The organism is Streptomyces sp. NPDC092296 (genome assembly GCF_044755465.1).
Classification (GTDB): domain Bacteria; phylum Actinomycetota; class Actinomycetes; order Streptomycetales; family Streptomycetaceae; genus Peterkaempfera.
The window spans coordinates 60,886-117,550 of sequence record NZ_JBIVRB010000004.1 but is presented as its reverse complement, the minus strand read 5'-3'; the positions used below and the strand labels follow the sequence as shown (position 1 = coordinate 117,550).

General features: G+C 72.4%; 49 protein-coding genes, 4 tRNA genes and 2 pseudogenes (2 of these 55 running past the window's edge). 13 read left to right on the top strand and 42 right to left on the bottom strand.

Features of this window, described 5'->3' with window-relative positions; genetic code table 11:
• The 13 genes and pseudogenes from ACIQGZ_RS13555 to ACIQGZ_RS13495 all read right to left on the bottom strand — a co-directional run.
• Positions 1–253 (bottom strand): annotated as a pseudogene (locus ACIQGZ_RS13555) (type II toxin-antitoxin system death-on-curing family toxin); it reaches 70 nt to the left of the window's first position.
• Between the two features lie 14 nt (positions 254–267).
• The gene (locus ACIQGZ_RS13550) at positions 268–468 is read right to left on the bottom strand and encodes a hypothetical protein (protein ID WP_402601616.1); all 201 of its coding nucleotides are present in this window, start codon (positions 466–468) and stop codon (positions 268–270) included.
• Positions 469–583: 115 nt separating this feature from the next.
• Entirely contained in the window at positions 584–4,477 is a 3,894-nt protein-coding gene (locus tag ACIQGZ_RS13545) for a DNA-directed RNA polymerase subunit beta' (protein ID WP_402601615.1), read from the bottom strand.
• Positions 4,478–4,607: 130 nt separating this feature from the next.
• Positions 4,608–8,084 carry a DNA-directed RNA polymerase subunit beta gene (gene rpoB / locus ACIQGZ_RS13540; protein WP_402601614.1) on the bottom strand — a complete coding sequence of 1,159 codons (3,477 nt, stop codon included), beginning with the start codon at positions 8,082–8,084 and terminating at the stop codon, positions 4,608–4,610.
• Positions 8,085–8,848: 764 nt separating this feature from the next.
• Entirely contained in the window at positions 8,849–9,232 is a 384-nt protein-coding gene (gene rplL, locus ACIQGZ_RS13535; protein WP_402601970.1) for a 50S ribosomal protein L7/L12, read from the bottom strand.
• Between the two features lie 108 nt (positions 9,233–9,340).
• Positions 9,341–9,907 carry a 50S ribosomal protein L10 gene (gene rplJ, locus ACIQGZ_RS13530; protein WP_402601613.1) on the bottom strand — a complete coding sequence of 189 codons (567 nt, stop codon included), beginning with the start codon at positions 9,905–9,907 and terminating at the stop codon, positions 9,341–9,343.
• 339 nt (positions 9,908–10,246) lie between these two features.
• Positions 10,247–11,173, bottom strand: coding sequence for a hypothetical protein (locus tag ACIQGZ_RS13525; protein WP_402601612.1), 927 nt, complete (start codon positions 11,171–11,173; stop codon positions 10,247–10,249).
• Positions 11,174–11,242: 69 nt separating this feature from the next.
• Positions 11,243–12,043, bottom strand: coding sequence for a hypothetical protein (locus tag ACIQGZ_RS13520; RefSeq protein WP_402601611.1), 801 nt, complete (start codon positions 12,041–12,043; stop codon positions 11,243–11,245).
• A gap of 123 nt (positions 12,044–12,166) precedes the next feature.
• Positions 12,167–12,889: a 50S ribosomal protein L1 gene (rplA, locus tag ACIQGZ_RS13515; RefSeq protein ID WP_402601609.1), complete on the bottom strand. Its 723-nt coding sequence runs from the start codon at positions 12,887–12,889 to the stop codon at positions 12,167–12,169.
• A 108-nt stretch (positions 12,890–12,997) separates the two neighbouring features.
• The gene (gene rplK, locus ACIQGZ_RS13510; protein ID WP_402601608.1) at positions 12,998–13,432 is read right to left on the bottom strand and encodes a 50S ribosomal protein L11; all 435 of its coding nucleotides are present in this window, start codon (positions 13,430–13,432) and stop codon (positions 12,998–13,000) included.
• A 180-nt stretch (positions 13,433–13,612) separates the two neighbouring features.
• Positions 13,613–14,548 carry a transcription termination/antitermination protein NusG gene (gene nusG, locus ACIQGZ_RS13505; protein ID WP_402601607.1) on the bottom strand — a complete coding sequence of 312 codons (936 nt, stop codon included), beginning with the start codon at positions 14,546–14,548 and terminating at the stop codon, positions 13,613–13,615.
• 179 nt (positions 14,549–14,727) lie between these two features.
• Positions 14,728–15,030: a preprotein translocase subunit SecE gene (gene secE, locus ACIQGZ_RS13500; protein WP_402601605.1), complete on the bottom strand. Its 303-nt coding sequence runs from the start codon at positions 15,028–15,030 to the stop codon at positions 14,728–14,730.
• 98 nt (positions 15,031–15,128) lie between these two features.
• Positions 15,129–15,201: transfer RNA gene (locus tag ACIQGZ_RS13495), tRNA-Trp, on the bottom strand.
• A gap of 256 nt (positions 15,202–15,457) precedes the next feature.
• On the opposite strand from ACIQGZ_RS13495, the gene ACIQGZ_RS13490 reads away from it, so the two are divergent.
• Together ACIQGZ_RS13490 and ACIQGZ_RS13485 are read left to right on the top strand one after the other, a co-directional pair.
• Positions 15,458–16,717 carry a pyridoxal phosphate-dependent aminotransferase gene (locus ACIQGZ_RS13490; protein WP_402601603.1) on the top strand — a complete coding sequence of 420 codons (1,260 nt, stop codon included), beginning with the start codon at positions 15,458–15,460 and terminating at the stop codon, positions 16,715–16,717.
• Between the two features lie 134 nt (positions 16,718–16,851).
• Positions 16,852–17,898: an adenosine deaminase gene (locus tag ACIQGZ_RS13485; RefSeq protein WP_402601602.1), complete on the top strand. Its 1,047-nt coding sequence runs from the start codon at positions 16,852–16,854 to the stop codon at positions 17,896–17,898.
• Positions 17,899–17,946: 48 nt separating this feature from the next.
• Here ACIQGZ_RS13485 and ACIQGZ_RS13480 read toward each other — a convergent pair whose 3' ends face one another.
• The 8 genes from ACIQGZ_RS13480 to ACIQGZ_RS13445 form a co-directional block, all read right to left on the bottom strand.
• Positions 17,947–19,002: a UDP-N-acetylmuramate dehydrogenase gene (locus tag ACIQGZ_RS13480; RefSeq protein WP_402601601.1), complete on the bottom strand. Its 1,056-nt coding sequence runs from the start codon at positions 19,000–19,002 to the stop codon at positions 17,947–17,949.
• 75 nt (positions 19,003–19,077) lie between these two features.
• Entirely contained in the window at positions 19,078–20,484 is a 1,407-nt protein-coding gene (locus ACIQGZ_RS13475) for a DHA2 family efflux MFS transporter permease subunit (protein ID WP_402601600.1), read from the bottom strand.
• Positions 20,485–20,564: 80 nt separating this feature from the next.
• Positions 20,565–21,107 carry a TetR/AcrR family transcriptional regulator gene (locus ACIQGZ_RS13470; RefSeq protein ID WP_402601598.1) on the bottom strand — a complete coding sequence of 181 codons (543 nt, stop codon included), beginning with the start codon at positions 21,105–21,107 and terminating at the stop codon, positions 20,565–20,567.
• 78 nt (positions 21,108–21,185) lie between these two features.
• A complete protein-coding gene (locus ACIQGZ_RS13465) occupies positions 21,186–21,614 on the bottom strand; it encodes a MaoC family dehydratase (protein WP_402601597.1) in 429 nt (142 codons plus the stop codon).
• 8 nt (positions 21,615–21,622) lie between these two features.
• Positions 21,623–22,072: a MaoC family dehydratase N-terminal domain-containing protein gene (locus tag ACIQGZ_RS13460; RefSeq protein WP_402601595.1), complete on the bottom strand. Its 450-nt coding sequence runs from the start codon at positions 22,070–22,072 to the stop codon at positions 21,623–21,625.
• Between the two features lie 183 nt (positions 22,073–22,255).
• A complete protein-coding gene (rpmG, locus tag ACIQGZ_RS13455) occupies positions 22,256–22,420 on the bottom strand; it encodes a 50S ribosomal protein L33 (protein WP_004571794.1) in 165 nt (54 codons plus the stop codon).
• Positions 22,421–22,504: 84 nt separating this feature from the next.
• Positions 22,505–22,577: transfer RNA gene (locus ACIQGZ_RS13450), tRNA-Met, on the bottom strand.
• A 43-nt stretch (positions 22,578–22,620) separates the two neighbouring features.
• Positions 22,621–22,693, bottom strand: a tRNA-Thr gene (locus tag ACIQGZ_RS13445).
• A gap of 256 nt (positions 22,694–22,949) precedes the next feature.
• On the opposite strand from ACIQGZ_RS13445, the gene ACIQGZ_RS13440 reads away from it, so the two are divergent.
• Positions 22,950–24,236 (top strand): hydrolase, encoded by a 1,287-nt coding sequence (locus ACIQGZ_RS13440; RefSeq protein ID WP_402601593.1) that lies wholly within the window; start codon positions 22,950–22,952, stop codon positions 24,234–24,236.
• Between the two features lie 136 nt (positions 24,237–24,372).
• A complete protein-coding gene (locus ACIQGZ_RS13435; protein ID WP_402601592.1) occupies positions 24,373–25,038 on the top strand; it encodes an NAD(P)H-binding protein in 666 nt (221 codons plus the stop codon).
• A 67-nt stretch (positions 25,039–25,105) separates the two neighbouring features.
• Here ACIQGZ_RS13435 and ACIQGZ_RS13430 read toward each other — a convergent pair whose 3' ends face one another.
• The 4 genes from ACIQGZ_RS13430 to ACIQGZ_RS13415 form a co-directional block, all read right to left on the bottom strand.
• Positions 25,106–25,684, bottom strand: coding sequence for a GNAT family N-acetyltransferase (locus ACIQGZ_RS13430; RefSeq protein ID WP_402601591.1), 579 nt, complete (start codon positions 25,682–25,684; stop codon positions 25,106–25,108).
• Positions 25,685–25,881: 197 nt separating this feature from the next.
• Positions 25,882–27,891 (bottom strand): APC family permease, encoded by a 2,010-nt coding sequence (locus ACIQGZ_RS13425; RefSeq protein WP_402601968.1) that lies wholly within the window; start codon positions 27,889–27,891, stop codon positions 25,882–25,884.
• 226 nt (positions 27,892–28,117) lie between these two features.
• On the bottom strand, positions 28,118–28,543 hold the full coding sequence (locus ACIQGZ_RS13420; protein ID WP_402601590.1) for an STAS domain-containing protein: 426 nt from the start codon (positions 28,541–28,543) through the stop codon (positions 28,118–28,120).
• Between the two features lie 171 nt (positions 28,544–28,714).
• Positions 28,715–28,796 (bottom strand) — tRNA-Tyr (locus tag ACIQGZ_RS13415).
• Between the two features lie 188 nt (positions 28,797–28,984).
• Between ACIQGZ_RS13415 and ACIQGZ_RS13410 the strand changes: the two genes are divergently transcribed.
• Complete coding sequence (locus ACIQGZ_RS13410) at positions 28,985–29,473, top strand: YajQ family cyclic di-GMP-binding protein (protein ID WP_402601589.1); 489 nt, start codon at positions 28,985–28,987, stop codon at positions 29,471–29,473.
• Between the two features lie 132 nt (positions 29,474–29,605).
• Positions 29,606–30,247 carry a hypothetical protein gene (locus ACIQGZ_RS13405; protein ID WP_402601588.1) on the top strand — a complete coding sequence of 214 codons (642 nt, stop codon included), beginning with the start codon at positions 29,606–29,608 and terminating at the stop codon, positions 30,245–30,247.
• A 29-nt stretch (positions 30,248–30,276) separates the two neighbouring features.
• Here ACIQGZ_RS13405 and ACIQGZ_RS13400 read toward each other — a convergent pair whose 3' ends face one another.
• From ACIQGZ_RS13400 to ACIQGZ_RS13345, 12 genes are all read right to left on the bottom strand, one after another.
• Positions 30,277–30,669 (bottom strand): YccF domain-containing protein, encoded by a 393-nt coding sequence (locus tag ACIQGZ_RS13400; RefSeq protein ID WP_402601586.1) that lies wholly within the window; start codon positions 30,667–30,669, stop codon positions 30,277–30,279.
• Positions 30,666–31,529 carry a zinc metalloprotease HtpX gene (htpX, locus tag ACIQGZ_RS13395; RefSeq protein ID WP_402601585.1) on the bottom strand — a complete coding sequence of 288 codons (864 nt, stop codon included), beginning with the start codon at positions 31,527–31,529 and terminating at the stop codon, positions 30,666–30,668. Before htpX ends, ACIQGZ_RS13400 begins: the two co-directional genes overlap by 4 nt.
• 162 nt (positions 31,530–31,691) lie before the next feature.
• A complete protein-coding gene (locus tag ACIQGZ_RS13390; RefSeq protein ID WP_402601966.1) occupies positions 31,692–33,248 on the bottom strand; it encodes an NADH-quinone oxidoreductase subunit N in 1,557 nt (518 codons plus the stop codon).
• Between the two features lie 51 nt (positions 33,249–33,299).
• Entirely contained in the window at positions 33,300–34,886 is a 1,587-nt protein-coding gene (locus tag ACIQGZ_RS13385) for a NuoM family protein (protein WP_402601584.1), read from the bottom strand.
• A 61-nt stretch (positions 34,887–34,947) separates the two neighbouring features.
• The gene (locus ACIQGZ_RS13380; protein ID WP_402601582.1) at positions 34,948–37,083 is read right to left on the bottom strand and encodes an NADH-quinone oxidoreductase subunit L; all 2,136 of its coding nucleotides are present in this window, start codon (positions 37,081–37,083) and stop codon (positions 34,948–34,950) included.
• Entirely contained in the window at positions 37,080–37,472 is a 393-nt protein-coding gene (gene nuoK, locus ACIQGZ_RS13375) for an NADH-quinone oxidoreductase subunit NuoK (protein WP_402601581.1), read from the bottom strand. Before nuoK ends, ACIQGZ_RS13380 begins: the two co-directional genes overlap by 4 nt.
• A gap of 6 nt (positions 37,473–37,478) precedes the next feature.
• Positions 37,479–38,123, bottom strand: a complete 645-nt coding sequence (locus tag ACIQGZ_RS13370; protein ID WP_402601580.1) for an NADH-quinone oxidoreductase subunit J — start codon at positions 38,121–38,123, stop codon at positions 37,479–37,481.
• Complete coding sequence (locus ACIQGZ_RS13365) at positions 38,120–38,698, bottom strand: NuoI/complex I 23 kDa subunit family protein (RefSeq protein ID WP_402601578.1); 579 nt, start codon at positions 38,696–38,698, stop codon at positions 38,120–38,122. The genes ACIQGZ_RS13370 and ACIQGZ_RS13365 overlap by 4 nt, the downstream gene beginning before the upstream one ends.
• Entirely contained in the window at positions 38,698–39,657 is a 960-nt protein-coding gene (locus ACIQGZ_RS13360; RefSeq protein WP_402601576.1) for an NADH-quinone oxidoreductase subunit H, read from the bottom strand. The genes ACIQGZ_RS13365 and ACIQGZ_RS13360 overlap by 1 nt, the downstream gene beginning before the upstream one ends.
• Positions 39,654–40,709 (bottom strand): NADH-quinone oxidoreductase subunit C, encoded by a 1,056-nt coding sequence (locus tag ACIQGZ_RS13355; protein ID WP_402601574.1) that lies wholly within the window; start codon positions 40,707–40,709, stop codon positions 39,654–39,656. The genes ACIQGZ_RS13360 and ACIQGZ_RS13355 overlap by 4 nt, the downstream gene beginning before the upstream one ends.
• Positions 40,706–41,452, bottom strand: coding sequence for an NADH-quinone oxidoreductase subunit NuoB (gene nuoB / locus ACIQGZ_RS13350; protein WP_402601572.1), 747 nt, complete (start codon positions 41,450–41,452; stop codon positions 40,706–40,708). Before nuoB ends, ACIQGZ_RS13355 begins: the two co-directional genes overlap by 4 nt.
• A complete protein-coding gene (locus ACIQGZ_RS13345; protein ID WP_402601570.1) occupies positions 41,443–41,892 on the bottom strand; it encodes an NADH-quinone oxidoreductase subunit A in 450 nt (149 codons plus the stop codon). Before ACIQGZ_RS13345 ends, nuoB begins: the two co-directional genes overlap by 10 nt.
• Before the next feature lie 350 nt (positions 41,893–42,242).
• Between ACIQGZ_RS13345 and ACIQGZ_RS13340 the strand changes: the two genes are divergently transcribed.
• Entirely contained in the window at positions 42,243–43,439 is a 1,197-nt protein-coding gene (locus tag ACIQGZ_RS13340) for a sensor histidine kinase (RefSeq protein WP_402601568.1), read from the top strand.
• Positions 43,440–43,585: 146 nt separating this feature from the next.
• On the top strand, positions 43,586–44,941 hold the full coding sequence (locus ACIQGZ_RS13335) for a sensor histidine kinase (RefSeq protein ID WP_402601964.1): 1,356 nt from the start codon (positions 43,586–43,588) through the stop codon (positions 44,939–44,941).
• A gap of 186 nt (positions 44,942–45,127) precedes the next feature.
• On the opposite strand, the gene ACIQGZ_RS13330 is transcribed toward ACIQGZ_RS13335, so the two are convergent.
• From ACIQGZ_RS13330 to ACIQGZ_RS13315, 4 genes are all read right to left on the bottom strand, one after another.
• Positions 45,128–46,255 carry a S1C family serine protease gene (locus tag ACIQGZ_RS13330; protein ID WP_402601567.1) on the bottom strand — a complete coding sequence of 376 codons (1,128 nt, stop codon included), beginning with the start codon at positions 46,253–46,255 and terminating at the stop codon, positions 45,128–45,130.
• A gap of 84 nt (positions 46,256–46,339) precedes the next feature.
• Positions 46,340–47,488 (bottom strand): acyltransferase family protein, encoded by a 1,149-nt coding sequence (locus ACIQGZ_RS13325; protein WP_402601564.1) that lies wholly within the window; start codon positions 47,486–47,488, stop codon positions 46,340–46,342.
• Positions 47,485–48,936 carry a polysialyltransferase family glycosyltransferase gene (locus tag ACIQGZ_RS13320; protein ID WP_402601563.1) on the bottom strand — a complete coding sequence of 484 codons (1,452 nt, stop codon included), beginning with the start codon at positions 48,934–48,936 and terminating at the stop codon, positions 47,485–47,487. Before ACIQGZ_RS13320 ends, ACIQGZ_RS13325 begins: the two co-directional genes overlap by 4 nt.
• Entirely contained in the window at positions 48,933–49,904 is a 972-nt protein-coding gene (locus ACIQGZ_RS13315; RefSeq protein WP_402601562.1) for a glycosyltransferase family 2 protein, read from the bottom strand. Before ACIQGZ_RS13315 ends, ACIQGZ_RS13320 begins: the two co-directional genes overlap by 4 nt.
• 393 nt (positions 49,905–50,297) lie before the next feature.
• On the opposite strand from ACIQGZ_RS13315, the gene ACIQGZ_RS13310 reads away from it, so the two are divergent.
• The 5 genes and pseudogenes from ACIQGZ_RS13310 (at position 50,298) to ACIQGZ_RS13290 (ending at position 55,601) form a co-directional block, all read left to right on the top strand.
• Positions 50,298–51,611: a DUF6716 putative glycosyltransferase gene (locus ACIQGZ_RS13310; RefSeq protein WP_402601560.1), complete on the top strand. Its 1,314-nt coding sequence runs from the start codon at positions 50,298–50,300 to the stop codon at positions 51,609–51,611.
• Between the two features lie 113 nt (positions 51,612–51,724).
• A pseudogene (locus tag ACIQGZ_RS13305) lies at positions 51,725–52,120 on the top strand (cytidylyltransferase domain-containing protein); the annotation flags it as partial.
• A 483-nt stretch (positions 52,121–52,603) separates the two neighbouring features.
• Positions 52,604–53,512, top strand: a complete 909-nt coding sequence (locus tag ACIQGZ_RS13300; protein ID WP_402601962.1) for an N-acetylneuraminate synthase family protein — start codon at positions 52,604–52,606, stop codon at positions 53,510–53,512.
• The gene (locus ACIQGZ_RS13295; protein ID WP_402601559.1) at positions 53,509–54,672 is read left to right on the top strand and encodes a hypothetical protein; all 1,164 of its coding nucleotides are present in this window, start codon (positions 53,509–53,511) and stop codon (positions 54,670–54,672) included. Before ACIQGZ_RS13300 ends, ACIQGZ_RS13295 begins: the two co-directional genes overlap by 4 nt.
• Positions 54,672–55,601: an ABC transporter permease gene (locus ACIQGZ_RS13290; RefSeq protein WP_402601557.1), complete on the top strand. Its 930-nt coding sequence runs from the start codon at positions 54,672–54,674 to the stop codon at positions 55,599–55,601. The genes ACIQGZ_RS13295 and ACIQGZ_RS13290 overlap by 1 nt, the downstream gene beginning before the upstream one ends.
• Before the next feature lie 23 nt (positions 55,602–55,624).
• Here ACIQGZ_RS13290 and ACIQGZ_RS13285 read toward each other — a convergent pair whose 3' ends face one another.
• On the bottom strand, positions 55,625–56,665 hold the 3' portion of the coding sequence (locus ACIQGZ_RS13285) for a glycosyltransferase family 39 protein (RefSeq protein WP_402601556.1). The gene runs 468 nt beyond the window's last position; the window shows 1,041 of its 1,509 coding nt (coding positions 469–1,509); the start codon falls outside the window, past its right edge — the gene reads right to left on this strand; it ends in the stop codon at positions 55,625–55,627.

Below are 56,665 nucleotides of genomic sequence, written 5' to 3'. Positions count from 1 at the left end.
AGGACCAGTGCTTCGGCGGAGTGGAACACCCTGGTGGCGACCCAGGCGGTGCGTTTGTTGCCGTCCACCAGAGCATGGTTGCGGGCCAGGGAGTGCAGCAGCGCGGCGGCCTTCTCATGGGGGCCGGGTAAGCGTCGGCCCCGAACACGGTGACCTGCGGGCGGGCCGGGGCCGCTTCGATCAGATCGTAGTCCCGGACTGCGGGCTCGGCACCGCCCTGGACACGGGCGGCGATCACCAGCAGCTCGGGCAGTTTGAGCTATTCGATCACTGCTCGGCCAGCCGGTCGAGCAGCTCCTCGTCCTCTGCCATGACCCGGTCGAGCGCCTTCTCGGACAGCTCGGTGCGCCGGGTCAGATAGGCGTGGACCGCCTCGGTGACGATCTCCTGCTTGGAGCGCTTCTCGATCCTCGCCCACTCGGTGAGCAACTTGTCATCAGCTTCGCTGAGCCGCAGGGTCATGGCCACAGCTGCACGATACCCAGCGATACCACGTGATCCCACCGATACCGCCTCCCGTTCCGGAACGCCGAAGGGCGGCCGCCCCCGGTGGGGGTGGCCGCCCTTGCGGTCAGGGGGTGACTCAGCCGGTGTACGGGCCGTAGTCGTAGTCCTCCAGCGGGACCGCCTGGCCGGAGCCGGTGCCGAAGGGCGAGATGTCGTAGTCGTCGTAGCCGACGGCCGAGTACATCGCGGCCTTCGCCTCCTCGGTGGGCTCGACCCGGATGTTGCGGTAGCGGGGCAGACCCGTACCGGCCGGGATGAGCTTGCCGATGATGACGTTCTCCTTGAGGCCCAGCAGCGGGTCCGACTTGGCGTGGATCGCCGCGTCGGTGAGCACCCGGGTCGTCTCCTGGAAGGAGGCGGCCGACAGCCAGGACTCGGTGGCCAGCGAGGCCTTGGTGATACCCATCAGCTGCGGGCGACCGGAGGCGGGGTGGCCGCCCTCGGAGACCACGCGGCGGTTCTCGGTCTCGAACCGGCCGCGCTCGACCAGCTCGCCCGGCAGCAGCTCCGCGTCGCCGGACTCGATGATCGTCACCCGGCGGAGCATCTGCCGGATGATGATCTCGATGTGCTTGTCGTGGATCGACACGCCCTGCGAGTTGTAGACCTTCTGCACTTCCTGGACCAGGTGGACCTGGACGGCCCGCTGGCCGAGGATGCGCAGCACATCGTGCGGGTTGGTCGCACCCATGGTCATCTTCTGACCGACGTCGACCGCGTCGCCCTCGCCGACCAGCAGCTTCACCCGCTTGGAGACCGGGTAGGCGATCTCCTCGGTGCCGTCGTCGGGGGTGACGACGATCTTGCGGGTCTTCTCGGTGTCCTCGATGCGGACCCGGCCGGCCGCCTCGCTGATCGGGGCCACGCCCTTGGGCGTACGGGCCTCGAAGAGTTCGACGACACGCGGCAGACCCTGGGTGATGTCGTCACCGGCCACACCACCGGTGTGGAAGGTACGCATGGTCAGCTGGGTGCCGGGCTCACCGATGGACTGGGCCGCGATGATGCCGACGGCCTCACCGATGTCCACCAGCTTGCCGGTGGCCAGCGAGCGGCCGTAGCAGTAGGCGCAGGTGCCCACCGCGGACTCGCAGGTGAGGATCGAGCGGGTCTTGACGGTGGAGACACCGTGCCGGACCAGCTCGTCGATCAGCACATCGCCCAGGTCGGTGTTGGCGTGCGCCAGCACCTTGCCGTCGACGACGATGTCCTCGGCCAGCATCCGGGCGTAGACGCTGGTCTCGACGTCGTCCGCCTTGCGCAGCACGCCGTCGGCGCCCACGGAGGCGATCTCCAGCTTGAGGCCGCGCTCGGTGCCGCAGTCCTCCTCGCGGATGATCACGTCCTGCGAGACGTCGACCAGACGACGGGTGAGGTAGCCCGAGTCGGCGGTACGCAGGGCGGTGTCGGCGAGACCCTTACGGGCACCGTGGGTGGAGATGAAGTACTCCAGCACGGTGAGGCCCTCGCGGAACGATGCCTTGATGGGCCGCGGGATGGTCTCGTTCTTGGCGTTGGAGACCAGACCACGCATACCGGCGATCTGACGCATCTGCATCATGTTTCCGCGAGCACCCGAGTCCACCATCATGAAGATGGGGTTGGTCTTCGGGAAGTTCGCGTTCATCGCCTCGGCTACCTCGTTGGTCGCCTTGGTCCAGATCGCGACGAGCTCCTGCTTGCGCTCGTCGTTGGTGATCAGACCGCGCTCGTACTGCTTCTGGATCTTCTCGGCCTGCGCCTCGTAGCCCTCCAGGATCTGGGGCTTGCTCGGCGGCACCACGACGTCGGAGATCGACACGGTGACGCCGGAGCGGGTGGCCCAGTGGAAGCCGGCCGCCTTGAGGTTGTCCAGGGTGGCCGCGACGGTCACCTTGGGGTAGCGCTCCGCGAGGTCGTTGACGATCGCGGAGAGCTGCTTCTTGCCGACCTCGTAGTCGACGAAGGGGTAGTCCTCCGGCAGCAGCTCGTTGAAGAGGGCGCGGCCCAGGGTGGTGGTGAGCCGGAAGGGCTCGCCGTCGACCCAGACCGGGGCGCCGTCCTCGTCGACCGGGGGCGTCCAGCCGCGCGGCGGCACGGTGCCGCCGGGCAGCCGGATGTCGATCGGCGCCTGGATGTCCAACTCGCGGGCGTCGAAGGCCATCATGGCCTCGGCGGTCGAGGTGAACGAGCGGCCGCCGCCCTGGACGTCCTCCCGGTCGGAGGTGAGGAAGAACAGGCCGAGCACCATGTCCTGGGTGGGCATGGTCACCGGACGGCCGTCGGCCGGCTTGAGGATGTTGTTCGAGGACAGCATCAGGATGCGGGCCTCGGCCTGGGCCTCCGCCGACAGCGGCAGGTGGACGGCCATCTGGTCGCCGTCGAAGTCCGCGTTGAACGCGGTGCAGACCAGCGGGTGGATCTGGATGGCCTTGCCCTCGACCAGCTGCGGTTCGAAGGCCTGGATGCCGAGGCGGTGCAGGGTCGGTGCACGGTTCAGCAGCACCGGGTGCTCGGCGATGACCTCTTCGAGGACGTCCCACACCACCGGGCGGGCGCGCTCGACCATGCGCTTGGCCGACTTGATGTTCTGCGCGTGGTTGAGGTCCACCAGGCGCTTCATCACGAACGGCTTGAAGAGCTCCAGCGCCATGGCCTTGGGCAGGCCGCACTGGTGCAGCTTGAGCTGCGGGCCGACGACGATGACCGAACGGGCCGAGTAGTCGACGCGCTTGCCGAGCAGGTTCTGCCGGAAGCGGCCCTGCTTGCCCTTGAGCATGTCGGAGAGCGACTTCAGCGGGCGGTTGCCCGGACCGGTCACCGGCCGGCCGCGGCGGCCGTTGTCGAACAGCGCGTCGACGGCCTCCTGAAGCATGCGCTTCTCGTTGTTGACGATGATCTCGGGCGCGCCGAGGTCCAGCAGCCGCTTGAGGCGGTTGTTGCGGTTGATCACGCGGCGGTACAGGTCGTTCAGGTCGGAGGTCGCGAAGCGGCCACCGTCCAGCTGCACCATCGGACGCAGGTCCGGCGGGATCACCGGGACGCAGTCCAGCACCATGCCGTTGGGCTTGTTGCGGGTCTGCAGGAACGCGGAGACGACCTTGAGGCGCTTGAGCGCACGGGTCTTCTTCTGGCCCTTGCCGGTCTTGATGATCTCGCGGAGGCGCTCGGCCTCCTCCTCCAGGTCGAAGGACTCCAGGCGCTTTTGCAGCGCCGCGGCCCCCATCGCACCGGAGAAGTAGGTGCCGAAGCGGTCGCGCAGCTCGCGGTAGAGCAGCTCGTCGCCCTCCAGGTCCTGGACCTTGAGGTTCTTGAAGCGGCTCCACACCTCGTCCAGGCGGTCCAGCTCGCGCTGGGCCCGGTCGCGCAGCTGCTTCATCTCACGCTCGGCGCCCTCGCGCACCTTGCGGCGCACATCGGCCTTGGCGCCCTCGGCCTCCAGCTCGCCCAGGTCGGCCTCGAGCTTCTTGGCGCGGGCCTCCAGGTCGGAGTCGCGGCGCTGCTCGACCTGCTGGCGCTCGACGGAGACGTGGGCCTCCAGCGACGGCAGGTCGCGGGTGCGGCGCTCGTCGTCCACCCAGGTGATCATGTAGGCGGCGAAGTAGATGACCTTCTCGAGGTCCTTCGGCGCCAGGTCGAGCAGGTAGCCGAGCCGGCTCGGCACACCCTTGAAGTACCAGATGTGGGTGACGGGCGCGGCCAGCTCGATGTGGCCCATCCGCTCGCGGCGGACCTTGGCGCGGGTCACCTCGACGCCGCAGCGCTCGCAGATGATGCCCTTGAAGCGGACGCGCTTGTACTTACCGCAGTAGCACTCCCAGTCCCGGGTCGGGCCGAAGATCTTCTCGCAGAAGAGCCCGTCCTTTTCCGGCTTCAGGGTGCGGTAGTTGATGGTCTCGGGCTTCTTGACCTCGCCGTGGGACCACTGGCGGATGTCGTCGGCGGTCGCCAGGCCGATGCGGAGCTCATCGAAGAAGTTGACGTCGAGCACTTTTTGTCAAGCCCACCTTCGGGGTCTCCCCCGACGTTGATACGAGTCAGGGGTCGAGTCTTTCGTCTGGTCTGAGGGGGTCGATGGGGCGGCCGGCCGGCTCACGGGGAGCCGGCCGGCCCAACCTCCGTCAGACCTCTTCGACGCTGCTCGGCTCGCGCCGGGACAGGTCGATACCGAGCTCCTCCGCGGCGCGGAACACGTCCTCGTCGGAGTCACGCATCTCGATGGACATACCGTCGGACGACAGCACCTCCACGTTCAGGCAGAGCGACTGCATCTCCTTGATGAGCACCTTGAAGGACTCGGGGATGCCGGGCTCCGGGATGTTCTCGCCCTTGACGATGGCCTCGTAGACCTTCACCCGGCCGAGGACGTCGTCGGACTTGATGGTGAGCAGTTCCTGGAGGGCGTAGGCCGCGCCGTACGCCTCCAGGGCCCACACCTCCATCTCGCCGAACCGCTGACCGCCGAACTGCGCCTTACCACCCAGCGGCTGCTGGGTGATCATGGAGTACGGACCGGTCGAACGGGCGTGCAGCTTGTCGTCGACCAGGTGGTGCAGCTTGAGGATGTACATGTAGCCGATGGAGATCGGGTGCGGGAACGGCTCGCCGGAGCGGCCGTCGAACAGCCGCGCCTTGCCGGAGGCACCGACCAGGCGGTTGCCGTCCCGGTTGGGGATGGTGTTCTCCAGCAGACCGGTGATCTCGTCCTCGCGGGCGCCGTCGAAGACCGGCGTCGCCAGGTTGGTGTCCGCGTCGACCCGGTCGGCGTCGATCGCCTGCAGGCGGCGGGCCCACTCCTCGCTGATGCCGGAGACGTCCCAGCCCTGCTTGGCCAGCCAGCCGAGGTGGGTCTCCAGGACCTGTCCCGGGTTCATCCGGGACGGCACGCCGAGCGGGTTGAGGACGATGTCGACCGGGGTGCCGTCCTCCATGAACGGCATGTCCTCGACCGGCAGGATCTTGGAGATGACGCCCTTGTTGCCGTGGCGGCCGGCGAGCTTGTCACCGTCGGTGATCTTCCGCTTCTGGGCCACGTAGACGCGGACCAGCTGGTTGACGCCGGGCGGCAGCTCGTCGCCCTCCTCGCGGTCGAAGACGCGCACGCCGATGATCTTGCCGGACTCGCCGTGCGGCACCTTCAGCGAGGTGTCGCGGACCTCGCGGGCCTTCTCACCGAAGATCGCGCGCAGCAGGCGCTCCTCCGGGGTCAGCTCGGTCTCGCCCTTGGGGGTGACCTTGCCGACCAGGATGTCACCGGTGGTGACGTCCGCGCCGATCCGGATGATGCCGCGCTCATCGAGGTCCGCGAGGACCTCCTCGGAGACGTTCGGGATGTCCCGGGTGATCTCCTCCGGGCCCAGCTTGGTGTCGCGGGCGTCGACCTCGTGCTCCTCGATGTGGATCGAGGAGAGGACGTCGTCCTGCACGAGGCGCTGCGACAGGATGATCGCGTCCTCGTAGTTGTGGCCCTCCCACGGCATGAACGCCACGAGCAGGTTCTTGCCGAGGGCCATCTCGCCCTCGTCGGTGCAGGGGCCGTCCGCCAGCACCTGGCCGACCTCGACCCGGGCGCCCTCGTCCACGATCACCTTCTGGTTGAAGGCGGTGCCCTGGTTGGAGCGCGTGAACTTGGCCACCCGGTAGGTGGTGTAGGTGCCGTCGTCGTTGGCGACGGTGATGTAGTCCGCGGAGACCTCCTGGACCACACCCGCCTTCTCGGCGCCGATCACATCGGCGGCGTCGACCGCGGCGCGGTACTCCATGCCGGTGCCGACCAGCGGTGCCTCGCTCTTCAGCAGCGGGACGGCCTGGCGCATCATGTTGGAGCCCATGAGCGCGCGGTTGGCGTCGTCGTGCTCCAGGAAGGGGATCATGGCCGTCGCGACCGACACCATCTGGCGCGGCGAGACGTCCATGTAGTCGACCTCGGTGCCCGGGATGTAGTCGATCTCGCCGCCACGGCGGCGGACCAGCACGCGGGGCTCCGCGAAGGTGAGCTCCTCGGTCAGCGGCGCGTTGGCCTGCGCGATGACGAAGCGGTCCTCCTCGTCGGCGGTGAGGTAGTCCACCTGCTCGGTGACCACACCGTCGACGACCTTGCGGTAAGGGGTCTCCACGAAGCCGAAGGCGTTGACCCGGCCGTAGGAGGCCAGCGAGCCGATCAGGCCGATGTTCGGGCCTTCCGGGGTCTCGATCGGGCACATCCGGCCGTAGTGGGACGGGTGCACGTCACGGACCTCGAAGCCGGCCCGCTCACGGGAGAGACCACCGGGGCCCAGCGCGGACAGCCGGCGCTTGTGGGTCAGGCCCGACAGCGGGTTGGTCTGGTCCATGAACTGGGACAGCTGGCTGGTGCCGAAGAACTCCTTGATGGAGGCGACGACCGGCCGGATGTTGATCAGGGTCTGCGGCGTGATCGCCTCGACGTCCTGGGTGGTCATCCGCTCACGGACCACGCGCTCCATCCGGGCCAGGCCGGTGCGGACCTGGTTCTGGATGAGCTCGCCGACGTTGCGCAGCCGCCGGTTGCCGAAGTGGTCGATGTCGTCGACCTCGACGACGATGTCGCGACCCTCCTCCGCGTCCACCCACTCGGTCTCGCCGGCGTGCAGCTTGACCAGGTACTTGATGGTGGCGATCACGTCCTGCTCGGTGAGCACGCCGGAGTCCAGCGACTCGTCGATGCCGAGCTTGCGGTTCACCTTGTAGCGGCCGACCTTGGCGAGGTCGTAGCGCTTGGGGTTGAAGTAGAGGTTCTCCAGCAGGGTCTGGGCGGCCTCACGGGTCGGCGGCTCGCCCGGACGCAGCTTGCGGTAGATGTCCAGCAGGGCGTCGTCCTGGCCCTGGGTGTGGTCCTTCTCCAGGGTGGCGCGCATCGACTCGTACTCGCCGAACTCATCGAGGATCATCTCGTTGGTCCAGCCGAGCGCCTTGAGCAGCACGGTGACCGACTGCTTGCGCTTGCGGTCGATGCGGACACCGACCATGTCGCGCTTGTCGATCTCCATCTCCAGCCACGCACCGCGCGACGGGATGACCTTGGCGGAGAAGACGTCCTTGTCGGAGGTCTTGTCGAGCGTCGAGTCGAAGTAGACGCCCGGCGAACGGACCAGCTGCGACACCACGACACGCTCGGTGCCGTTGATGACGAAGGTGCCCTTGTTGGTCATGAGCGGGAAGTCGCCCATGAAGACCGTCTGCGACTTGATCTCGCCGGTCTCGTTGTTGGTGAACTCGGCGGTGACGAAGAGCGGCGCGGCGAAGGTGAAGTCGCGCTCCTTGCACTCGTCGATGGAGTTCTTCGGCGGCTCGAAGCGGTGGTCGCGGAAGGTCAGCGACATGGAGCCGGAGAAGTCCTCGATCGGCGAGATCTCCTCGAAGATCTCTTCGAGGCCGGACTTGGTGGGGACATCGTGTCCGTTCGCGAGGGCAGCCTCGACCCGGGCCTTCCACGCCGCGTTGCCGAGCAGCCAGTCGAAGCTCTCAGTCTGCAGGGCGAGGAGGTTCGGTACCTCGAGAGGCTCGCGGATCTTCGCGAAGGAGACACGCAGGGGTGCGGTGGAGGCGGAGTTGTTCGAGGCGTTGCGCGAGGCGGCCAAGAGGGGGTCCTTCCGAGGGCTCGGACTCACTACGCGCGTACCGGGCCCGACCTTCCCAGAGATCGGCTCCCCGACCGTTGCGAGAACCTGCCACCAGGAGGTTTCTCCTGGTCGGAACGGATTCTCGGTCGGGGGCCGCCCCTGTTCAGGGCAGTGCGAACTCCGGGCGACGAGTCACGGAGCAGCTAACAGGCAGCGCAAAGGGACAGTGTAGCCATTCGGCACACTGCTGTCCAGCTCTGATTCGGAGACCGAATCTGAGACCCCCTCCTCATGCGGACCGCCCCCCTCGGGGCGGCCTGCAGGGCGGTTCCTGCCTGTCTGCGCGGCCCCTCGGAAAGGCCGCACATCTCACGCCGTGTTCACTTCCCGTCACGAGCCCACTTCATGCATGCCGGGGCGGACGGAGTGACCACGCGTCCTGAGAATTGCGCGCTGCGTCCGGTTCGTCAAGGGCCCAGCGTGGCGGAGGTCGTCACGAGCGCCACCTGCCAGGGCCGCCACAGCAGCACGGAACCCGTGGTGAGGGGCGTGCGGCGACGGCAGTGATCACCCTACCGGGCGCCGCCGACCGGGCCGAGCACCCCGGACGGCGGCCCGGCCGCAGCGTCCGACCAGAGGTGCGCCGCACGCTCACCCGACCGATTTTTTCGGCCGGAACCGAACGTGGAAAAGGCCGGGACGGCCACCCCGCGAGGGGTGGCCGTCCCGGCCCGACGCCCACCAGGGGCGGCAGTCTTGAGACTGCGGTCAGGAGACCGAGGTCACTTGACGGTGACCTTGGCGCCGGCGGCCTCGAGGGCGGCCTTCGCCTTCTCGGCGTCCTCCTTCTTGACCTTCTCCAGGACCGGCTTCGGGGTGCCGTCAACGAGGTCCTTGGCCTCCTTCAGGCCGAGGGAGGTCAGGGCGCGCACCTCCTTGATGACCTGGATCTTCTTGTCACCGGCGGACTCGAGGATGACGTCGAACTCGTCCTGCTCCTCGACGGCCTCGGCGGCGGCGGCACCGGGGGCGGCGGCGACGGCGGCGACCGGGGCGGCGGCCTTGACGTCGAACTTCTCCTCGAACGCCTTCACGAACTCGGAGAGCTCGATCAGGGTCATGTCGCCGAACTGCTCGAGCAGCTCGTCCTGGGACAGCTTCGCCATGATGGCGTCCTTCCACTCAATCGGCAGGTGCCGGATGTACATGTCGGCGGGCGTATGCCTTGCGGCAACCGCGTAGACGGGCCCGCTGCGAGGGCGTGAGCCCGCCGATCACTCGGCGGCGGCGTCCTCGGCGGCGGGAGCCGGCGCACCGGCACCGCCCTGCTCGTCCTTCTTGCTGCGCAGAGCCTCCGCGGTGCGGGCGAACTGCGTGAGGGGAGCCTGGAAGGTCGCCGCGGCCTTGGCCATGGACGCCTTCAGGCCACCCGCCAGCTTGGCGAGCAGCACCTCGCGGGACTCGAGGTCCGCGAGCTTCTTGATCTCATCGGCGGACAGCGCCTTGCCGTCAAGGACACCGCCCTTGATGATGAGAGCGGGGTTCTCCTTGGCGAAGTCGCGCAGACCCTTCGCCGACTCCACCGGGTCACCGGTGACGAAGGCGACAGCCGTCGGACCTGTGAACAGGTCGTCGAGCTCGGTGATCCCGGCCTCATTGGCAGCGATCTTGGTCAGCGTGTTCTTCACCACGGCGTAATGGGCGTTGTCACCCAGCGAGCGGCGCAGCGTCTTCAGCTGCGCCACGGTCAGACCGCGGTACTCGGTCAGCACGGCCGCGTTGGAGCTGCGGAACTGGTCCGTGAGCTCCGCGACAGCGGCAGACTTGTCGGGCCTCGCCATAGGCTTACGCCTCCTTCCGTGACGTCGATTCGGCCGACCGTTCGAAAGTCGACCTGGTGTGCCGGTCCCCTGGGAAGGAGGCTGGGAGAACGAGAAGAGCCCCGGCGCGCAGGCGCACGGGGCTCGGGACGACCTCGACGACTCCCGAAGGAGACGGAGGCCAAGCTCCAGTCACACCTGCGCAGGCCGTCTGCACTTCGTTCGCAGATCCTTCGGTCGCCGTACGACCCTTGCGGGCACACGGCAACGACCAGCGGTCTTTGGCGTTGCTCAGGTTAGGCGACAGGGGCGGTCCCGGGCAAATCGCACCTCCGGGACCGCCCGGACGGGCGCCTCGCGTCAGGAGGAGGTCTTGGCGAGCACCTTGGCGTAGTCCTCGGTGTCGGACGCCGGCGGCGCCTGCACATGCACGGGCGTGCCGTAGTCCGAGTACGTCAGGACGATGTCGATCGGCCCGGTGGCGCCCTGCGCCGTCTCGTGCACCTTGACCGGCCGGTTGTCGGGGTTGACCCAGAGGTCGACCGCCATGGTCTTCACCCCCGCAGCCGACATCTGCTGCTGGAACTGCTCGCGCTGGCTGGCGGTCATGCCCTTCAGGGTGCCCTGCTCGGCCACCAGCGCGGCCACGTCCAGCCGACCACTGTAGTGCGTCGTCAGCACCCCGTCCAGGGTCTCCTTGCCGACCTCCTTGACGTCCCCGGAGCTGGTCAGCAGGCCCACGCTCTGGGTCGGGTCCTGGCTGCCGTTCTGGTTGCCGAGCCGGCTCAGCAGCTGCTGCCCGGCCGCACCCTGCGTCTTGGCCAGTTCGGAGAGGTCCATCCGGAGCCAGTGCTTGCCGTCGAGCTCCTTGGCCAGCTGGGCGCCCATGTTCATGTACATCACATTGCCGGTCATGCGGAGCTTCATGGTGTCCAGGCCGGACTGGGCGGCGCCCTGGATGCCGGACATGTCCATCGTGATGTCCATGGCCATCGGGTTCCAGGCGGTCACGCCGGACGCCTTGATCGAACCGGCGCTGCCGAGCTTCTCCACCATGGAGACCCTGGCCGAGTTGGCGCCCTTGGTGGACTTGGTCACCAGTGCCAGGGTGTCGCTGAGGCTCTGCCCGGCCTTGGTACCGCCGGCCTTGGCGCTCGGCGGCGCCGCCGACTCGCTCTTGGCAGCGCCGCCGATGCGGCTGCTGCCGCCGCCGCTGCCGCAGCCGGCCAGGCCGACGATGCCGAGGGCGGCGGCGGTGGCCGCGCCGACCAGACGGATGTGCTTCACAGGGCCCCCTAAGACACGTTCGCTACGTGTTCGCTCGCTGACTACGACAGCGAGGACGCGCCCCACCGGTCACCCGGTTGCCTCAGCCGTACCGCTGAGGTCGAAGGTCTCCTCCGGCAGCGGCGCCTGGATGTCCACCTCCGCGCCGATCCGGGAGTAGCGGGTGGTCGTGGTGGCGTCGCCGGACGCGGAGCGGCAGGTCCGCCGCTCCTGGACGACCTCGTCCCGGTCGTTGATCCAGATGTCGGCGGTGATGCTGGTGACGCCCAGCTCCCGGTACGCGGCGAGCACCGCGGCCCGCTGGGCGGCCGTCAGAGCGCCGCTCGCCCCGACCAGCGCCCCGGTCGCCGCCGCACCCCGGTAGTGGACCGTGTCGGTGGCCTCCAGCCGCTCTTCGCCCACCCGGCGCAGCGTCCCCACCCGGGCCAGCGCCGCCAGGTCGGAGGCGGGGTTGAGCTGCTCGCTCCAGGTGGAGTAGACGGCGGCCGGGTCGGTCCTGCCCGGCAGCACCTCCGGGTCGTACTTCGTCCACGGCAGGCCGCCCCGGCGGGCCGCCTCCGCCGCGTCCGTCCCCAGGTAGACGACGCCGTCCAGCGTGCGGACCCTGAGCTCGCCGGAGCCGCCGTGCAGAGCGACGTCCATGGCCGGTCTGCTGCCCCAGGAGAGCACCCCGGAGCCGGTGCTGGGGCCCTGGTCCGGGTCGTGCCTCTCCAGGGCTATGCTCGCCGCCCCCGCCGCCTCCATGACCTTGGCCGCGGCCTGGAACGCCTCCACGGGCGTCCGCTCCCGGTGCCGCTCGCTGCACCCCGCGGTGCCGCCGAGCAGCACGGCGACCGCCACGGCGGCAGCGGCGGTGCGTAGGGCGCGCATGGGTGTCCTCGGTCCGTCCCGGTGTTCGGTGTCAGCTCCGGACTCTAGCCGAGCGCGCATGACAGCGGGCCCCCGATCCTGTTCCCAGGAACGGGGGCCCGCCGGCGGACTTCACCCTGCGCGTCAGACGGACGCGGGGTCCTCCTCGACGAGGAGGTTGCGGGTGCGGTTCGGGTCGACCGGGACACCGGGGCCCATGGTGGTCGACACGGTGGTCTTCTTGATGTAGCGGCCCTTGGCGGCGGACGGCTTGGCCCGCAGCACCTCGTCGAGGGCGGCGGCGTAGTTCTCGACCAGCTGCTCGTCGGAGAAGGACGCCTTGCCGATGATGAAGTGCAGGTTCGAGTGCTTGTCGACGCGGAACTCGATCTTGCCGCCCTTGATCTCGGTCACGGCCTTGGCCACGTCCGGGGTCACGGTGCCGGTCTTCGGGTTCGGCATCAGGCCACGGGGACCGAGCACGCGGCCCAGGCGGCCGACCTTGCCCATGAGGTCCGGGGTGGCGACGACGGCGTCGAAGTCCAGACGGCCCTTGGCGACCTCGTCGATCAGCTCGTCGGCACCGACGATGTCGGCACCCGCAGCCTCCGCGGCCGCCGCACGCTCACCGGTCGCGAAGACCAGGACCCGAGCGGTCTTGCCGGTACCGTGCGGCAGGTTCACGGTGCTGCGGACCATCTGGTCGGCCTTGCGCGGGTCGACACCCAGGCGCATGGCGACCTCGACGGTCGAGTCGAACTTGGTGGTGGACGTCTCCTTGGCGAGGCGGATGGCCTCGAGGGGGGCGTACAGACGCTCGCGGTCGACCTTGGTGGCCGCGGCGTTGAGAGCCTTGCTGCGCTTCACTGCTGCTCCTGGCGGTGACATTCTGCGGCTGCTGCCGCGTGGTCTTGTGGAGTCGTGGTGGCTACGGGCCAGCGCTTGGCCCTACCACTGCGAGAACCGAGGCGGTTCTCAGCCCTCGACGGTGACGCCCATCGACCGGGCGGTGCCGGCGATGATCTTCTCGGCCTGGTCCAGGTCGTTGGCGTTCAGGTCGGGGAGCTTGGTGGTGGCGATCTCGCGGACCTGGGCGCGGGTGATCTTCGCGACCTTGGTCTTGTGCGGCTCGCCGGAGCCCTTCTCCACGCCCGCGGCCTTGAGGATCAGGCGAGCGGCCGGCGGAGTCTTGGTGACGAACGTGAAGGTACGGTCCTCGTAGACCGTGATCTCCACCGGCACCACCATGCCGCGCTGCGACTCGGTGGCGGCGTTGTACGCCTTGCAGAACTCCATGATGTTGACGCCGTGCTGGCCGAGCGCAGGGCCGACCGGCGGCGCGGGGTTGGCCGCACCAGCGTTGATCTGGAGCTTGATGAGCCCCGTGACCTTCTTCTTCTTGGGAGGCATGTCTCTCCGGGTCCTTCTGAGAGGTGTTTCCCGACAGGACGCACCGGACGCCTCAGCGTCGCGGGCGGCCGTCAGGGCCTGGGATGGCAGCGTGTGCGGGGTACGGGGCGACGCCCGGGGTCACGCACACACATCGGACCACGGTAACGCCAACCGGCACGTGGTCCAAAACCGAGCAGGTCAGTTCTTCTGGATCTGGTCGAAGGAGAGCTCGACCGGGGTCTCCCGGCCGAAGATCTCGACCAGGCCCTTGACCTTCTTGGAGTCGGGGTTGATCTCGTTGATCGTCGCCTGGAGGGTGGCGAACGGGCCGTCGGTGACGGTGACCGAGTCACCGACCTCGAAGTCCAGCACCTGGACCTCGACCGGACGGGACGAGGAGGGCTTGCCGGCCTCCTTGGCCGCCGCGCGCTCCACCTCGGGGGCGAGCATCTTGACGACCTCGTCCAGCGTCAGCGGGTACGGGTCGTAGGCGTTGCCGACGAAGCCGGTGACGCCGGGGGTGTTGCGGACGACGCCCCAGGACTCGTTGGTGAGGTCCATGCGCACCAGGACATAGCCGGGGAGCTTGTTCTGGCGGATGGTCTTGCGGTCGCCGTTCTTGATCTGGACGACCTCTTCCTGGGGCACCTCGGCCTGGTAGATGTAGTCCTCGACGTTCAGCGAGACGGCGCGCTGCTCCAGGTTGGCCTTCACCCGGTTCTCGTAGCCCGCGTAGGTGTGGATCACGTACCACTCACCGGGGGCCAGCCGCAGCTCCTCGCGGAACTTGGCGACGGGGTCGACCTCCTCGGCCTCCTCCGTCTCGCCCTCGGCGGGCTCGGCGGCCTCGTCCTCGGCAGCGGCCTCGCCGTCGGCGGCCTCACTGTCGTCGGCCTCACCGTCGGCGGCAGACTCCTCGCCGGACTCGTCGGTGACGTGCAGCGCGGCCTCCTCGGCCGGGGCACCGATCTCGGCCTCGGCAGCCTCGACCTCGTCCGCGTCCGCATCGGCCGCATCGGTGATCTGCTCCGCGGTGTCGCCCTCGGCCTCGGCCGAGCCGGCCGCGTCGCGCTCCACGGCGTCGTCCGCCTCGCGGACGGTCTCGTCGGCGTCGTACAGGGGGGACTCAGACACGGTGGCTGCTTCTTTCCTGGGAATGAGAGATGGAACGGTTCCGGGCCGTTGCCTTCTCCTGTCCAGTCCTCGAAGTAGCTCGATGCGAACAGCGTCCGTGTACGGCTCGGAAACTCAACAGTACCGAGTCAACGGTAGCGGGGTCGTCCGATCGATGCCGATGGCGCGGTCGCGGCGGCTCAGCCGAAGACCCAGAAACTGAGCTTTGAGAAGCCCCAGTCCAGGCCGGACACGATCGCCATGATGACCACCACGAAGACGATGACCACGGTGGTGTAGGTCACCAGGTCATTGCGGGTGGGCCAGACGACCTTGCGCAGTTCGGCGATGATCTGGCGGTAGAAAAGGGCCAGGCGGGCGAAGGGGCCCTTCCTGTCCTTCTTCGCGGCACGCTTGCGATCCCGGCGCGAGGGCAGTTCGCTCGGCTCTTCTTCGGGACGGCCACGCTCAGGCGTCGCGGTGGAGCCCGTGGTCTCCGTCACTCGTCCTCACCTGAATCCGGTCGCAGTGCTGTCGGAGCCTGCTCCGCATCAAGCCCGCATGCTCGTTGGAGCAAGCGGGCTCGGCGCGGGTCAAGCAGCAGGGCAAGAGGGACTCGAACCCCCAACCGCTGGTTTTGGAGACCAGTGCTCTACCAATTGAGCTATTGCCCTTCGGTGCCTTGCGGCGCCGAGTTGACCCCCAACCTACCGCATCCGTGCCGCCCTGTGATGTACGAGCGGTGGTTGCCGGTAACCGGTTGCCAACGATCGATGAGTGTACGGGCTCTGGGCCGCCGAGTCGACCTTCTTCCGGCGCGGACCGTACGCGGACCTGCGGCGTCGGGGGCGGCGGGCCGGGTCCGCCCGCGCGTGCACGCATGCTGAAACCGCTGTGCCGGGGCGGGGGCCCTTCTGCGACCATGCAGACATGAGCGCTGCTTCCCCCCTTCCCGGTCCCCAGCCCGACCCCGCCGTGCGGCCCGCCGACCGCCGGGTGTCGGCCCGTATCGGCGCCATCGCGGAGTCCGCGACCCTGGCGGTGGACGCCAAGGCCAAGGCCCTCAAGGCGGCCGGCCGCCCGGTGATCGGCTTCGGTGCCGGTGAGCCGGACTTCCCCACCCCGGAGTACATCGTCGAGGCCGCGGTGCAGGCGTGCCGCGACCCCAAGTTCCACCGCTACACCCCCGCCGGCGGCCTTCCCGAGCTCAAGAAGGCCATCGCGGAGAAGACGCTCCGCGACTCCGGGTGGCAGGTGGACCCGGCCCAGGTGCTGGTCACCAACGGCGGCAAGCAGGCCATCTACGAGGCGTTCGCCGCGCTGCTGGACCCGGGCGACGAGGTGATCGTCCCCGCGCCGTACTGGACCACCTACCCCGAGTCGATCCAGCTGGCCGGCGGCGTCCCGGTGGAGGTGGTCGCCGACGAGACCACCGGCTACAAGGTGTCGGTGGCGCAGCTGGAGGCGGCCCGCACCGAGCGCACCAAGGTGCTGCTGTTCGTCTCGCCGTCCAACCCGACCGGCGCCGTCTACACCCGCGACGAGGCCGAGGCGATCGGCCGCTGGGCGGCCGAGCACGGCCTGTGGGTGCTCTCCGACGAGATCTACGAGCACCTGGTCTACGGCGAGGCGCGGTTCCACAGCCTGCCGGTGCTGGTGCCCGAGCTGGCCGACAAGTGCGTCGTGGTCAACGGCGTCGCCAAGACGTACGCGATGACCGGCTGGCGGGTCGGGTGGCTGATCGGCCCCAAGGACGTGGTCAAGGCCGCGACCAACCTCCAGTCGCACGCCACCTCCAACGTCAGCAATGTCGCCCAGGCGGCCGCCCTCGCGGCGGTCAGCGGCGACCTGTCGGCGGTGGACGCGATGCGCACCGCCTTCGACCGCCGCCGCCGCACCATCGTGCGGATGCTCAATGAGATCGACGGCGTCGCCTGCCCGGAACCGGAGGGCGCGTTCTACGCCTACCCGTCGGTGAAGGCGCTGCTCGGCAAGGAGATCCGGGGCAAGCGGCCGCAGAGCTCGGTGGAGCTGGCGGCGCTGATCCTGGACGAGGCCGAGGTCGCCGTGGTCCCGGGTGAGGCGTTCGGCACCCCCGGCTATCTGCGGCTGTCGTACGCGCTGGGCGACGACGACCTGGTGGAGGGCGTCTCCCGGCTGCAGAAGCTGCTGGGCGAGGCCCGCGACTGACCGCGCCACCCACGCCCGAGGGGCCCGTCGCCGACCGGCGGCGGGCCCCTTCCGTGGGCAGCCGGAAACCACCCGGACGGGGGTTGTGCGCGTGATGCTGTCCGCAGCGGCCCCGGACGCGGCAGAATCTGCGAATGGACCACCTGCTCTCCGCCCCCTCCAACCGCGCCGAGCGCGACGTACGGCTGCTGCCCAAGGCTCACCTGCATCTGCACTTCACCGGTTCGATGCGCCCGACGACCCTGCTGGAGCTGGCCGCCAAGCACCGCGTGCACCTGCCCGAGGCGCTGCTCTCCGGTGAGCCGCCCAAGCTGCGGGCCACCGACGAGCGCGGCTGGTTCCGCTTCCAGCGGCTGTACGACATGGCCCGCTCGGTGCTGCGCGACGAGGACGACATCCGGCGGCTGGTCCGGGAGACCGCGCAGGACGAGCGGGCGGACGGCTCGCGGTGGCTGGAGATCCAGGTCGACCCGACCTCGTACGCGCCCCGGCTCGGCGGGCTGATCCCGACGCTCGAACTGATCCTGGACGCGGTGCGGGAGGCGTCCGAGGCCACCGGGGTGGGGATCAGGGTGCTGGTGGCGGCCAACCGGATGAAGAGTCCGATGGACGCCCGGACGCTGGCCCGGCTGGCGGTCCGCTACGCCGACCGGGGGGTCGTCGGCTTCGGCCTCTCCAACGACGAGCGGCGCGGCCTGGCCCGCGACTTCGACCGGGCGTTCGACATCGCCCGGCGCGGCGGCCTGCTGGCGGCCCCGCACGGCGGCGAGCTGGCCGGGCCGGAGAGCGTGCGCGACTGCCTGGACGACCTGGGCGCGGGCCGGATCGGCCACGGGGTGCGGGCGGCCGAGGACGAGCGGCTGATGCAGCGGCTGGCGGACCGGCAGGTCACCTGTGAGGTGTGCCCGGCCTCCAATGTGGCGCTGGGCGTGTACGAGAAGCCGGAGGACGTGCCGCTGCGCCGGCTGTTCGACGCGGGGGTGCCGATGGCGCTGGGGGCGGACGACCCGCTGCTGTTCGGCTCCCGGCTGGCCGACCAGTACGACCTGGTGCGGGAGGCGCACGGCTTCAGCGACGCGGAGCTGGCCGAGCTGGCCCGGCAGTCGGTGCGGGCGTCGCGGGCGCCACAGGACGTACGGGCCGCGCTGCTGGCCGGGGTCGACGACTGGCTGACCTCCTGAACGGGCTCGGAACTCGGCAGAGCGGGCCCGGAGCTCGACGGAGCGGGCTCAGAGCTCGACGCCGACCAGCACCGGCTCATTGACCAGTTCCACGCCGAAGGCGGCCCACACGCCGTCCCGCACCTGGCGGGCCAGGGCCAGCAGGTCCTCGGTGCTGGCGGCGCCCCGGTTGGTGAGGGCCAGGGTGTGCTTGGTGGAGATGCGGGCCGGGCCGGTGCCCCAGCCCTTGCCGAAGCCGGCCCGGTCGATCAGCCAGGCGGCGGAGGTCTTCACCAGGCCGTCGCCGGCCGGGTAGCCGGGCGGGGCCGTGTCGGTGCCGAGCCGGGCGCGGGCCCGGTCCAGGAAGGCCGCGTACTCGGCGGTGCCGAGGACCGGGTTGGTGAAGAAGGAGCCCGCCGACCAGGTGTCGTGGTCGGCCGCATCCAGCACCATGCCCTTGCCGGCCCGCAGGGCGAGCACCGTCTCGCGGGCGGCGGCCAGCGGCACCCGCTCGCCCTGGTCAACGCCGAGCGCCTGGGCGACCTCGGCATACTTCACCGGCGCGGACAGCCCGCCGGCGTCCTCCAGCGCGAACCGCACCCGCAGCACCACATGGCGGTCCGGGGCGGCCTTGAAGCGGCTCTGCCGGTAGGAGAAGCCGCACTCCGCCCCGGGGACGGTGACGGTCTCCCCGGCCCGGCGGTCGTAGGCGACCACCTCGGTGACGGTGGCGGCGACCTCCTGGCCGTACGCGCCGACGTTCTGCACCGGGGTGGCGCCGGCCGAGCCGGGGATGCCGGCCAGGAACTCGATCCCGGCCAGGCCCAGCCCGACCGCCCGGGTGACGGCGTCGCTCCACACCTCGCCGGCGGCCAGCTCCAGCACGGTGCCGTGCACGGCGAAGCCGGTGGTGGCGATCCGCAGCGCCGTCCCGTCGAAGCCCTTGTCCCCGATGACCAGGTTGCTGCCGCCGCCCAGCAGCAGCAGCGGCTCCCCGGCCCGGTCGGCGGCCTGGACGGCCTCGACGACCTCGGCGTCGGTGGTGGCGGTGACCAGCCGGCGGGCCGGTCCGCCCAGGCGGAAGGTGGTCAGCGGGGCGAGCGGGGCGTCGTGGAGTACCTGCACGGCACCAGCGTACGGGCAGCGCGCCGCGCCGCCCCGGGGGCCGGGGCGGGGCGGCGCGGTGGCGGGCCCCACGGTTCAGGCCACCGGCTGCCGTACGGGTACCGGGTCGGCCGGCGCCGGGCGGGCGGGGCGGCGGCGCGGGATCAGCAGGGCGGCGACGGCACCGAGGGCGATGGCGGCGGCGCCGGTCCACAGGGCGGGGACCAGGCCGTCGCTGAAGGACCGCGCCGAGGTGTAGCCGCCTCGGGCGGCGAAGACGGAGGAGATCACGGCCACGCCGAGGGCGCCGCCGAGTTCGCGCAGCGCGTTGTTGGCGCCGGAGGCGATGCCCTGCTCCTGCGGGTGGACGCTGGACATCACCAGGTTGGCCGTGGGGGCGAAGAAGAGTCCCATGCCGACGCCGCAGACGATCAGTGCGGGCACCTGGGCGGCGTACGACACGTCGGGCGCGATAACCAGGGCGTACATCCCCAGGCCGAGCGCCTGGAGGGTCAGCCCGGCGGCGACCACCGGGCGGCCGCCGATCCGGTCGCTGAGGGCGCCGGCGATCGGGGCGACCAGCATCGGCATGCCGGTCCAGGGCAGCATCCGCACCCCCGCCTGCATCGGCGAGTAGCCGCCGACGTTCTGTAGGAACTGGCTGAGCAGGAAGATCGAGCCGAAGATGCCGAGGAACATCAGCAGGCTGGCGGCGTTGACCGCGCTGAAGGCGCGGCTGCGGAAGAGCCGCATCGGCAGCAGGGGCGTGTCGCTGCGCAGCTCCCAGCCGACGAAGGCGGCGAGCAGCGCGACGCCCGCGGCCAGCGAGCCGAGCACGGTGGCGCTGGTCCAGCCGTCGGTGTTGTGGCGGATCAGGGCGTAGACGACGCCGAAGAGTCCGGCGCTGGCCAGCGCGGTGCCGGGGACGTCCAGCGGCTTGCCGGAGCCCCGGCTCTCCCCCAGGCGCAGCCGGGCCAGCGGGATCAGGGCGAGGCCAACCGGCACATTCAGCCAGAAGATCCACTGCCAGGAGAGGTGCTCGACCACGGTGCCGCCGATCAGCGGTCCGCTGGCGATGGCCAGGCCGTTGACGGCGCTCCAGATGCCGAAGGCCGCACCTCGGCGCTCGGCGGGGACGGCGGCGGAGAGCAGGGTCAGGGTGAGCGGCATCAGGACGGCGGCGCCGACGCCCTGGACGGCGCGGGCGGCGATCAGCTCGCCCATCCCGGCGGAGAGCGCGGCGGCGGCCGAGCCGGCGGTGAAGACGCCGACGCCGATCAGGAACATCCGGCGGCGGCCGAAGCGGTCGCCCAGCGCGGCGCCGGTCATCAGCAGCACCGCGAAGGTGAGGGTGTAGGCGCTGACGGTCCATTCGAGCTGTTCCAGGCCGCCGCCGAGGTCCTGGCGGATGCTGGGCAGCGCGGTGGTGACGACGAGGTTGTCCAGGGCGGCCATGAAGCCGGCGGCGCTGGTGATGACCAGCGCCCAGACCATGTTGCGCATCGCGGTCCCTTCGGTTAGTTATCGATCAATAACTTTTGCGCCCAAGCAGAACCGCGCCCCTTCGTACGGGACGCGTCAGGTCAGTTGCCGGCCTTGTGGTCGAAGCCCGTCCAGACCCGGTCGCCGGCCGGGAAGCCCAGGCAGACCAGGACGTTGATCAGCATGCCGTGGGCCATGAAGACGGTGGTCTCCCGGCTGTCGGCGCCCAGCCGCAGATGCACCCAGTCCCACAGCTCGGCCCAGCCGGCCCGGATCGCGGCGCCGACCTCCTCGTCCCCGGCGGCGTCGGCGGAGGCGACCGCGACATAGATCTGCATCTGCATCAGCAGCATGTCGCGGTCGCCCTCGATGAACCGCTGGTACTCGGCGTCCAGCGCGGCGGGCACCTGGTCGGGCTCGACGCCCTCGACGGCCCGCTCGAAGGCCCGCCGGGTCTCGTCCAGGCAGCGGGTCGCCGCGGCCAGGAAGATCGCCTGCTTGCTGGGGAAGAGCCGGAACAGGTACGGCTGGGAGACCCCCACCCGCCGGGCGATCGACGCGGTGGAGGTACCGCCGTAGCCACTGCGGGCAAACTCGGTGATCGCGGCCCGGACGACGCTCTCGCGTCGCTCCTCCGCGCTCATTCGACTGCTCGCCCCGGCCATACGGCTAAGTTATTGGCCAATCACTAACCGCGTCAAGCCGCCCGCCCGGACCCGCCGTCAGGCCAGCTGGACCACGGCGCGGGCCATGCCCAGCACCTTCTGGCCCGCGCTGGTGGCCGTGAGATCCACCCGCACCCGGCGGCCGTCCAGCTTCACCGCGACCTTGCCGGCCACCTCGATCAGCGCCCCGGTGCCGTCGTCGGGCACCACTACCGGCTTGGTGAAGCGGACGCCGTACTCGACCAGCGCGGCCGGGTCGCCGAGCCAGTCGGTGACCACCCGGGCCGCCTGCGCCATGGTGAACATGCCGTGCGCGATCACGTCCGGCAGGCCGACCTCGCGGGCGAACCGCTCGTTCCAGTGGATCGGGTTGAAGTCGCCGGAGGCCCCCGCGTACTGGACCAGGGTGGCCCGGACCACCGGGAAGGACTGCGCCGGCAGCTCGGTGCCGACCTCGACCTCGTCGTAGCTGATGCTCGTCGCCATGGTTGCGCTCACTCCCCCGCCGTACCGCGTGCCACCAGCGTCATCACTGCCGTGACCACGTGCTCCTCGCCCGCGTGCACCTCGCCGCGCACCGAGAGGATGTCATTGCCCGCCATCGCCTTGGCGGAGTCGATGGTCACGGTGACCGAGAGCAGGTCCCCGGCCCGCACCGGGCGGGTGTAGGCGAACTTCTGGTCGCCGTGCACCACCCGGGAGAAGTCCAGGCCCAGCTCCGGGTCGCCCACCACCTGGCCGGCGGCCCGGTAGGTGATCAGGAACGGGAAGGTCGGCGGCGCGATCACATCCGGGTGGCCGAGCGCCTTGGCCGCCTCCGGATCGCGGTAGGCCGGATTGGCGTCCCCGATCGCGTCGGCGAACTCGCGAATCTTCTCCCGGCCCACCTCGTACGGGGCGGTGGGCGGATAGGACCGCCCGATGAAGGAGGGGTCCAGCGGCATGGGCAGCTCCTTGCGGCACGGGTGACGCGGACGTCAGCGGCGCGGACGTTACGGAGGGAACGCTACGACGGACGGCCCTCCGGTACCGCACCGGGTGCCCGGAGCGGTCACGCACAAATGGCTCCAGACCGCCCCCGGTACGGGGACGGCCTGGAGCCGGTAAGGCCTGGTGTGAGCCCCGGGTCAGCGGGTCTCGCGGTGCGCGGTGTGCGCGTTGCAGCGGGGGCAGTGCTTCTTCATCTCAAGACGGTCCGGGTCGTTGCGCCGGTTCTTCTTGGTGATGTAGTTCCGCTCCTTGCACTCCACGCAGGCCAGCGTGATCTTCGGGCGGACGTCAGTGGCAGCCACAGGAGTGCCTTCCTCGGACAGACGGATGAACGCAACAAGAGTAGCCGATCGGGAGTTTCAATCCCCCCGACCGGCTACGCGGGGTAGCGGTGACCGGACTTGAACCGGTGACACAGCGATTATGAGCCGCTTGCTCTACCGACTGAGCTACACCGCTTGGATGACCAGGGAGCCTGCGAGTGCAGACACCTGCTCACCAGAGCCCCAATACGGAATCGAACCGTAGACCTTCTCCTTACCATGGAGACGCTCTGCCGACTGAGCTATTGGGGCGGGCCGAAGAAGAGATTACACGGTTCCGGGCCGAAGGTGAAATCCGTATCCCGGTGGGAAGATCGCAGGCCAGGGCCGGTCCTGCGAGGCTGCCGCGCGCCCCGTGCCGGTACGACTAATGCCCGCCTGCCGACCGCCCCGCCGACCGCCGCCTAGGCTCGGCCCGTGATCGCGGGCCCCGGGGACCACCCAGGAATTTCCTGGGTGGTCCGGATGCAGGCTCAAGGAGGACACAGACGGCGGGAAGGAGCGGCGGATGCCGGCGGACGGGGCACCCGCCGACGGGCCGCACCCCGGCGCGTCCGGCGCGCCGCACGCCGGGCGGCCCGCGCTGCTGCTGACCGGCGCGCGGCTGCTGGACGGCCGGGTGGTGGACGTCAGGATCGGCGGGGACCGCATCCAGGCGGTGGGCACCGCGGGCAGCCTCGGCCACGGCACCGCCCCGCCCGGCCCGCGCGTCGACCTCGGCGGCTATCTGCTGCTCCCCGCCCCCGCCGAGCCGCACGCCCACCTGGACGCCGCCTTCTCCGCCGCGCTCCCCGGCCCGCCCCCGGAGGGCGGCCCGGAGCTGCTGCGCCGGATCACCGAGGGCGCGCTGACCGGCCTCGGCTACGGCGCCACCGCGCAGCGCACCCACGTCCGGATCGGCGCCCTGCACGGGCTGGGCCGGCTGGAGACCGTACTGGAGGCGGGTCGGGCGCTGCGCGGCCTGGTGGAGGTGCAGGCGGTGGCCATGCCCCGGCTGCTCACCGGGGCGGCGGGCGCGGCGGAGCGCGAACTGCTGCGGGAGGCGCTCAAGCTGGGCGCGCACGCCGTCGGCGGCTGCCCCGATCTCGACCCGGACCCCGCCGGGTACGTGGAGACGCTGCTCGGCATCGCCGCCGAGTTCGGCTGCCCGGTGGACCTGCACACCGACGCCGCCGACCCGGCCCGGCTCACCCGGTTGGCCGCCGTGCTCGGCCCGGTGCGGCCGCGCGCCGCGATCGGCCCCTGCACCCGGCTCGGCCTGCTGCCGGACGGCGCGGCGGCCCGCTGCGCCGACCGGCTGGCCGCCGCCGGGGTGGCGGTGGTCTGCCTGCCGCAGAGCGGCGGCTGCACCGGCTCCGGCGGGCCCGGCCACCCGGCACCCGCCGCCTTCCGCCCGGCGCTGGCCGGGGTGCTGCGCCGGGCCGGGGTGGCCCTCGCGGCCGGCAGCGGCGGACTGCGCGACCCCGGAAACCCGGTCGGCCGGGCCGATCCGCTGGAGGCGGCCTTCCTGCTGTCGGCGGCGGGCGCACTGGAACCCGAGGCGGCGTACGAGGCCGTCAGCGCGCGGGCGCGGGAGGTGCTGGGGCTGCCCGAGGTGCGGGTGGAGGCGGGGTTCCCGGCGGAGCTGCTGGCGGTGCGGGGGGACAGCCTGCGCGGGGCACTGGCCGGCGGCCAGAGCCGGGTGGTGGTGCACCGGGGCCGGGTGGCCAGCCGGACCAGCGCGGTCCGCGAGTTCGCGGACACCACGACCCTGGCCGTCCCCCGCCAGGGGCGCGGCACCCCGCCCCGGCCGTGAGCCCCGGCCCGGCCCGGTACAGCCCCGGGTACAGCCCCGGGTACAGCCCCGGTCGTGCCTGCCGTACCCGCCCGTCCCCCCGGACGCCTGCCGCCGACGCGCTGCGGCCCTGCGGGAGCGTGGCTAGGCTCGTCCCATGCGCATCGTCATCGCCGGTGGACACGGGAAGATCGCCCTGCGGCTGGAGCGGCTGCTCGCCGGGCGCGGCGACGCGGTCGCCGGGATCATCCGCAACCCCGACCAGGCGGCGGACCTGCGGGCGGCGGTCGCCGAACCGGTCGTCCACGATCTGGAGAAGTCGTCGGTCGAGGAACTGGCCGGGCTGCTGGCGGGCGCGGACGCGGTGGTCTTCGCCGCCGGAGCCGGTCCGGGCAGCGGCGCGGCCCGCAAGGAGACGGTGGACCGCGACGCGGCCGTGCTGCTCGCGGACGCCGCCGAACGGGCCGGTGTGCGGCGCTATCTGATGGTCTCCTCGATGGGCGCGGACGCCGGTGCCCCCGACAGCGCGGACCCGGTCTTCGGCGCCTATCTGCGGGCCAAGGGCGCCGCCGACGACGCCGTCCGCTCCCGCCCGGCGCTGGCCTGGACGGTGCTGCGGCCGGGGCGGCTCACCGACGGTCCGGGCACCGGCCGGGTGCGGCTGGCCCCGTCCACCGGGCGCGGCGAGGTGCCGCGTGACGATGTCGCGGCGGTGCTGGCGGCGCTGCTGGACGCGCCCGCGACGGCCGGGGCGACGCTGGAGCTGGTGAGCGGCGACACGCCGGTGGCGGAGGCGGTCGCGGCCGTGGTCGGCCGGGGCTGACCCGGGCCCGTACCGCTGGGCCGGTTCAGCTGGGCCGACTCAACTGGCCCGGTTCAGCTGGCCCGGTTCAACCCGGCGGGGGTGCCGACACGTCCCGGCGGTACTGGACGATCAGCTCTCCCCAGTCGTCGATGTGGGCGCGGCCGGTGCGGCGGAAGCCGTGGGCGCGGTACAGGCGGTTGGCGCGCATGTTGTCGGCGTACGTCCACAGCTGGACGTACCGATGACCGAGGGCCGGTGCACGGCCCAGGATCTCCCCCATCAGCAGTCGGCCCACGCGCTCGCCCCAGCGGTCGGGCAGCACCGAGACCAGCGAGATGTGCAGCAGTTCGGGGACCAGCGGACCGGCCCCGTCGTCCGCCCGCCCCGGCACGGCGAGCAGGGTGCCGACCGTGAGCGGCGGCCCGGTCTCCGGCGCTGTCGCGTCGGGCGGCGTGCCGTCGGGCGGTGTGCCGTCGGGCGGCGTGAAGTCCTCAGCGACCAGCAGCAGCGCCCCGGGTGCGGTCATCCGCGTGTAGACCAGGTCGTGCTGCTCCTTGGGTAAGGCCCGGCCGTTGCGGCGGGCCAGGTGGGCGGCGTGCCAGACCTCGGCGGCGGCCGCGACGTCCGCCGCCCCCGCCTCCCGTACCCTCACCGTCTCCCCCACCCCGGCCTCCCCTCCGAGCAGGCGCCTCCCCCGCGTGCCGTGCTTTCTACCATGCCGTGCCGTCATATGCGGGAGGAATGTTCCGCACGGACACCGCCACCCCGCACCCCCGGGGTCGACCGCTCCCGGCCGGACGGCGGCTCCCCGCTGGCCAGGGCCGGTACGAGCACGCGGCGTCCCCGGGCCGGGCGCCTGGGTCAGGGCCGCCGGCGTCCCCCGGAAGAGTTACCCGCCCCGCTGCGCGACCGGGGCCGCGGGGCGGGCTCGCCGCGCCGGACGGCGCCCGGCGCACGGGACACCGGGTGGTTGGCGTGGGCGGAGGAGCTGAGCTGCCAGGGCACGCTGGTGACCATCACCCCCGGGGTGAACAGCAGCCGGCTCTTGAGCCAGAGCGCGGACTGGTTGTGCAGCAGGTTCTCCCACCAGTGGCCGACCACGTACTCCGGGATGAACACCGCGACCAGGTCACGCGGACCGGCGCGCCTGATCGACCGTACGTACTCCACCACCGGCCGCCCCACCTCGCGGTAGGGCGAGTCCAACACCTTGAGCGGCACCGGCAGGTCCAGCTGCCGCCACTGCTCCTCCAACGCGGCGGTCTCCTCCCGGTCCACCGAGACATTGAGCGCCTCCAGCGAGTCGGGGCGGAACGCCTGGGCGTACGCGAGCGCCCGCAGCGTCGGCTTGTGCACCTTGGAGACCAGCACGATCATCAGCACCCGGGCGGGCGGCCGGTACTCACCGCGCGGGTCGGTGACGGCCAGTTCGGCGGCGGTGCTGTCGTAGTGGCGGCGGATGCCGCGCATGGTCGTCCACAGCACGATGGCGGCGAGCACCGCCAGCCAGGCGCCCTGGGTGAACTTGGTGAGCAGCACGATCACCAGCACCAGCCCGGTGACCACCGCGCCGGTGCCGTTGACGATCCGGGCCAGGTGGTGGCGGCGGCGCAGCGCCGGGTCGGTCTCGGTGCGCAGCTCGCGGTTCCAGTGCCGCACCATGCCGGTCTGGGAGAGGGTGAAGGAGGTGAACACGCCGAGGATGTAGAGGTGGATCAGGCTGGTGACGTTCGCCCGGAAGGCCCAGAGCAGCACGCCGGCGACCACGGCCAGCGCCAGGATGCCGTTGGAGAACGCCAACCGGTCGCCCCGGGTGTGCAGTTGGTGCGGCAGATAGCGGCGCTGGGCGAGGATCGAGGCCAGCAGCGGGAAGCCGTTGAACGCGGTGTTGGCCGCCAGCACCAGCACCAGCGCGGTCACCGCCTGCACGTAGTAGAAGCCGAAGCTCTGCTCGCCGCCGAAGACCGAACCGGCGAGTTGGGCGATCACCGTGCGCTGGGTGAAGGAGGCGCAGTTGCCGCCGATGCCGGTCAGCCGGCAGGAGTCGTCGGTGATGTGCACCTTGGCGACCAGCGCCAGCGTGGTGATCCCGGCGAACATGACCACCGCGATCAGGCCCATGGCCGCCAGGGTGGTCGCGGCGTTCTTCGACTTGGGGCGGCGGAAGGCGGGCACCCCGTTGGAGATGGCCTCCACCCCGGTCAGCGCGGTGCAGCCGCTGGAGAACGCCCGCAGACAGAGCATCACCAGGGCGAACCCGGCCAGCCCCTGGTCGCCCGGGTCCGGCCGGATTCCGTACCGGGCGCTCTCGGCCACCGGCGCGTCACCGAGCAGGTAGCGGAACAGGCCGGTGCCGATCATGATCAGCATGCCGGCGATGAACAGGTACGTCGGCGCGGCGAACGCCGTACCGGCCTCCCGGATCCCGCGCAGGTTGACCGCGGCCAGCACCGCGACGAACAGCAGCGCCATCAGCACCCGGTGGCCGGCCAGCGACGGGACGGCCGAGATGATGTTGTCGACGCCGGAGGCCACCGACACGGCGACCGTCATCACATAGTCGACCAGCAGCGAGGCCGCCACCACCAGGCCCGCCGAGGCCCCCAGGTTGGTCGAGACGACCTCGAACGAGCCGCCGCCGCTGGGATAGGCGTGCACCACCTGGCGGTAGGAGAGCACCACGACGGCCATCAGGCAGACCACCGCCAGCCCGATCCACGGCGTGAAGTGCAGATAGGCGAGGCCGCCCACGGTGAGCACCAGCAGGATCTCCTGGGTGGCATAGGCCACCGAGGAGAGCGGGTCGGAGGCGAAGATCGGCAGTGCGAGGCGCTTGGGGAGGAGCGTCTCCTGGAGCTCCTCGCTGCGCATGGCGCGGCCGAGCACCAGGCGTTTGAGCAACCCGGTCACAGTGGGCACAGCGCGAGCGTAAGCCGCCCCGGCCGCCCCCTCGACCGCTGCTGCGGCGGATGGCGCAGCGCTGCCCCGACCAGGTGGCGGGGTGGCCGGCCCGGTCCGCGCCCGGTGTCGTACGCCCCTGATCGTCGTACGCCCCTGATCGCGGCGCGCCGGGACCCACCCCCGGGGCGCGGTTCGCTCAGCCGGGCCCGCCGCCCCGGCCACCCGCGACCGTGGCGGCGCCGCCCCCGGCGGGGGTCGGCCGGGTCGGGGTGCGCGGCGGGTCGGCGGGCAGGTCGAGGGCGGGCAGTACCGCCACGGCCTCGGTGATCCGGGTCAGCGTCAGCAGCCGCAGCAGCCGGGGAGCGGTGACCATCGCCGTCACCGTGCCGCCCCGCTCCCGCGCCCGGCGGGCCGCTCGCAGCAGCGGGCTCAGCCCGGCGCAGTCCGCGAAGGTCACCTGGCGCAGATCCACCAGCAGGTCGCAGCCGGGGTGGGTGGCGGCCGCGTCCTCCAGCAGCCGGTCCGCCGCCGGCGCGGTCAGCAGGTCCAGCTCGCCCCGCAGCACCACCACGGAGCCGAAGCAGGGGGACGACGGGGACGCGGAGGGCGGGGTGCGGTCCATGGCCGACTCCTCTCGCGGGAGGCGACCCCGGGCGATGTACCGCCGGGCTTCCGATCGTGTGCTTCCCCAAGCCGACCCGTCAAGCACCCGCCCGCGCCGACCGCCGGACCCCACACAGCAGAATCGGCCCTGAGCGGCGTTTCCGCTGCTCAGGGCCGATTCCGGCGTTTGTGGCGGGTGTAGGGTTCGAACCTACGTAGGCATTGCCGGCAGATTTACAGTCTGCTCCCTTTGGCCGCTCGGGCAACCCGCCAGGGGCGTCTCACGGGGCCGTGCCCCGCTTGACGTCGTAAACGATACCCGATGCCCCGGGGTGGTCCGCCACTCGGTTGATCACGGGTTGATCAACCGGGGTGGGGGGCGTGCGGCGGCCGGGTGCGGCGGTGGTGGATAGGCTGGGCGCCGGACAGTGCCGTACCACCGCCAAGGAGAACCGACAGCATGGCCGACTCCAGTTTCGACATCGTTTCGAAGGTCGAGCGGCAGGAGGTCGACAACGCGCTCAACCAGGCCTCCCGCGAGATCGCCACCCGCTTCGACTTCAAGAACGTGGGCGCCTCCATCGCCTGGTCGGGCGAGAAGATCGAGATGAAGGCCAACTCCGAGGAGCGGGTCAAGGCGATCCTGGACGTCTTCGAGACCAAGCTGGTGAAGCGGAGCATCTCGCTGAAGGCGCTGGACGCCGGCGAGCCGCAGCTCTCCGGCAAGGAGTACCGGATCTCCGCCTCCATCAAGGAGGGCATCTCCCAGGACGATGCGAAGAAGGTCTCGAAGATCATCCGCGACGAGGGCCCCAAGGGCGTCAAGGCCCAGATCCAGGGCGACGAACTCCGGGTCTCCTCCAAGAGCCGCGACGACCTCCAGGCCGTCCAGGCGCTGCTCAAGGGCAAGGACCTGGACTTCGCACTCCAGTTCGTCAATTACCGCTAGATCAGGGCTCTGACCGGCGGGAACACCAGCCTTCCCACCGGGGAGGGCGCACCGAGGGCCACGGCACCGGAGACTTCCGGGTGCTGCCCTCGATGCGCCCTCCCTGTCCGGCGCTCATGACAGGCTTGGGGAATGCTCTCCGACTCCGCCGCCTCCGACGACTGGCACACCCCGGCCGAGCTGACGCCGCTTGAGGGCAGCGAGGCGTTCCGGGGCATGGATGGCGGAACGGTGCTGGACTTCTGGCGCTATGCGCTGCCCGACCTGCGGACCAACACCACCCGGGGCCTGCTCGCGGAGTTCCTGGTCCACCGCGCGGTCGGCGCCGTGGCACGCAACACGGAGTGGGAGAGCTTCGACGTCCTGACGCCGGACGGGCTGAAGATCGAGGTCAAGACCAGCGCCTACCTCCAGGCCTGGGGCCAGCGCCGGCTGTCGGAGATCCGCTTCTCCCGGCTGCGCGGGCGCACCTGGACCCCCGAGAACGGCGACGCCACCGAGCAGTCCTACAACGCCGACGTCTACGTCTTCGCCCTCCACTCCGCGCTCACCCACGCCGACTACGACCCGCTGGACATCGGCCAGTGGGGCTTCCACGTCGCCCCCCGCGCTCTTGTGCAGGCCACCGGACAGGCCAGCCTGGGCCTGGCCTCCGTACGCCGCCTCTGCGGCGGGCCCATCACCTACCAGCAGCTCGCGGACCGCATCACGGCCTGCGCCCGCCGGTCACTCTCCACCGGCGGACCCACCGAAGCCGCCACCACCGACGCCTGACGGTGTGCTCAGGGCGGACCGCCTCACGCTCAGCGGGTGGCGAAGGGGCGGTCGGTGGGGACGATCTCGCGGCCCAGGGGGAGCAGCGAGATGGGGATGAGCTTGAAGTTGGCGATGCCCAGCGGGATGCCGATGATGGTGAAGCAGAGGGCGATGCCGGTGGTGATGTGGGCGAGGGCGAGCCACCAGCCGGCGAAGACGATCCAGATGATGTTGCCGATCAGGGAGCCCGCGCCCGCGTCACGGCGCTCGACGGTGGTGCGGCCGAAGGGCCACAGGGCGTAGCCGGCGATCCGGAACGAGGCGATGCCGAACGGGATCGTGATGATGAGGACGCAGCAGATGATGCCGGCCAGCACATAGCCGATCGCCATCCAGAAGCCGCAGAGCACCAGCCATATCAGGTTCAGCAGCGTTTTCATGACCCGTAGCCTCCCATGCGCTCGAGCCTGGCGACGCGCTCCGCCATCGGTGGGTGGGTGGAGAAGAGTCTGGTGCCCACCTCGCCGGGGCGGAAGGGGCTGGCGATCATCATGTGACTGGCGGTCTGGAGCTGCGGCTCGGGCGGCAGCGGGAGCTGCTTGGTGCCGGCGTCCAGCTTGCGCAGGGCGCTGGCCAGGGCGAGCGGGTCGCCGGTGATCCGGGCGCCGTCGGCGTCGGCCTGGTACTCGCGGGAGCGGCTGACGGCCAGCTGGATCAGGGAGGCGGCGACCGGGCCGAGGATCATGATCAGCAGCATCCCGGCCAGGCCGGGGCCCTCGTCGTCGTCGCTGCGGCCGATGGGGATCAGCCAGGCGAAGTTCACCAGGAACATCACCACCGAGGCGAGCGCGCCAGCCACCGAGGAGATCAGGATGTCGCGGTTGTAGACGTGGCTCAGCTCGTGGCCGAGCACGCCGCGCAGCTCGCGCTCGTCCAGGATGCCGAGGATGCCCTCGGTGCAGCAGACGGCGGCGTTGCGCGGGTTGCGGCCGGTGGCGAAGGCATTGGGGGCGGCGGTGGGCGAGATGTACAGGCGGGGCATGGGCTGGCGGGCGGCCGTGGAGAGCTCCCGGACGATGCGGTACAGCCCGGGGGCCTCGATCTCGCTGACCGGCCGGGCGCGCATGGCCCGCAGCGCCATCTTGTCGCTGTTCCAGTACGCGTAGGCGTTGGTGCCCAGGGCGACGACGACCGCGACCAGCAGGCCGGTGCGGCCGAAGAAGCCGCCGATCACGATGATCAGCGCGGACAGGCCGCCGAGCAGTACGGCGGTCCTCAGCCCGTTGTGCTGGCGGTGCAACGGCCGGCCCTCCAAAGCGTGCGACGGGGAAGCCCTCTCATCCGATCAACGGCGGGACGAGCGGTCCTGGTTCCCTTGTCCCCCGGGTGACGGCGTTGCGCAACCGCACGGCGCGCTCGGCGGCACGCGCGCCGGTGCCCGCCGACGCGCTCCGGAGCGTACTCAGAAGAGGGAGCTGTCCAAGACCCGGAGCACCAGCTGGGGGGCCAGCGACAGGGCGACCGCGCCCACCGCCGTGAGGCCGACGGCGGCGGCCAGCGGGGCGGGGGTCCGCTGCGGCGGGACGGACCGGGCGTCTTCGGGGGCGGCGGCGAACAGCTTCGCCGTCCAGGTCAGGTAGTAGTACAGCGCCACGACGACATTGACCGCCATCACCACGGCCAGCCAGCCCAGGCCCGCGTCCACGGCGGCGCGGAAGACGACGACCTTGGCGAAGACGCCGATCACCCCGGGCGGCAGCCCGGCCAGGCAGAGCAGCGCGAAGGCGAGGGCCAGCGCGGCGGCGGGGCGGCGGGAGAACAGGCCGCGGTAGTCGTCCAGCCGGTTGTCCGCCGCACTGCGGCCGACCACGGCGACGACCGCGAAGGCGCCGAGGTTCACCACCGCGTACACCAGGGCGTAGGCGGCGGTGGCGCCCAGCGCGTTGCCGCCGCCGTGCCGCTGTCCGGCGGCGGCCAGCGGCACCAGCAGATAGCCGGCCTGGCCGATGGACGACCAGGCGAGCAGCCGTACCGCGCTGCGCGGCGTGTCGGGCCGCTGCCGCAGCGCCGCGACATTGCCCGCGGTCATGGTGGCGGCGGCCAGTACGGCGAGCAGGATGCCCCAGGTGTGGCCGTACGGGCGGAAGGCGATCTCGGTGACCAGTGCGATGCCCGCGAGCCCGGCGGCCTTGGAGACCACCGAGAGGTACGCGGCGACGGGCACCGGGGCGCCGGTGTAGGTGTCCGGCAGCCAGAAGTGGAAGGGGACGGCGGCGACCTTGAAGGCGAAGCCGACCAGGGTGAGCGCGGCGCCGGCCTGGGCGAGGTGCCGCAGCTGGGCGGGTGCGTGCTCCAGTCCGTCGGCGAGGGCGGTCAGGTGGATGCTGCCGCCCGCCGCGTACACGAAGCTGACGCCGAGCAGCATCACGGCGGTGGCGGTGACCGAGGAGAGGAAGAACTTCAGCGCGGCCTCGCCGCCGAGCCGGTCGCGGCGCAGGCCGACCAGCGCGAAGGCGGGGAGCGAGACGACCTCGAGCGCGATGATCAGGGTGGCGAGGTCGCGGGCGGCGGGCAGCAGGGCGGCGCCGGTGGCGCTGCTGAGCAGCAGGAACCAGTACTCGCCGCCAGGCAGCCGGTGCTCCTCCACGGTGTGCAGCGACAGCAGGGCGGTGAGCAGGGCGCCGCCGAGGGCGATCAGCTGGAAGACCAGGGCGAAGTGGTCCGCGACATACGAGCAGCCGGCGTTGTCAGTGGTGGCCGCTACGGTTTTCAAGCAGAAGGTGGCGCGGTCGCCGTGGCGCAGGGGGATGAGGGCGAGCAGGGCGAGGGCGAGGGCGGCGATGGTCGCCCAGCCGAGCAGCTGCTTGCGCCGGGCGGGCAGGAAGAGGTCGGCGACCAGGATGCCGAGGGCGGCGACGGCGGCGATGAGCGGCGGGGCGACGGCGACCCAGTCCACGGACTGGATGAGTGCGCCGGGGTGGGACACGGCCAGGTCGGTGAGGTGCTGGGTCGCGGTCATGGCGGGCTGCCCGGGGGTGGGAGGGGCGAGGGGGCTGGTGAGCGGCACGGGTCAGCCACCTCCGAGGAGGCTCTTGACCGCCGGGTCGGAGAGGCCGAGGAGGACGGCGGGCCACAGCCCGGCGAGCACGGTGAGGGCGGCGAGCGGGGTCCAGGCGGCCGCCTCGTACGGCTGTACGTCGGCCAGGGCCGGCTGTGCCGCCCCGGGGGCGGTGCGGGGGGCCGTGGCCGGGTCGCCCATACAGACGCGGCGTACGACGGTGAGCAGATAGCCGGCGGTGAGGAGGGTGCCGAGGCCGGCCACGGCCATGAAGACCAGGTAGGCGGGGCGGGAGAGGCCCGCCGCAGGATGGAAGGAGCCGAACATGGCGAGCAGTTCCCCCCAGAAGCCGGCCAGGCCGGGCAGGCCGAGGCTGGCGACGGCGGCGAAGGCGAGGAGTCCGCCGAGCCGGGGCGCGCGGCCGTAGAGGGCCGCGCCGGTGGCGGTGCCGGTACCGGCCAGGCGGTCGAGGTCGGCGGTGCCGTAGCGGTCCTTGACGGCGCCGACCAGGAAGAACAGCAGGCCGGTGATCAGGCCGTGGCCGATGTTGGCGAAGAGTGCACCGTTGATGCCGGTGGGGGTGAGGGTGGCGATGCCGAGCAGGACGAAGCCCATGTGGCCGACGGAGGAGTACGCGATCAGTCGCTTGAGGTCGCCCTTGGCACCCGGGCGGGCCAGGGCGAGGCAGGCGAGGGAGCCGTAGAGGATGCCGACGGCGGCGAGTGCCCCGAGGTAGGGGGCGAGGGTGGCGGCGCCGTCGGGGGCGGCGGGCAGCAGCACGCGGACGAAGCCGTAGGTGCCCATCTTGAGCAGTACCCCGGCGAGCAGTACGGAGCCGACGGTCGGCGCGGCGGTGTGGGCGTCCGGCAGCCAGCTGTGCAGCGGCCACATGGGGGCCTTGACCGCGAGGCCCAGGCCGATGGCGAGGACGGCGAGGACCTGGGTGGTGTGGGAGAGGCCGGCACCGTGCCGGGCGGCCAGGGCGGTCATGTCGAAGGTGCCCGCCTTGCTGCCGAGCAGCAGCAGGCCGAGCAGCATCACGGCCGAGCCGAGCAGCGTGTAGAGGATGAAGCGGTTGGCGGCGGGGCCGCGTCCCTCGCCGCCCCAGCGGGCGATGAGGAAGTACATCGGGATCAGCACGATCTCGAAGGCGAGGAAGAAGAGCAGCAGGTCGAGCACGGCGAAGGTGCTGAGCATGCCGACTTCGAGCAGCAGCAGCAGGCCGGTGAAGGCGAGCGGCGAGGGGGTGCCGGGGCCGTCGGGGAGGCGGCGGGTGGAGTAGAGCGCGCACAGGAAGGTGAGCAGTGCGGTGAGGACGAGCAGCGGCAGGGAGATGCCGTCGACGCCGAGGTGGAACCGCACATCCAGGGCGGGAATCCAGGAGGCGTCGGTGACGGCCTGCATCCGGCCGGAGTCGCCGTGGTCGAAGCCGGCCGCGAGGACGACGGCGAGTACCAGCACCAGACCGGTGACGGCGGTGCCGAACCGCAGGGCCCGGCGGCCCTGGGTCGCCGGGTCGGCGCCGAAGGCGCGCGGGGCCAGGGTGGCGGCGGCGCCGAGCAGCGGCAGCAGGAGGAGGGCGATGAGGACTGCGTTCATCGGGCGGTCTCCGTGACGGTGACTGGTGCTGCTGCGGGCTCGGTGCGGGCGGCGCGGCCGGTCATGTGCCCACCGCCACCGCGACGGCGATGATCACGGCGCCGGCGAGCAGGGCGCTGAGGTAGGTCTGGGCGTTGCCGGTCTGGGCGCGGCGGACGGCGGCGCCGAGCAGCCGGGCGCCGAGACCGGTGCCGTTGACATAGCCCTCGACGACCTCGCGGTCCAGGAAGCGGACCAGCCGGGCGCCGGCGGTGAACGGGCGGACGAACAGCACCGTGTAGGCGCGGTCGACGCCGAAGCCCCGGGTGGCGGGGGTGAGCAGCGGGCCGAGCAGGCTGCTGGCCGGGTCGGGGGTGATGCTGACCGCTGCGGCGGCTGCCACGGCGGCCGCGATGGTCTCGTGGGTGGGCGGCACTCCGGTGGAGGCCAGTTCGGCGGCGAGGTCGGCCGGGGTCTCCTCCGGGGCGGACTCGGTGCCGACCGGCCGGACGGCGTGCTCGGCGGCGACGCGCTCCAGGACGGCGTTGGCGGCGTCGGCCTGGGCACGGGCGACCCGCAGCGAGGCGGTGCGCCAGGCGGCGTACGCGACCAGCACGCCGATCACGGAGAGGCCGGTGCCGAGGATCGCGGTGGTGAGGGTGGGGCGGAGCGAGCCGCCGTCGAGAAGGGAGGGCAGCCAGTCGGGGCGCAGCCCGGCGATGCCGAAGCCGATGGTGGGGACGGCCAGCACCCAGAGCGGCCAGCGCATGGCGTACGGCGCGGCGGGGGTGTGGTCGGGGGCTGCCGTGGCCTTGACCGGGTCCGTGGGTTGCTTCACCCCTCCCAGCAGGCGCGGGAGGGCACCGGCAAGCAGCCAGAGCCGGGTGGCGTAGGCGGCGGTGAGCAGCACGGTGGCCAGTCCGGCGACCAGCACGATCCAGCCTGCGGCGGCGGGTACGGCGCCGGCCGGGCCGAGGCCGCGGGTGAGGGCCTCGCCGGTGGCGGCGTGCTCGGCGGCGGTGAGCACCGACTCCTTGCTGAAGAAGCCGGCGAAGGGCGGCAGGCCGATCAGGGCGACCAGGCCGATGCCCAGCGTCCAGTAGGCGTCGGGGACGCGTCGGCGCAGGTCGGGCATCCGGGACATGGCGGTGAGCGAGTTGGTGTGTGCGGCGTGGATGACGGCACCGGCGGCGAGGAAGAGCAGCGCCTTGAAGAAGCCGTGGGCCAGCAGGTGGAAGACGGCGGCGTCACGGTCGCCGGAGGCGAGGGCACCGGCCATGTAGCCGAGCTGGCCGACGGTGGAGTAGGCGAGGACGCGTTTGATGTCGTCCTGGGCGAGCGCGCACAGCCCGGAGCCGATCATGGTGACGGCGGCCATGACGGCGAGGACGACCAGGGCGGCGCCGGAGAGCAGGAAGACCGGGAGGAGGCGGGCGACGAGGTAGATGCCGGCCGCGACCATGGTGGCGGCGTGGATCAGGGCGGAGACCGGGGTGGGGCCGGCCATGGCGTCCGGGAGCCAGGTGTGCAGCGGGAACTGGGCGGACTTGCCGGCCACTCCGGCGAGCAGCAGCAGCGCGATCAGGGTGGGGTGGTGCAGTCGGCCGTGGGCGGCCGCGTCCAGCACTCCGCTGATCCGGAACGTCCCGGCGTCGGCGCCCAGGGCGAAGATGCCGAACAGGAACGGCACGTCACCGAGCTTGGTGACCAGGAACGCCTTGAGGGAGGCGGAGCGGGCGTCGGCCGTCTCCCAGTGGTGGCCGATCAGGAAGTACGAGCAGATGCCCATGATCTCCCAGCCGACCAGCAGCACGATGAGGTCGCCGGAGTAGACGACCAGCAGCATGGCGGCGGTGAAGAGGGAGACCAGGGCGGCGTAGGAGGGGTAGCGGGGGTCGTCGCGCAGATAGGCGGTGGAGTAGATCTGCACGCAGGTGGCGACGATGCCGACCAGCACGGCGATGACGGTGGCGAAGCCGTCCAGGTGCAGTGCGAGGTCGATGTCCGGTCCGCCGGTGGGGGTGAGCCGGGTGGCGGCGTCCAGGGTGCTGCCGCTGCCCAGGTCCAGGGCGACCAGCAGGGCCAGGACGGCGGAGGCTGCGACGGGGAGGACGGCGAGCGGCCGTACGAAGCCCGGGGCGCGGCGGCCCGCAGCGAGCCCGGCGGCGGCGCCGAGCGCGGGCAGCACGGGGACGAGCGCGGCGAGGGTGACGGTCATGCGGCGGCCTTGCCCTTCACCGGGTCGGGGTCCTGGGAGGGTGGATCGTCCGGGCTGGGCGGACTGTCAGTGGTGGATGCGATGCTGTCGGTGAGGTCGCGGAGCCGGTCCACGTCGGCGGTGCCGTGGCTGCGGAAGACCATGAGGACGACGGCGAGGCCGAGGCCGATCTCCGCCGCGGCGACGGTGATGGTGAACAGGGTGAGCGCCTGGCCGGCGTGCAGGGTGTCGCGCAGCCAGACGTCGAAGGCGACCAGGTTGAGGTTGACGGCGTTGAGCATCAGCTCGACGGACATCAGGACCAGGACGGCGTTGCGCCGCGCGAGCACACCGTAGAGGCCGATGCAGAAGAGCAGGGCGGCGAGGACGGCGGGATAGGCGAGGTGCATCGGCGGTCAGCGCTCCTGCGGGGGGTTCGCGGGGGCGGTGCGGGCCGCCCTGCCAGGGCGGGGCCGAGGCGGGCGCGGCGCGCTGCGGGTCCGCTCGTTCCGGGACAGCACGATGGCCCCGACCAGGGCCGCGAGAAGGAGGACGGACAGTGCTTCGAACGGCAGTACCCAGTGGCGGAAGAGACTCTCCCCGGTGACCTCGGCGCTGCCGCCGCCCGCACCGAGGTCGACCCAGGTGGTGCGGAAGGCGTCGACGACCAGCGTGACCAGGGTGGCGGCGGCCGCAGCGGCGACACCGAGGGCCACCGGGCGGTTGCCGGAGTCGGCGTCGGGCGAGCGGCCTATCGGGGCCTTGGTGAGCATCAGGCCGAAGAACACCAGGACGACGACCGACCCGATGTAGATGAGCACCTGCGCCCAGGCGATGAACTCTGCGGTGAGCAGCAGGAACTCCACGGCCAGGCCACCGAGGGCCACCACCAGCCAGAGGGCGGCGTGCACCAGCTGGCGGGTGCTCACCGAGAGCACGGCGGCACCGAGCACGGCGAGGCCGACCAGGACGAAGACGATCTCGACCCCGGTCGGGGACAGGAAGGAGTGCCCTTGCGAGGAGAGCGATCCGGCGGCGAGCTGAAGGGGGGAGGCGGTCACTTGTCCTGCTGCTCCTCTGCGCTGTCCCCGGTGGCGGCCGCCTCGGCGGGCCGGGCGGCGGCCAGCTTGTCGGCGGCCTTGCGGGCGGCGGCGATCTCCTTGGGCTCCTCGGCGGCGGGGTCCAGGGCGGGCGGGGCCGGCACGGTCCACATCCACTCGCGCAGCCGGTCGCGCTCATGGGTGAGCTCGTGGATGTCCGTCTCGGCGTACTCGAACTCCGGCGACCAGAAGAGCGCATCGAAGGGGCAGACCTCGATGCAGATCCCGCAGTACATGCAGAGCGAGAAGTCGATGGCGAAGCGGTCGAGGACGTTGCGGGTGCGGGCACGGGCGTTGGGGTCGACCGCAGGCAGCGTCTCCTTGTGGGAGTCGATGTAGATGCACCAGTCCGGGCACTCGCGGGAGCAGAGCATGCAGACCGTGCAGTTCTCCTCCAGCAGGCCGATCACACCTCGGCTGCGGGGCGGCAGCTCGGGCTGCACGTCGGGGTACTGCGCGGTGACGGACCGGCGGGTCATCGTCCGCAGGGTGACGGCCAGGCCCTTGGCCAGGCCGCGACCGGGGAGGGGAGCCATCAGGAGATCACCACCTTGACGATGCCGGTGAGGGCGAGCTGGGCGAGGGACAGCGGGATCAGGGCGGTCCAGGCGAAGCGCATCAGCTGGTCCTCGCGCAGTCGGGGGTAGGTCACGCGCAGCCAGATGACCAGGAAGGCCAGCACGAAGATCTTGAGCAGCGTCCACAGCCAGCCCAGCCCGTCGGAGAACGGGCCGTGCCAGCCGCCGAGGAAGAGCACGGTGGTCAGCGCGCAGAGGACGAGGATGCCCGCGTACTCGGAGAGGAGGAAGAGCGCGAACCGCAGACCGGTGTACTCGGTGTAGGCGCCGAAGATGATCTCGGAGTCGGCCACCGGCATGTCGAACGGCGGCCGCTGCAACTCGGCCAGGCCGGCCGTGAAGAAGACGAACCCGCCGACGATCTGCCACGGCACCCACCACCAGTGGAAGGCGCTGACGATCCCGGGGAGGGAGAGGGTGCCGGCCGCCATCGCGACGGAGGCGGCGGCGAGCAGCATCGGCAGCTCGTACGACATCAGCTGCGCGGCGGTGCGGATGCCGCCGAGGAGGGAGAACTTGTTGGCGGAGGCCCAACCGGCCATCAGCGACCCGAGCACGCCGACACCCATCACGGCGAGCACGAAGAACAGGCCGGCGTCGAGAGCCTGTCCGACCAGCCCGTGCGGGCCGATCGGGATGGCGATCAGCACCACCAGGTACGGCAGCAGGGCGACGGCCGGGGCGAGCTGGAAGACCCGGCGGTCCGCGTCGGCGGGGACCACGTCCTCCTTCTGCGCGAACTTCACACCGTCGGCGACCAGCTGCGCCCAGCCGTGGAAACCGCCCGCGTACATCGGGCCCAACCGGCCCTGCATATGGGCCATGACCTTGTGCTCGGTCTGGCCGATGACCAGCGGGAGGACCAGGAACGCGACGAGGACGGCGATGCAGCGGAGCAGCGCTTCCAGCAGGGTCATGCGCCGTCTCCGTCCGGGCGGGGGGAGGGATTGTCCTCAGGTGCGGCGGGCTCCGCCGGGGTCTCGGGGGTCGGCTCCGCCGGGGTCTCGGGCCGGGCCGGGGTGGCCTCGGGCTGGGTCGGGGTCTCGGGCATGGCCTCCGCCGGGGTGGCCTCAGGCTGGGCTGGGGTCTCGGGGGTCGGCTCCGCCGGGGTCTCGGGCCGGGCCGGGGTGGCCTCGGGCTGGGTCGGGGTCTCGGGCATGGCCTCCGCCGGGGTGGGGGGCGGGGAGACCTGCCAGGGGGCGTCCGGGGTGCGGTCGCGGGTGGGTGGCGTGCTGGGGGTGGCCTCGCCGGGGGTGGGGGTGGTCTGGCTGGCCGAGCCGCCGCTGACGCTGCGGGTGCGGCGCGGCCGGTCGGCCCGTACCGGTCGCTCCCCGGCGCCGGCGGCCGTCCGGGCGCCGCGCGCGGGGCGCTCGGCGACCGGCGGCAGGGTGCCCTTGAGCGGGCCCCACTCGTTGGGGTCGGGCACGCCGGGGGGCAGCATCCGGCGGCGGCCGGCCGCCTGGCCCTCGCCGTGGTCGCTCTCGCCGGGTTCCTTGGCACCGGGCCACGCCTTGGCGACGCGCGCCGCGAGCACGAACTCCTTGCGCAGCGGGTGCCCCTCGAAGCCGTCGGGGAGCAGCAGCGTCGACAGCCCCGGGTGCCCGGGGAAGTCGATGCCGAACATCTCGTGCGTCTCCCGCTCGTGCCAGCCGGCCCCGGCGTAGACGCCGGTGGCGGTGGGCAGCGCGGCGCCGTCGCGCGGGACGCGGGTGCGCAGCAGCAGGTGCCTGGCCGGGGCGGCGTCACCGACCGCCGCGAGGTGGGCGGCGACGGAGAAGCCCTCCGCCAGTTCGTCCACGGCGCTCAGCCAGTCGAAGTAGGCCAGCCCGAGGTTGTCGCGGGCGGCGGTGAGGGAGTCGATCCAGTGCTCGGCGGGCACGTCCACCGTGAGCAGTTGGTAGCTCAGCTCGGCGGTGGCCCAGTCGCCGATGGCGGCGGCCGCCTCCTCCGGGGTGCGGTCGAAGGTCACTGCTGCGCTCCGGGGTCGGCTGCCGGTCCGGGGGTGTCGGTGGCCGGTCCGGCGACCAGGGGCCGGCGCAGTGCCGCGTTCCCGACGGCCGGGGCGGCCGGGGTGGCGGCGTAGCGGTCGGCCGTCGACTCCCCGGCGATCTTCTCCTGGAGCTTGAGGATGCCCTGGAGCAGTGCCTCCGGGCGCGGCGGGCAGCCGGGCACGTACACGTCCACCGGGATGATCTGGTCGACGCCCTTGGTGACGGAGTAGGAGTCCCAGTACGGGCCGCCCGAGTTGGAGCAGGCGCCGAAGGAGATCACGTACTTGGGTTCGGGCATCTGCTCGTAGAGGCGCTTGACGGCGGGGGCCATCTTGTCGGTCACCGTGCCGGAGACGATCATCAGGTCGGCCTGCCGGGGGCCGGGGGCGAACGGGATGACGCCCATCCTGATGAAGTCGTGCCTGGCCATGGACGCGGCGATGAACTCGATGGCGCAGCAGGCCAGACCGAAGTTGAAGCACCAGAGGCTGTAGCGGCGGCCCCAGTTGAGGACCACCTTCACCGGGTCCGGGGCGAGCCGGGCCAGCGGGCCGAGGCTGCGCTGCGCGGCGGCGGCCCCCGGCCGGGAGGGGTCGGGCATGCCGAGCGGCACGGCGCCCCCGGCGGCGGGGCCCGAGCCGTGGGCGTGCGACCCGTGGGCGTGCGAGCTGTGGCCGGGTGAGCTGTGGGTGGGTGAGCTGTGGGTGGGGGTCACGTCCATTCCAGGACGCCCTTCTTCCAGGCGTAGAGCAGTCCGACGGCGAGGAACCCGATGAAGACGAACATCTCCACCAGCGTCCCCGCGCCGTACCCGGGGGCGGCGAACACGGTGGCCCACGGGAAGAGGTAGATGGCGTCGACCGCGAAGATCACATAGAGGAAGGCGTACAGGTAGTAGCGGATCTGGGTCTGTGCCCAGCCCTCCCCCACCGGGTCCACACCGCACTCGTAGCTGAGCAGCTTCTCCGGGCTGGGGACCACCGGGCGCATCAGCCGGTTCGCGGTGAAGGCCACCGCGACGAAGACCACGCCGACGACGGCGATCAGCCCGACGGTCGTGTACGCGTCGAAGTAGCCGCCGCCCTTCACCGGGTCGGCCGCAGCATCGGCGGCCCGCTGCGCGAGCTGTCCCACCACGTGGGACGCCTGCGTTGCCTCCATGATCGGTGCCTCCGGCCCAGCGCTCAACGGCGGGTTCCCATGTTCCTTTACACAGCCATGACGTTTCGTACGCCTGGGAGTCTAGGTCCACCGACCCCCCGACTGTGCACCCCGCCCGAGCTGCAAGACGCCGGACCGCCCCCGCAGCCGACCAGGCAGACTCCCGGATGGTGGGGTTATCCCCCCGGCCAGGACGGCGATCACCCCCATGGCCCGCCGCCGCCCGCACCAGGCAGGCTGGGCGGGGAACCCGTGCGCCGCGCCCCCGGAGCCGTGGCGCACGCGGCGGACGACCACGCCCGGGACAGAGACCGCCCGCAGGGGCCGACGGAAGAGGGACGGTACGCGACATGGAGGGCACCCAGCGCCTCACCGAGAAGACGGCGGCGCCGCCCGGCGGCGGGTCGGCCGGGCCGCGCGCCCTCTACGGGGCGCAGACCTGGTCCGAGGTGCTGTATCTGCTGCTCAGCTTTCCGCTGGGCCTGGTCGGGTTCGTCTTCGCGGTCGTCTCACTGTCGGTGGGCGTGGGCCTGGCGGTGACCGTGGTCGGCCTGCCGCTGCTGGCCTGCGCCCTGCTGGGCTGCCGCGCGCTGGCCGTGGTGGAGCGGGCACGGGCCAGGGCCCTGCTGGATGAGCAGGTCCCCGAGCCGGGCCCGCTGGCGCCCAAGCGGCCCGGCGCCGCCGCCTGGTGCGTGGCGCTGCTGTCCGACGGTCTGAGCTGGCGGTCGGTGCTGTACTTCGTGGTGCTGCTGCCCTGGGGCGTCTTCACCTTCACCGTGGCGCTGACCGTACTGATCGTCGGCTGGCCGGTGCTGCCCTGGGTGGTGCGCAGCCTGGCGGTGGTGGACCGGATGCTGGTCGGGTCGTTGCTGTCGCCGTCGTCGCTGTCGGAGCGGGTACGGGAACTGGAGGACGACCGGGGCACCGTCGTCGACACCGCCGCCGCCGACCTGCGCCGCATCGAACGCGACCTCCACGACGGCGCCCAAGCCCGACTCGTCGCCCTCGCCATGGACCTCGGCCTCGCCAAGGAAAAACTCACCGAAGACCCCGAAACCGCCGCCCAGATGGTCGACGCCGCCCACGGCGAAGTCAAACTCGCCCTCCAAGAACTCCGCGACCTCGCCCGAGGCATCCACCCCGCCATCCTCACCGACCGAGGCCTCGACGCCGCCCTCTCCTCCGTCGCCACCCGCTGCACCGCCCCCGGCGGCGTCCGCGTCACCGTCGACCTCCCCACCCGACCCGACCCCTCCATCGAAGGCATCGCCTACTTCACCGTCAGCGAACTCCTCACCAACACCTCCAAACACGCCCACGCCCACACCGCCACCGTCGACCTCTGGCGCTCCCACGACCGCCTCATGCTCCAAATCCGCGACGACGGCACCGGCGGCGCCACCGAAACCCCCGGCGGCGGCCTCGCCGGACTCGCCGACCGCATCCGCGCCGTCGACGGCGTCTTCATGATCCACAGCCCCCACGGCGGCCCCACCACCATCACCGTCGAACTCCCCTGGCACACCCACGCGGACACCCGACGCTGACCAGCGGAGCAGCACCCGCCGGAAGGTAGGGAGAACCCCACCCCCAAGACGCCGAGCCGCCCCATACCGGCCGACCGCTCCGGCCGCCAGGCTGGGAAGTGTCAGAGCAGCACCCGCGCAGAAGGACGGTCACCGTGATCGAGAACATGGCAGCCACCGGACACCCCCGGGGGAGCACGGAGCACGGCGGCAGCGTGCGCCGCGCCCCGGGCCTGCTGGGGGCGCCTTTCGCGGCCCGCACCTGGAAGGAGTTCCTGCACCTGCTGCTGGACCTCCCGATCGCGGTCGCCTGCTTCAGCTACGTCGTGGTGATGATCAGCCTGGGCCTCGGCCTGGCCGTCACCTTCCTCGGCCTGCCGGTGCTGGCCGCCGCCGTCGCCGGGGCCCGGGGCTGGGGCGCGCTGGAGCGGGGCCGCGCCGCCGCCCTGCTGGATGTGCGGATCGCCCGGCCCGCCCCGCTGCGGCCGAGCCGCCCCGGTCTGATGGGCTGGCTGGGCGCGGTGCTCAAGGACGGCGTGGGCTGGCGCAGTGTGCTGTACTGCGTGCTGCTGCTGCCGTGGAGCGTCTTCGGCTTCACCGTCTCGCTGGTCCTCTGGGCGTGCGGCTGGGCGATGCTGGCCTACCCCGCCTACCAGTGGGTCTTCCCGACCTGGGTGCACCAGCCCGGCTTGCAGCTGTACGGGGACGGGCCGGGCGGGCGGCCGGAGGTCTACCTGGACAGCGTCCCCGAGATCGCCGGGGTCTGCGCGCTCGGCGTGGTGCTGTTCTTCGGCACTCCCTGGCTGATCCACGGCCTGACCTGCGTCAACCGGGCGCTGGTCGGGTCGTTGCTGTCGCCGTCGTCGCTGTCGGAGCGGGTACGGGAGCTGGAGGACGACCGGGGCACCGTCGTCGACACCGCCGCCGCCGACCTGCGCCGCATCGAACGCGACCTCCACGACGGCGCCCAAGCCCGACTCGTCGCCCTCGCCATGGACCTCGGCCTCGCCAAGGAAAAACTCACCGAAGACCCCGAAACCGCCGCCCAGATGGTCGACGCCGCCCACGGCGAAGTCAAACTCGCCCTCCAAGAACTCCGCGACCTCGCCCGAGGCATCCACCCCGCCATCCTCACCGACCGAGGCCTCGACGCCGCCCTCTCCTCCGTCGCCACCCGCTGCACCGCCCCCGGCGGCGTCCGCGTCACCGTCGACCTCCCCACCCGACCCGACCCCTCCATCGAAGGCATCGCCTACTTCACCGTCAGCGAACTCCTCACCAACACCTCCAAACACGCCCACGCCCACACCGCCACCGTCGACCTCTGGCGCTCCCACGACCGCCTCATGCTCCAAATCCGCGACGACGGCACCGGCGGCGCCACCGAAACCCCCGGCGGCGGCCTCGCCGGACTCGCCGACCGCATCCGCGCCGTCGACGGCGTCTTCATGATCCACAGCCCCCACGGCGGCCCCACCACCATCACCGTCGAACTCCCCTGGCACACCCGTACCGAGAGCTGAGCACCGGAGTACGGGACGGCGTACGAGAAGGGCCGGGGCGCGCACAGGCAGCGGGCGCGCCCCGGCCACAGGGCCTGTGGACCGGCGCCGGTCCACGGGCCCCGGGGCGCGGCGGCCTGCGGTGCGATCCCTTGCGCGGGTGTGCACGGCGGCCGCCGGCCCGGGCCGGAGGTGGTTCGGAAGGGGTCAGCCGCTCCCCAGGGTGCCCAGGGTGACCTGGGTGGTCCGGTTCTGGCCGCCCCGGCTGTAGGCGACGGACACCCGGTCGCCGGGCGACTCCCCGGCCAGTGCCCCGGTGAGCGCGTCGGCGCTGTCCACCGGGGTGCCGCCGAGCCCGGTGATGATGTCGCCCGCCCGCAGCCCCGCCTTGGCGGCGGGCCCGCCGCCGACCACCGAGACCACGGCGGCCCCGGCCGGGGCGAAGTCCGGCGGGCTGCCCAGCACGGTGCGTACGGTGACACCGAGCGCGGCGCGACCGCTGTCGGTGACCTTGCCGTTCTTGATCAGTTGGTCGGCGATCCGGGTGACGGTGGAGCTGGGGATGGCGAAGCCGATGCCCGGGGCGGCGCCGCCGAGGTCCTCGTCGACGGCGGCCAGGGTGTTGATCCCGATCACCTGGGCGTCGAGGTCGGCCAGCGCGCCGCCGCTGTTGCCGGGGTTGATGGAGGCCGAGGTCTGCACCATGTCCGGGATGGTGGCGCCGGGCGCGCTGCCGCTGCCGGGTTCGGAGACGGTACGGCCGACGGCGGAGACGATGCCCTGGGTGACGCTGCTGGACAGGCCCAGCGGGTTGCCCATGGCGAGCACGATCTGCCCCACCTGGACCTTGCCGCTGTCCGCGAAGGACGCGGGCCGCAGCCCGGCGGGCGGCGCGGTCAGCCGGATCACCGCCAGGTCGCTCGCCGGGTAGCTGCCGACCAGGGTGGCGGCCAGGGTCTTCTCGCTGTTGGCGAGGGTGACGGCGAACTTCTTGGCGGTGCCGACGACATGGGCGTTGGTGACGATGTCGCCCTGGTTGTCGTAGACGATGCCGCTGCCCAGCCCGCTCGGGGTGTCGATCTGCACCACGGACGGCAGGACGGCCTTCACCACCCGTTGGTAGTCGTTCTGCAACTGGTCGGCGCTGCCGGGCCCCGAGGAGGAGGGAGCGGTGGAGGGCGCGGGGGCCGCCGGGGCGCCGGTCACCGCCTGGGTGGTGCTCCCGGCGGGGGTGGCCGAGCCGCTGGTGCAGGCCGCCGCAGCCGTCAGGGCGAGGCCTGCGGCCACGGCGGGCAGCAGCCGTGCGGAGCGGGTGCGGCGCGGCGAGGAGTCCACGGGGGCGACCTTCGATTCGGGGGCCTTCTGTCCGTTATGGGCATTTTGTCGGAAGTGCCGCCGCCCCGCGCCCCGGCGCGCCGGTCAGCCCGCCGCCACCGGCCGCAGCAGTGCCCGTTTGAGCCGGGGCCCCAGCGTCCGCTCCACCAGCCGGTGCACCAGCCAGGCGAGCAGCAGCATCCCGCCGACCGTCGCACCGAAGGTCACCGGCGCGGAGTACCCCAGCCGCCGGTGCAGCACCTCGATCACCGCCCAGCCCAGATGCTCGTGCACCAGGTAGAACGGGTACGTGAGGGCGCCCGCGACGGTCAGCCAGCGCCAGTCGACCCGGTCCAGCCACCCCAGCGCCACCACCGCCACCACCAGATAGCCCGCGGTGACCACGGCCACCACCACCCAGGCCGAGCGGTGGTGGAAGACATCGGTGCCCGCCGGCGCGACCAGCCCCCGGACGGCCTGGTACTGCCCCAGGCCCCAGCTCATCGCGACCACCGCCCACAGCACCGGGCCGCCGCCGAACCGGTGCACCAGGTAGAGCGCCAGACCGCCGATGAAGAACGGCGCGTACTCGGGCATCACCACCAGGTCCACCACCGGCTGCCCCATCCCCGCCGCCAGCACCGAGGCGACCAGCCAGACCGCGCAGAACCCCACCGCGCGGCGGTAGGTCACGCCCTTCCACACCACCAGCGCGAACAGCAGGTAGAAGCGGGCCTCCACCCAGAGCGTCCAGCACACCCCGAGCACCCGGCCGGACCCCATCGGCTGCTGCATCATCGTCAGATTGACCAGCACCTCGGCCGGCGGCAGCGGCTGGGCGACCACCGGCCGCAGCGCGAACACCGCCGTGACCAGCAGGACCGCGAACCAGTACGCCGGGTAGAGCCGGGAGACCCGGGAGGCGAAGAACTCCTTGAGGGTGCGCCCCCAGGAGGACATGCAGATCACAAAGCCGCTGATCACAAAGAAGACCTGCACCCCCAGGCAGCCGTAGGAGAAGGCGCCGTGCAGCGCCGGGAACAGCTCCTTCGGCGACCGCCCCCACGCCTGCTGCACGGCACCGTCCCGGCCGCCGTAGTGGTACGCGCAGACCATCAGCGCGGCCACCAGCCGCAGCCCGTCCAGCGCCCGCAGCCGCCCGCTCCGGCGGGCCGGCCGGTCGGCGGCGGCGGCCGGCTGCGCGGCCTGCGGTACGGCCTGCGGTACGGCCTGCGGCGGCACGGTCTGCGTCATCGGCTCTGCTCCTTCCGGGCCCGTGCCTGGCGCACCACCCGGCGTACCAGGGGTGACTTCTTCAGCAGCCGCGCCCCGGTGGGCAGCCCGGCCGGCAGGCCACCGGGCAGGCCCAGCGCGGTGAGCCGCCGCCGCTTGAAGTAGCGGGCGGTGTCCGGGCCGTAGTGCTCCCGCAGCCAGGCGGCGGTCTCCGCCGCGAGGTGCGGGTATGCCTTGGCCTGCATGCAGTGGCCGACCGCGGCGAGCAGCGGGCCCAGCCGGTCGGCGGCGCCGGCCAGCGCCGGGCCGGGCGGCTCCGGGGTGAAGTCGGGCGCCTCCAGGTCGGGCAGCAGCGCGTCCGCCACGGTCACCGGGACGCGGTTGCTGTTCTCGTACGGCGCCAGCCGCTCCAGCAGCAGCCCGGTGCCGACCCGGGCCACCGGCAGCCCGTAGAGGGCGGCGGCGGTGAGCAGCCCGGTGGAGAAGCAGCCGACCACCAGCGCCGGGCGCAGCCGCTCGAACAGGGTCTCGGCGAGCACCGGCGCGTCCAGCACCCGCAGGCACGCCCCGGCGTCGGCGGCGGCCTTCTCCATGGCGGAGGAGAGCCGGGCCGGGGCGCTGGGGTGCGGCTTGAAGACGATGTCGGTGAACCCGGCGGCGACCGCGCCGCGCACCATCCGGGCGTGCAGCTCCTCCTCCTCGTCGGCGCTGATCAGGCCGAGCGCGGAGAGGTACTGGCCGAGCAGCAGCGCGCAGCCGGGCCCCGCCGGGTCGGGGCCGGGCGGCAGCTCGGGCGGCGGCAGCGTCCGGCCGACGGCGGCGAGGACGTCGCGGAAGCCGTCGGCGGGCACGGTCTGCGCCGGTACGCCGTACTCGGAGAGCAGCAGCGGCCGCAGACCGGGCACCAGGTCCAGGTGGAGCAGTCGGCGGATGCGGCCGTGCAGCAGGTACGGCAGGGCGTTGCGGGTCGGGCCGTAGCTCATCAGGCCGTCGGCGTAGACATGCACCGGGCCCTCGTCGAAGACGGCGGTGATGGCGCGGGCCGGGTTGACCTGGATGGACTCCACGGCCAGTTCGACCGGGGTGTCGCCCAGGCCCCAGGAGCGCCGGATCAGCCGCTGGAGGATGGGGGCGTCCTCGGCGCGGGGCGCCCAGCCGCTGGGGTGGTAGGGCTCGATCTCCGCGTTCCAGGAGCGGACGTCGTCGAAGCGGTCGCGCAGCGCCGCGAAGGAGTCGGTGCGGTCCAGCGGCACCGCGAGTTCGGGGACGGCGGCGTTGTTGCAGACCAGCAGGGTGCGGCGGTGCTCGGCGCGCGGCCCGAACAGCCCGGCGTCCAGCGCGGCGCAGACGGTGGCCGCGCCGTACAGGGTGGAGGCGGCGAAGATCTGCGCCGTACCGGAGGGGCTGGGGCCGGCAGGGGTCGTGGTCACGGCGGGGCGGCTCTCCTTCGGGGGCCCGGCGGCGGTCATCGGGCGGCCATCGCGGTCAGGCTGCCGCGCAGTCGGCGGACCACTGCGGCCCGGCCGGGGTCCAGCGCGGCGACCGCCTCCGCCAGGTGGTGCTGCGGCATCCGGCGCAGCGCGTCGGCGCAGAGCGTCCGCATGGTGCGGGCCACGCCGCGCTGGAGCCGGTCGGCGTTGCGGCGGTGGTGCACGATCACCGCGAGGTAGGTGCGGATGGCCTTGGGCAGCAGCAGTTCGGCGTCCGGGTCGGTGGCGAGCTCCGCCAGCAGCAGGTCGAAGGCCGGGACGAAGTCCAGCTGCCGGGCGTCACCGATCTGGGTGAGCGAGGTGGCCACCGCCCGCCGGTAGAAGACGCCGCGCAGACCGGTGACGGCGTACGACTCGGCGGAGCGGTGCAGCCGCCACACCCAGGGCCGGTCCTCGGCGGTGCGCAGGTCCTCGTCGAAGCGGAGCACGCCGCGCTCCAGCAGCCGCCGGTGGTAGATCCCGGCCCAGGAGTACGGGTAGTCGACCATGGTGCTGCGGTCGGCGGGCAGGATGCTGTCCCGGGGGTCGAGCACCTCGTCCCGGCGGGCCTCGGGCGCCCGGTGGATCTCCCGCCGGTGGCCGGTGGAGCGGACGTGGTCGGTGCGGACGAAGTCGCAGCCGAACTCCTCGATCGCGGCCACCAGGCGGTCCAGATGGCCGGGGGCGTACCAGTCGTCGCCGTCCAGGAAGGTGAGGTAGCGGCCGTCGGCGGCGGCCATGCCGCTGTTGCGGGTCGCGGAGATGCCGAGGTTGCGCTCGTGCCGGATCAGCCGCACGCCCGGCCGGCCGGTGGCCCAGGACGCCAGCAGCTCATGGGTGCCGTCCGTCGAGCAGTCGTCGACCAGGACGAATTCATACTCCGGCCGGGCATTGGCGGCCAGGCTGCGCAACGCGTCCGGCGCATAGGGCCGTACATTGTGGAAAGGGACGATGACCGACAGCTTCACGTGATTCGCTCCTGCATGCCCGTGGGCGCGTCTTCGGCCGGGCCGTGGCGGATTCCCCGGGATTGTTCCGGGTCGCCGAGAATGGGTCCGCATATCGCGTTCCGGCGCGATCACCGCCCGCCCCGCCCGGTCCGGTCCGTCGCGGACTCTACCGGGCTTCGTACATCCGGCGGAAGCCCGTACCCCCCGTGACCATGGTGTTCGTACGATGTTCGAGTGATGTTCACCAATCGGGCAGCGGACGGCCACCATGAATTCAGGAATACCGGATAACCGCCTCAAGCGCGTTCACCGAGCGGCCATCCCGTATTTCGCTGATCGCCCCCGCAGCGTCCTTCGACTGCCACCGTGGAATCCCTATGCTCACCGGGGTCGAAGAGAACCGGAGCATCCATGCGTATCGTCGTCCTGGCCGATTCGGACACCCGCTGGAAATGGGGCGCCCTGCTGGCCGGACAGCTCTGCCCGCCGGGCGGGGCCGAAGTGCACGGACGGCTGCTGCGCGGCCGGGCCACCCCCACCGCGCGCCAGCTGGCCGAGGTCGGAGTGGCGCCCGCCTCGCTGCGGGAGACCACGGTCGCGGACTTCCTGGCCGAGCTGGGCGACCCGGAGCACGGCGACGCCGAGGCCGACGTCGTGGTGCTGGCCCTGGTCGGCGGCGGGGTGCAGGCGCTGCTGCACGGCCTGGGCCGCGCCTGGCAGGGCCGCGAACGCCGCCCGGTGCTGGTCACCGGCTATGTCGGGGTGGTCTACGAGAAGCTGGCGGACGGTCTGCTGCTGCGGGCCGGCGCCGATGTGGTGCTGGCCAACAGCGCCTTCGACGCCCGCCGCTTCCGCGACCTGTACGGGCCGCTGGGCGTCGACACCGGCAGCGTGGTGCGCGCCGCCCTGCCGTTCCTGGCCGGGACCGACGACCGCTACCGGCCCTCGGAGAACCGCCCGTTCACCGTCTGCTTCGCCGCCCAGCCCTCGGTACCGGAGTCGCGCGACGCCCGGCTGCACCTGCTGGAGCGCTGCGCCCGCCACGCCGAACTGCACCCCGAGCGCCGGGTGCTGGTGAAACTGCGCAGCCGCCCGGGTGAGCACACCACCCACCTGGAGGAGCACCCGTACCAGCGGCTGACCGCCCGGCTGGGGCGCCCACTGCCGGTCAACTGCGAGCTGGTGTACGGCAACATGGGCGAGCTGCTGGACCGGATCGACCTGATGGTCACCGTCAGCTCCACCGCCGCGCTGGAGTCGCTGCGGCGCGGCATCCCCACGGCGGTGCTCAGCGACGCCGGGGTGCGCGAGCCGCTGGGCAACCACTACTTCACCGGCTCCGGCTGCATCACCTCCTGGGAGCAGCTGGACGCCGGAGTGCTGCCCACCGCCGACCAGGACTGGCTGCGCGACCAGGGCGTCCTGGACCCGGCGCCGTACGAGGAGCTGCGCAAGCGGGTCGCGGAACTGCGCGCGCTGCCCGCGCTGCCGCCGCCCGCCCCGTACTACACGCCGGGCAACGCCCCCGCCTACCTGCCCGGCGTACTGGCCCGCTACGGCCTGGCGCCGGACGGCACCCCGCTGCCCACCGCCGCCCGCACCCCCGGCGACGACAGCGGGCCGCGCCGGGCCGTCCGGCGGGCGCTCGCCCAGGGGGCGCGCGGCGCCTACCGGCTGGGCGTGCAGCACGTCGCCCCGGCGATCCGCCGCTGGGGTCGGCTGTGACCCGCCGCCCCGCGAACCCCCAGGCCCCGAACCATCCCCATCCCACCAGGCAACCCCATCCCACCAGGCAACCCCATCCCACCAGGCAACCCCACTCCCCGGAGCACCCCGAGATGACCCCCCGTCCCCCGGCCCCCCGCGTCGTCGCCGTCATCCCGGCGCGCGGCGGCTCCAAGGGCGTCCCCGGCAAGAACCTCGCCCCGGTCGGCGGCGTACCGCTGGTGGTCCGCGCGGTGCGGGCCTGCCTGGCGGCGTCCGGCGTCGACCTGGTCGCCGTCTCCACCGACGACGACGGCATCGCCGCCGCAGCGGTGGCGGCCGGCGCCGAGGTGGTCCGCCGCCCGGCCGCGCTCGCCGGTGACACCGCGAGCAGCGAGGCCGCCCTGCTGCACGCCCTGGACGAGCTGGCCGCCCGGCACGGCGGACCGGCCGAGGTCGCGGTGATGGTGCAGTGCACCTCGCCGTTCGTCACGGCGGGCGAGGTCGGCGGCCTGGTCACGGCGGTGCTGGACGGCGGCGCCGACAGCGCCTTCACCGCCGCGCCCTTCCACGGCTTCCTGTGGCGGGTCGAAAGCCCGGTCGAGGGCCCAGTCGCGAGCCCGGCCGCGAGCCTGGCCGAGGGCCCGGCCGCAGACCAGGCCGCCGATCCGGTCCCGCCGCTGCCCGACCGCCCGTACGGCGCCGTCGGCGTCAACCACGACAGCCGGTCCCGGCCGCGCCGGCAGGACCGGCCGGAGGACCTGCTGGAGACCGGCGCCGGATACGCCGTGCGGGTCGGCGGCTTCCGTACCGCCCGGCACCGCTTCTTCGGCCGCGTCACCCCGGTGCGTACCGACCCGGCGCGGCTGCTGGAGATCGACGAGCCCGCCGACCTGGCCCGCGCCCGCGCGCTGGCCCCGCTGATCGACCCGCCCGCACCCGCAACCGTACGGACTTCCCACCCCGCCGCCCCCGCGGCACCGCACAGCACCGTCGAAAGGACACCCTCCCCCATGAGCACCGACCGCACCCGCACCCTCGGCGCCCGCCAGGCGGGGCCCGGCCGCCCCGTCTACGTGGTGGGCGAGATCGGCATCAACCACAACGGCGAGCTGGAGAACGCCCTCGCCCTGATCGACGCCGCCGCCGACGCGGGCTGCGACGCCGTCAAGTTCCAGAAGCGCACCCCGGAGATCTGCACCCCCCGCGACCAGTGGGAGATCGAGCGCGACACCCCGTGGGGCCGGATGACGTACATCGACTACCGGCACCGCGTCGAGTTCGGCGAGGCCGAGTACCGCACCATCGACACCCACTGCCGCAAGCGCGGCATCGACTGGTTCGCCTCGCCGTGGGACGTGCCCTCGGTGGACTTCCTGGAGCAGTTCGACCTGCCCGCCCACAAGGTCGCCTCCGCCTGCCTCACCGATGACGACCTGCTGCGGGCGCTGCGGGCCACCGGCCGCACCGTGATCATGTCCACCGGGATGTCCACCCCGCGCCAGATACGCCACGCGGTGGAGGTGCTGGGCAGCGAGAACACCCTGCTCTGCCACACCACCAGCACCTACCCGGCCCCGGCCGAGGAGCTCAACCTCCGGATGCTGCACACCCTGGAGCGCGAGTACCCCAACATCCCGATCGGCTACTCCGGCCACGAGATCGGCCTGCAGACCACCCTGGCGGCGGTCGCGCTCGGCGCCGTCTTCGTCGAGCGGCACATCACCCTGGACCGCGCCATGTGGGGCTCCGACCAGGCCGCCTCGGTGGAGCCGGGCGGCCTCCAGCGGCTGGTCCGCGACATCCGGGTGATCGAGCGGTCGCTCGGGGACGGCGTCAAGAAGGTGTACGACGGCGAGCTGGCCGCCATGCGCAAGCTGCGCCGGGTGCAGGGTGCCGCCGAGGCGGTCGTCCCCGCGTGACCCGGACCCTCGCCCTGGTCGAGAGCCCCGCCCAGCTGCTGAACGCGCTGGAGTGGGCGCACCGGTACGCGTCGCGGCCCGACCGGGGCGAGGGCCGCCCCGCCGCCGCCCAGGCCGACCCCGGGCCGCTCTCCGTCGCCGTCCTCCAGCCGCGCGACCCGGTCACCCGGGGCCAGCTGGCCGCGCTGGCCGAGCTGGCCCGCGCCGAGGGCGTCCCGGTGACCGCGTACGACCCGCGTGCCGCCGCCTCCGCCGTGTCTGCCGCCTCCGCCGTGTCGGCCGCTTCCGCCGTGCCCGCCCAGGCGGCATCCGCGGCCGCCCGGTCGCGCGGCCGCTGGCTGGCCGGGGTGGACCGGGCCCGCTCGCTGGCCGCACTGGCGCCCCGGGTCGCGCTGGCCCCCCGGCTGCTGCTGGGGGACCCCTTCTCCGGCCTGGTCCAGGCGCTGCTGCCGCTCTCCCGCGCCGCCGAGCTGGTGGTGGTGGACGACGGCACGGCCACCGTGGAGCTGGTCGGCCTGCTCGCCGCCGGCCGTCCGCTGGTCCGCTGGCACCGCGAGGGCCGGCCGCCGGCCGCCGCCGTCCGGGCGGCCCGGCTGCTGCGGCCGGGCCCGCGCCGCCGACTGGACCTGTTCAGCTCGCTCGCGGTCGACCCGCCGCCGGGGGCCACCGGCAGCGCCAACCAGTACGCCTGGACCCGGGCCCGCTTCGGTCCCCCGGCGGTGCTGCCCGGCGCCGACCTGCTGGGCAGCTCGCTGGTGGAGACCGGCGTCGTCACCGCGGAACGCTATCTGGACACGGTCACCCGGCTGGCCGCCGAGCACGGCGTCGGCCGCTATCTGGCGCACCGCCGGGAGGACCCCGACAAGCTGCGGCGGATCGCGGACGCCACCGGCGCCGAGATCGTCCGGCCGGGGCTGCCGCTGGAGATCGAGGCCCGGCGCGGCCCGGTCGCCGCCACCCTGCTGAGCTTCCCGTCCACGGTGGTGCACACCCTGCCGCTGGTCCTGGCCGGCACCGGGGTGCGGATGAAGATCTGCCCGGTGCGGGCGGACTGGCTCACCCCGACCGCCTCCGCGCGCTCGCTCAGCTTCCTCACCGACGTCAGCACCTCCGCCCGCAGCCGCCACGGCCTCGAAACGATCTCCCCGGTGACCGCCTGATGACCCCAGCCCCCGCCGCGACCCGCCCCGCCCTCCCCGGTTCCGGCACCCCGGCCCCGGCCGACCCCGCCGCACTGGCCGCGTTCGCCGCCCGCCACGGCCTGGTCCGGCCGGGCGCCCGGCCGCCGCTGCCCGCCTATCTGCGGCTGCTGTGGGGGCGGCGGCACTTCACCACCGCGTACGCGCAGGCACGGCTCTCCACCATGTACGGGGACGCCCGGCTCGGCCAGCTGTGGAAGGTGCTCACCCCGGTCCTCAACATCGCCGTCTACTACCTGATCTTCGGACTGCTGCTCCAGCAGAAGCACAACACCGGCACCGGCAACTACATCTCGTTCCTCTGCATCGGCATCTTCGTCTTCACCTACACCCGCGAGTCCGTCACCACCGGCGGCAAGTCGGTCGCCGACCGGCTCGACCTCATCCGCGCCGCCCACTTCCCCCGGGCCTGCCTGCCGCTGGCGGCGGTGCTGGTGCAGCTGGAGCAGCTGGTGATGTCGCTGCTGGTGGTCGGCGTGATCGTGCTCGCCACCGGCGAACCGCTCACCACCGCCTGGCTGCTGGCGATCCCCGCCCTGGCCCTGCAGACCCTCTTCAACGTCGGCCTGGCCCTGGTCCTCGCCCGGGTCGTCGCCACCGTGCGCGACCTGGGCGAGGTGGTCCCGTTCGTGATGCGCACCTGGATGTACAGCTGCGGCGTGATGTACAGCATCGACACCGTCACCCGGCACGCCCCGACCCCGGTCGCCCTGCTGCTGAAGCTCAACCCCGGCGCCGTCTACCTCGAACTCATCCGTGGCGCCCTGCTCGACTCCTACCCGCCGATCCCCCTCTGGACCTGGGCCGTCGCCGCCGGCTGGGCCCTGCTCACCGCCGTCGTGGGCTTCACCTGGTTCTGGCAGGCCGAGGCCCGCTACGCCCGCGGCTGACCGACCCATCGGCTGGCCGACCGTCATCTGCGCAGGTAGAGCCGGACTTCCAGGCCGTGCAGATGGACGGTCTCGGCCACCCGGAAGTGCTCGTCCAGCACCGCCAGCCGGTCGATGGCGGCCGGTGCGCCCCGGGGGGAGAGCCCGGCGCGGCCCACCAGCCAGATCCGGGACTTGGCGAGGATGGCCTGCCTGGTCCGGCGCGGGCTGCGCTCCTCGCCCCGGAGGCCGGCCGACCACAGCGGGCCGACCGCCAGCGTCACATCGTCCAGGCCGCGGAAGTCGCCGGGGTACGCCAGCCAGGCCGCCCGGTAGTTGCGCGCCAGGAAGACCACCCCGTCCCCCGGCTGCGCCCCGGCCCGCACCGCCCGCGCGGCGCCCGCCAGGTCATCCGGGCGCGACTCCAGCGTCCGCGCCGCCCGCTGCTCCGGCAGCTGCGGCAGTACGGCCCCGGCCACCGCGAGCCCGGCGAGCAGTGCGGCCGGCCACCGCCCCGGCAGCAGGGCGGCGATCCGCTCCAGCCCGGCGGCGGCCAGCAGCGGCAGACCGGCCAGCGCGTAGAGCACGTACCGCTCGTGGTACATCGGCTGCTGCTGGGAGGCCAGCAGCAGGGCGGCCGGCGGCAGTACGGCCAGCGGGCCGGCCACCGCCGCCACGGTCAGCCGGCCGCGCTCCGGCCGACCAGGACCCGGGACCAGGCCGACCACCGCGAGCACCAGCACCCCGACGACCACCCCGGTCACCGGTCCGGCGAAGAGCCGCACCAACTGCCAGACGGCCGCCCAGTCCGGCCGCTGCAACCAGCCGACCTGGCCCGACTGCTGCTTGGAGTACAGCGCCAACGGTGCCAGCAGCACGCCGCTGACCGCCGCCGCGATCCCCCAGCGCCGCCAGACCGCGCGCGGCGTCCGCGCCAGCAGCAGCGCCGCGCCGTGGGCGAGCAGCACCAGCACCGCGAACTCGTGCAGCAGCGCGGCGGCCGGCACCGCGACCGCGTACCCGGCCCACCACCGCCCACCGGTCTCCACCGCCCGCACCAGGCAGTACGTCGCCAGCAGCACGCC

Bases quoted from the DNA above. Each gene is read 5' to 3' on its own strand.
- rplL (WP_402601970.1), bottom strand. From the start codon at position 9,232: ATGGCGAAGCTGTCCCAGGACGAGCTGCTCGAGCAGTTCGGCGACATG.
- rplJ (WP_402601613.1), bottom strand. From the start codon at position 9,907: ATGGCGAGGCCCGACAAGTCTGCCGCTGTCGCGGAGCTCACGGACCAG.
- ACIQGZ_RS13520 (WP_402601611.1), bottom strand. From the start codon at position 12,043: ATGCGCGCCCTACGCACCGCCGCTGCCGCCGTGGCGGTCGCCGTGCTG.
- rplK (WP_402601608.1), bottom strand. From the start codon at position 13,432: ATGCCTCCCAAGAAGAAGAAGGTCACGGGGCTCATCAAGCTCCAGATC.
- ACIQGZ_RS13490 (WP_402601603.1), top strand. From the start codon at position 15,458: ATGAGCGCTGCTTCCCCCCTTCCCGGTCCCCAGCCCGACCCCGCCGTG.
- ACIQGZ_RS13485 (WP_402601602.1), top strand. From the start codon at position 16,852: ATGGACCACCTGCTCTCCGCCCCCTCCAACCGCGCCGAGCGCGACGTA.
- ACIQGZ_RS13475 (WP_402601600.1), bottom strand. From the start codon at position 20,484: ATGCGCAACATGGTCTGGGCGCTGGTCATCACCAGCGCCGCCGGCTTC.
- ACIQGZ_RS13470 (WP_402601598.1), bottom strand. From the start codon at position 21,107: ATGAGCGCGGAGGAGCGACGCGAGAGCGTCGTCCGGGCCGCGATCACC.
- ACIQGZ_RS13465 (WP_402601597.1), bottom strand. From the start codon at position 21,614: ATGGCGACGAGCATCAGCTACGACGAGGTCGAGGTCGGCACCGAGCTG.
- ACIQGZ_RS13460 (WP_402601595.1), bottom strand. From the start codon at position 22,072: ATGCCGCTGGACCCCTCCTTCATCGGGCGGTCCTATCCGCCCACCGCC.
- ACIQGZ_RS13440 (WP_402601593.1), top strand. From the start codon at position 22,950: ATGCCGGCGGACGGGGCACCCGCCGACGGGCCGCACCCCGGCGCGTCC.
- ACIQGZ_RS13435 (WP_402601592.1), top strand. From the start codon at position 24,373: ATGCGCATCGTCATCGCCGGTGGACACGGGAAGATCGCCCTGCGGCTG.
- ACIQGZ_RS13425 (WP_402601968.1), bottom strand. From the start codon at position 27,891: ATGCGCAGCGAGGAGCTCCAGGAGACGCTCCTCCCCAAGCGCCTCGCA.
- ACIQGZ_RS13420 (WP_402601590.1), bottom strand. From the start codon at position 28,543: ATGGACCGCACCCCGCCCTCCGCGTCCCCGTCGTCCCCCTGCTTCGGC.
- ACIQGZ_RS13410 (WP_402601589.1), top strand. From the start codon at position 28,985: ATGGCCGACTCCAGTTTCGACATCGTTTCGAAGGTCGAGCGGCAGGAG.
- ACIQGZ_RS13405 (WP_402601588.1), top strand. From the start codon at position 29,606: ATGCTCTCCGACTCCGCCGCCTCCGACGACTGGCACACCCCGGCCGAG.
- ACIQGZ_RS13400 (WP_402601586.1), bottom strand. From the start codon at position 30,669: ATGAAAACGCTGCTGAACCTGATATGGCTGGTGCTCTGCGGCTTCTGG.
- ACIQGZ_RS13390 (WP_402601966.1), bottom strand. From the start codon at position 33,248: ATGACCGCGACCCAGCACCTCACCGACCTGGCCGTGTCCCACCCCGGC.
- ACIQGZ_RS13385 (WP_402601584.1), bottom strand. From the start codon at position 34,886: ATGAACGCAGTCCTCATCGCCCTCCTCCTGCTGCCGCTGCTCGGCGCC.
- ACIQGZ_RS13380 (WP_402601582.1), bottom strand. From the start codon at position 37,083: ATGACCGTCACCCTCGCCGCGCTCGTCCCCGTGCTGCCCGCGCTCGGC.
- nuoK (WP_402601581.1), bottom strand. From the start codon at position 37,472: ATGCACCTCGCCTATCCCGCCGTCCTCGCCGCCCTGCTCTTCTGCATC.
- ACIQGZ_RS13365 (WP_402601578.1), bottom strand. From the start codon at position 38,698: ATGGCTCCCCTCCCCGGTCGCGGCCTGGCCAAGGGCCTGGCCGTCACC.
- ACIQGZ_RS13360 (WP_402601576.1), bottom strand. From the start codon at position 39,657: ATGACCCTGCTGGAAGCGCTGCTCCGCTGCATCGCCGTCCTCGTCGCG.
- nuoB (WP_402601572.1), bottom strand. From the start codon at position 41,452: ATGGACGTGACCCCCACCCACAGCTCACCCACCCACAGCTCACCCGGC.
- ACIQGZ_RS13345 (WP_402601570.1), bottom strand. From the start codon at position 41,892: ATGGAGGCAACGCAGGCGTCCCACGTGGTGGGACAGCTCGCGCAGCGG.
- ACIQGZ_RS13340 (WP_402601568.1), top strand. From the start codon at position 42,243: ATGGAGGGCACCCAGCGCCTCACCGAGAAGACGGCGGCGCCGCCCGGC.
- ACIQGZ_RS13335 (WP_402601964.1), top strand. From the start codon at position 43,586: ATGGCAGCCACCGGACACCCCCGGGGGAGCACGGAGCACGGCGGCAGC.
- ACIQGZ_RS13325 (WP_402601564.1), bottom strand. From the start codon at position 47,488: ATGACGCAGACCGTGCCGCCGCAGGCCGTACCGCAGGCCGTACCGCAG.
- ACIQGZ_RS13320 (WP_402601563.1), bottom strand. From the start codon at position 48,936: ATGACCGCCGCCGGGCCCCCGAAGGAGAGCCGCCCCGCCGTGACCACG.
- ACIQGZ_RS13310 (WP_402601560.1), top strand. From the start codon at position 50,298: ATGCGTATCGTCGTCCTGGCCGATTCGGACACCCGCTGGAAATGGGGC.
- ACIQGZ_RS13300 (WP_402601962.1), top strand. From the start codon at position 52,604: ATGAGCACCGACCGCACCCGCACCCTCGGCGCCCGCCAGGCGGGGCCC.
- ACIQGZ_RS13290 (WP_402601557.1), top strand. From the start codon at position 54,672: ATGACCCCAGCCCCCGCCGCGACCCGCCCCGCCCTCCCCGGTTCCGGC.